At 60.4% G+C, this 57,283-nt stretch carries 50 protein-coding genes and 1 pseudogene (1 of these 51 running past the window's edge); 29 read left to right on the top strand and 22 right to left on the bottom strand.

Translation table 11 applies throughout. The annotated features are described in order from the left end of the window. The 3 genes in view from entF to fes are tightly spaced (at most 27 nt apart) and all read right to left on the bottom strand, a layout consistent with a single transcriptional unit that may run on beyond the window. On the bottom strand, positions 1-2,813 hold the 5' portion of the coding sequence (gene entF / locus GQR96_RS06680) for an enterobactin non-ribosomal peptide synthetase EntF (RefSeq protein ID WP_065905006.1). It extends 1,069 nt beyond the left edge of the window; 2,813 of the gene's 3,882 nt are visible here — the first part of the coding sequence; it begins with the start codon at positions 2,811-2,813; its stop codon lies off the left edge, out of view. Positions 2,814-2,823: 10 nt separating this feature from the next. Further along, positions 2,824-3,027: an MbtH family protein gene (locus tag GQR96_RS06675; RefSeq protein WP_032455062.1), complete on the bottom strand. Its 204-nt coding sequence runs from the start codon at positions 3,025-3,027 to the stop codon at positions 2,824-2,826. 27 nt (positions 3,028-3,054) lie between these two features. Next, positions 3,055-4,263 (bottom strand): enterochelin esterase, encoded by a 1,209-nt coding sequence (fes, locus tag GQR96_RS06670; protein WP_065905008.1) that lies wholly within the window; start codon positions 4,261-4,263, stop codon positions 3,055-3,057. Positions 4,264-4,522: 259 nt separating this feature from the next. On the opposite strand from fes, the gene fepA reads away from it, so the two are divergent. The 7 genes from fepA to GQR96_RS06635 all read left to right on the top strand — a co-directional run bounded on the left by fepA (position 4,523) and on the right by GQR96_RS06635 (position 12,908). After that, the gene (fepA, locus tag GQR96_RS06665; RefSeq protein WP_236948501.1) at positions 4,523-6,751 is read left to right on the top strand and encodes a siderophore enterobactin receptor FepA; all 2,229 of its coding nucleotides are present in this window, start codon (positions 4,523-4,525) and stop codon (positions 6,749-6,751) included. A 66-nt stretch (positions 6,752-6,817) separates the two neighbouring features. Beyond that, a complete protein-coding gene (gene entD / locus GQR96_RS06660; protein WP_065905012.1) occupies positions 6,818-7,477 on the top strand; it encodes an enterobactin synthase subunit EntD in 660 nt (219 codons plus the stop codon). 117 nt (positions 7,478-7,594) lie between these two features. Beyond that, the gene (locus GQR96_RS06655; protein ID WP_004178959.1) at positions 7,595-8,536 is read left to right on the top strand and encodes a D-ribose ABC transporter substrate-binding protein; all 942 of its coding nucleotides are present in this window, start codon (positions 7,595-7,597) and stop codon (positions 8,534-8,536) included. A gap of 10 nt (positions 8,537-8,546) precedes the next feature. Next, positions 8,547-9,155 carry a DUF2291 family protein gene (locus tag GQR96_RS06650; protein ID WP_004885712.1) on the top strand — a complete coding sequence of 203 codons (609 nt, stop codon included), beginning with the start codon at positions 8,547-8,549 and terminating at the stop codon, positions 9,153-9,155. Then, a complete protein-coding gene (locus GQR96_RS06645; protein ID WP_044521535.1) occupies positions 9,155-10,681 on the top strand; it encodes a sugar ABC transporter ATP-binding protein in 1,527 nt (508 codons plus the stop codon). Before GQR96_RS06650 ends, GQR96_RS06645 begins: the two co-directional genes overlap by 1 nt. Before the next feature lies 1 nt (position 10,682). Continuing rightward, complete coding sequence (locus GQR96_RS06640) at positions 10,683-11,771, top strand: ABC transporter permease (protein WP_065905014.1); 1,089 nt, start codon at positions 10,683-10,685, stop codon at positions 11,769-11,771. Positions 11,772-11,924: 153 nt separating this feature from the next. Continuing rightward, positions 11,925-12,908 carry an Rpn family recombination-promoting nuclease/putative transposase gene (locus tag GQR96_RS06635; protein ID WP_048296995.1) on the top strand — a complete coding sequence of 328 codons (984 nt, stop codon included), beginning with the start codon at positions 11,925-11,927 and terminating at the stop codon, positions 12,906-12,908. Here the strand turns inward: GQR96_RS06635 and GQR96_RS06630 are convergent. Beyond that, a complete protein-coding gene (locus GQR96_RS06630) occupies positions 12,898-13,848 on the bottom strand; it encodes a sugar-binding transcriptional regulator (RefSeq protein WP_004885703.1) in 951 nt (316 codons plus the stop codon). The genes GQR96_RS06635 and GQR96_RS06630 overlap by 11 nt on opposite strands. Before the next feature lie 311 nt (positions 13,849-14,159). Between GQR96_RS06630 and GQR96_RS06625 the strand changes: the two genes are divergently transcribed. Genes GQR96_RS06625 through GQR96_RS06610 form a run of 4 tightly spaced genes read left to right on the top strand, consistent with a single transcriptional unit; the run spans position 14,160 to position 18,900 of the window. Beyond that, positions 14,160-14,990, top strand: coding sequence for a transketolase (locus GQR96_RS06625; protein WP_004885699.1), 831 nt, complete (start codon positions 14,160-14,162; stop codon positions 14,988-14,990). Further along, complete coding sequence (locus GQR96_RS06620; protein ID WP_044521532.1) at positions 14,983-15,933, top strand: transketolase family protein; 951 nt, start codon at positions 14,983-14,985, stop codon at positions 15,931-15,933. Before GQR96_RS06625 ends, GQR96_RS06620 begins: the two co-directional genes overlap by 8 nt. Positions 15,934-15,967: 34 nt before the next feature. Continuing rightward, positions 15,968-17,386, top strand: a complete 1,419-nt coding sequence (locus GQR96_RS06615) for an L-fucose/L-arabinose isomerase family protein (protein ID WP_004885694.1) — start codon at positions 15,968-15,970, stop codon at positions 17,384-17,386. A gap of 14 nt (positions 17,387-17,400) precedes the next feature. After that, complete coding sequence (locus tag GQR96_RS06610) at positions 17,401-18,900, top strand: FGGY family carbohydrate kinase (protein WP_062914500.1); 1,500 nt, start codon at positions 17,401-17,403, stop codon at positions 18,898-18,900. 62 nt (positions 18,901-18,962) lie between these two features. On the opposite strand, the gene GQR96_RS06605 is transcribed toward GQR96_RS06610, so the two are convergent. Then, on the bottom strand, positions 18,963-19,568 hold the full coding sequence (locus GQR96_RS06605) for a glutathione S-transferase family protein (protein WP_004885688.1): 606 nt from the start codon (positions 19,566-19,568) through the stop codon (positions 18,963-18,965). A 253-nt stretch (positions 19,569-19,821) separates the two neighbouring features. Here GQR96_RS06605 and GQR96_RS06600 point away from each other — a divergent pair, with 253 nt between their 5' ends. Beyond that, positions 19,822-20,715, top strand: coding sequence for a LysR substrate-binding domain-containing protein (locus GQR96_RS06600; RefSeq protein WP_053810665.1), 894 nt, complete (start codon positions 19,822-19,824; stop codon positions 20,713-20,715). Here the strand turns inward: GQR96_RS06600 and GQR96_RS06595 are convergent. Both GQR96_RS06595 and GQR96_RS06590 read right to left on the bottom strand, forming a co-directional pair. Next, a complete protein-coding gene (locus tag GQR96_RS06595) occupies positions 20,712-21,440 on the bottom strand; it encodes a mechanosensitive ion channel family protein (RefSeq protein WP_322942349.1) in 729 nt (242 codons plus the stop codon). The genes GQR96_RS06600 and GQR96_RS06595 overlap by 4 nt on opposite strands. Positions 21,441-21,547: 107 nt before the next feature. Beyond that, positions 21,548-21,968: pseudogene (locus tag GQR96_RS06590) on the bottom strand (hypothetical protein). Positions 21,969-22,193: 225 nt separating this feature from the next. Between GQR96_RS06590 and ivy the strand changes: the two are divergent. Beyond that, the gene (gene ivy, locus GQR96_RS06585; protein ID WP_017899040.1) at positions 22,194-22,640 is read left to right on the top strand and encodes an Ivy family C-type lysozyme inhibitor; all 447 of its coding nucleotides are present in this window, start codon (positions 22,194-22,196) and stop codon (positions 22,638-22,640) included. A gap of 45 nt (positions 22,641-22,685) precedes the next feature. Here the strand turns inward: ivy and betT are convergent, their stop codons facing one another. Next, complete coding sequence (gene betT, locus GQR96_RS06580; protein WP_004885674.1) at positions 22,686-24,719, bottom strand: choline BCCT transporter BetT; 2,034 nt, start codon at positions 24,717-24,719, stop codon at positions 22,686-22,688. A gap of 128 nt (positions 24,720-24,847) precedes the next feature. Here betT and betI point away from each other — a divergent pair, with 128 nt between their 5' ends. Genes betI through betA form a run of 3 tightly spaced genes read left to right on the top strand, consistent with a single transcriptional unit; the run spans position 24,848 to position 28,599 of the window. After that, positions 24,848-25,435 (top strand): transcriptional regulator BetI, encoded by a 588-nt coding sequence (gene betI / locus GQR96_RS06575; protein ID WP_017899038.1) that lies wholly within the window; start codon positions 24,848-24,850, stop codon positions 25,433-25,435. A gap of 13 nt (positions 25,436-25,448) precedes the next feature. Then, a complete protein-coding gene (betB, locus tag GQR96_RS06570) occupies positions 25,449-26,921 on the top strand; it encodes a betaine-aldehyde dehydrogenase (RefSeq protein WP_065905018.1) in 1,473 nt (490 codons plus the stop codon). Between the two features lie 13 nt (positions 26,922-26,934). After that, complete coding sequence (betA, locus tag GQR96_RS06565; RefSeq protein ID WP_017899036.1) at positions 26,935-28,599, top strand: choline dehydrogenase; 1,665 nt, start codon at positions 26,935-26,937, stop codon at positions 28,597-28,599. A gap of 63 nt (positions 28,600-28,662) precedes the next feature. Here betA and GQR96_RS06560 read toward each other — a convergent pair whose 3' ends face one another. After that, positions 28,663-29,019, bottom strand: coding sequence for a hypothetical protein (locus GQR96_RS06560; RefSeq protein WP_017899035.1), 357 nt, complete (start codon positions 29,017-29,019; stop codon positions 28,663-28,665). 201 nt (positions 29,020-29,220) lie between these two features. Between GQR96_RS06560 and GQR96_RS06555 the strand changes: the two genes are divergently transcribed. From GQR96_RS06555 to GQR96_RS06545, 3 genes are all read left to right on the top strand, one after another. Continuing rightward, positions 29,221-29,889, top strand: a complete 669-nt coding sequence (locus tag GQR96_RS06555; RefSeq protein ID WP_004885662.1) for a helix-turn-helix transcriptional regulator — start codon at positions 29,221-29,223, stop codon at positions 29,887-29,889. After that, complete coding sequence (locus GQR96_RS06550) at positions 29,879-30,679, top strand: PhzF family phenazine biosynthesis protein (RefSeq protein WP_004885659.1); 801 nt, start codon at positions 29,879-29,881, stop codon at positions 30,677-30,679. Before GQR96_RS06555 ends, GQR96_RS06550 begins: the two co-directional genes overlap by 11 nt. A 623-nt stretch (positions 30,680-31,302) precedes the next feature. Continuing rightward, entirely contained in the window at positions 31,303-31,521 is a 219-nt protein-coding gene (locus tag GQR96_RS06545; protein ID WP_004885657.1) for a YgdI/YgdR family lipoprotein, read from the top strand. Between the two features lie 53 nt (positions 31,522-31,574). On the opposite strand, the gene GQR96_RS06540 is transcribed toward GQR96_RS06545, so the two are convergent. Continuing rightward, positions 31,575-32,270 carry a GNAT family N-acetyltransferase gene (locus tag GQR96_RS06540; RefSeq protein ID WP_053810667.1) on the bottom strand — a complete coding sequence of 232 codons (696 nt, stop codon included), beginning with the start codon at positions 32,268-32,270 and terminating at the stop codon, positions 31,575-31,577. 205 nt (positions 32,271-32,475) lie between these two features. Between GQR96_RS06540 and GQR96_RS06535 the strand changes: the two genes are divergently transcribed. From GQR96_RS06535 to GQR96_RS06515, 5 genes are all read left to right on the top strand, one after another. After that, the gene (locus GQR96_RS06535; RefSeq protein ID WP_053810668.1) at positions 32,476-34,044 is read left to right on the top strand and encodes an ABC transporter substrate-binding protein; all 1,569 of its coding nucleotides are present in this window, start codon (positions 32,476-32,478) and stop codon (positions 34,042-34,044) included. A 120-nt stretch (positions 34,045-34,164) separates the two neighbouring features. Next, positions 34,165-35,187, top strand: coding sequence for an ABC transporter permease (locus tag GQR96_RS06530; RefSeq protein WP_064178052.1), 1,023 nt, complete (start codon positions 34,165-34,167; stop codon positions 35,185-35,187). After that, positions 35,187-36,020, top strand: a complete 834-nt coding sequence (locus GQR96_RS06525; protein WP_064188094.1) for an ABC transporter permease — start codon at positions 35,187-35,189, stop codon at positions 36,018-36,020. Before GQR96_RS06530 ends, GQR96_RS06525 begins: the two co-directional genes overlap by 1 nt. Then, positions 36,013-36,849: an ABC transporter ATP-binding protein gene (locus GQR96_RS06520; RefSeq protein WP_023319923.1), complete on the top strand. Its 837-nt coding sequence runs from the start codon at positions 36,013-36,015 to the stop codon at positions 36,847-36,849. The genes GQR96_RS06525 and GQR96_RS06520 overlap by 8 nt, the downstream gene beginning before the upstream one ends. After that, complete coding sequence (locus GQR96_RS06515) at positions 36,836-37,540, top strand: ABC transporter ATP-binding protein (RefSeq protein WP_049004470.1); 705 nt, start codon at positions 36,836-36,838, stop codon at positions 37,538-37,540. The genes GQR96_RS06520 and GQR96_RS06515 overlap by 14 nt, the downstream gene beginning before the upstream one ends. Positions 37,541-38,315: 775 nt before the next feature. Here GQR96_RS06515 and GQR96_RS06510 read toward each other — a convergent pair. Further along, positions 38,316-39,653 (bottom strand): aspartate aminotransferase family protein, encoded by a 1,338-nt coding sequence (locus GQR96_RS06510; RefSeq protein ID WP_049116882.1) that lies wholly within the window; start codon positions 39,651-39,653, stop codon positions 38,316-38,318. Positions 39,654-39,833: 180 nt separating this feature from the next. Between GQR96_RS06510 and GQR96_RS06505 the strand changes: the two genes are divergently transcribed. Beyond that, on the top strand, positions 39,834-40,598 hold the full coding sequence (locus GQR96_RS06505) for an SDR family NAD(P)-dependent oxidoreductase (protein ID WP_004885636.1): 765 nt from the start codon (positions 39,834-39,836) through the stop codon (positions 40,596-40,598). Between the two features lie 53 nt (positions 40,599-40,651). Here the strand turns inward: GQR96_RS06505 and GQR96_RS06500 are convergent, their stop codons facing one another. From GQR96_RS06500 to GQR96_RS06485, 4 genes are read right to left on the bottom strand one after another with little or no spacing between them, the layout of a single operon-like run. Beyond that, complete coding sequence (locus GQR96_RS06500) at positions 40,652-41,413, bottom strand: amino acid ABC transporter ATP-binding protein (RefSeq protein ID WP_004885633.1); 762 nt, start codon at positions 41,411-41,413, stop codon at positions 40,652-40,654. Continuing rightward, positions 41,406-42,071, bottom strand: coding sequence for an amino acid ABC transporter permease (locus GQR96_RS06495; RefSeq protein WP_017899028.1), 666 nt, complete (start codon positions 42,069-42,071; stop codon positions 41,406-41,408). The genes GQR96_RS06500 and GQR96_RS06495 overlap by 8 nt, the downstream gene beginning before the upstream one ends. A gap of 14 nt (positions 42,072-42,085) precedes the next feature. Continuing rightward, positions 42,086-42,727, bottom strand: a complete 642-nt coding sequence (locus GQR96_RS06490; RefSeq protein ID WP_002893187.1) for an amino acid ABC transporter permease — start codon at positions 42,725-42,727, stop codon at positions 42,086-42,088. 47 nt (positions 42,728-42,774) lie between these two features. Next, positions 42,775-43,626: a transporter substrate-binding domain-containing protein gene (locus GQR96_RS06485; protein ID WP_023319919.1), complete on the bottom strand. Its 852-nt coding sequence runs from the start codon at positions 43,624-43,626 to the stop codon at positions 42,775-42,777. Between the two features lie 240 nt (positions 43,627-43,866). Between GQR96_RS06485 and GQR96_RS06480 the strand changes: the two genes are divergently transcribed. Further along, positions 43,867-45,330: a MocR-like pyridoxine biosynthesis transcription factor PdxR gene (locus tag GQR96_RS06480; protein WP_048323295.1), complete on the top strand. Its 1,464-nt coding sequence runs from the start codon at positions 43,867-43,869 to the stop codon at positions 45,328-45,330. Here the strand turns inward: GQR96_RS06480 and GQR96_RS06475 are convergent. Beyond that, positions 45,327-46,661 carry an aminotransferase-like domain-containing protein gene (locus tag GQR96_RS06475; protein ID WP_049116888.1) on the bottom strand — a complete coding sequence of 445 codons (1,335 nt, stop codon included), beginning with the start codon at positions 46,659-46,661 and terminating at the stop codon, positions 45,327-45,329. The two genes, GQR96_RS06480 and GQR96_RS06475, sit on opposite strands and share 4 nt — an antisense overlap. A gap of 124 nt (positions 46,662-46,785) precedes the next feature. On the opposite strand from GQR96_RS06475, the gene GQR96_RS06470 reads away from it, so the two are divergent. Then, on the top strand, positions 46,786-47,694 hold the full coding sequence (locus GQR96_RS06470) for a DMT family transporter (RefSeq protein WP_065903724.1): 909 nt from the start codon (positions 46,786-46,788) through the stop codon (positions 47,692-47,694). A gap of 106 nt (positions 47,695-47,800) precedes the next feature. On the opposite strand, the gene GQR96_RS06465 is transcribed toward GQR96_RS06470, so the two are convergent. The 6 genes from GQR96_RS06465 to GQR96_RS06440 form a co-directional block, all read right to left on the bottom strand. Further along, a complete protein-coding gene (locus GQR96_RS06465) occupies positions 47,801-49,069 on the bottom strand; it encodes a Zn-dependent hydrolase (protein WP_065903722.1) in 1,269 nt (422 codons plus the stop codon). 94 nt (positions 49,070-49,163) lie between these two features. Further along, positions 49,164-50,174, bottom strand: a complete 1,011-nt coding sequence (locus GQR96_RS06460) for an ABC transporter ATP-binding protein (protein WP_017899022.1) — start codon at positions 50,172-50,174, stop codon at positions 49,164-49,166. Next, on the bottom strand, positions 50,164-51,201 hold the full coding sequence (locus GQR96_RS06455; protein ID WP_017899021.1) for an ABC transporter ATP-binding protein: 1,038 nt from the start codon (positions 51,199-51,201) through the stop codon (positions 50,164-50,166). The genes GQR96_RS06460 and GQR96_RS06455 overlap by 11 nt, the downstream gene beginning before the upstream one ends. Positions 51,202-51,204: 3 nt before the next feature. Then, positions 51,205-52,098, bottom strand: coding sequence for an ABC transporter permease (locus tag GQR96_RS06450; RefSeq protein WP_032455678.1), 894 nt, complete (start codon positions 52,096-52,098; stop codon positions 51,205-51,207). Positions 52,099-52,100: 2 nt separating this feature from the next. Continuing rightward, positions 52,101-53,054 carry an ABC transporter permease gene (locus GQR96_RS06445; protein WP_017899019.1) on the bottom strand — a complete coding sequence of 318 codons (954 nt, stop codon included), beginning with the start codon at positions 53,052-53,054 and terminating at the stop codon, positions 52,101-52,103. A gap of 18 nt (positions 53,055-53,072) precedes the next feature. Next, on the bottom strand, positions 53,073-54,740 hold the full coding sequence (locus GQR96_RS06440) for an ABC transporter substrate-binding protein (RefSeq protein WP_048323285.1): 1,668 nt from the start codon (positions 54,738-54,740) through the stop codon (positions 53,073-53,075). Positions 54,741-55,066: 326 nt separating this feature from the next. Here GQR96_RS06440 and GQR96_RS06435 point away from each other — a divergent pair, with 326 nt between their 5' ends. Together GQR96_RS06435 and GQR96_RS06430 are read left to right on the top strand one after the other, a co-directional pair. After that, positions 55,067-56,182 (top strand): YbdK family carboxylate-amine ligase, encoded by a 1,116-nt coding sequence (locus GQR96_RS06435; RefSeq protein ID WP_004202501.1) that lies wholly within the window; start codon positions 55,067-55,069, stop codon positions 56,180-56,182. A 47-nt stretch (positions 56,183-56,229) separates the two neighbouring features. After that, positions 56,230-56,949 (top strand): phosphodiester glycosidase family protein, encoded by a 720-nt coding sequence (locus GQR96_RS06430; RefSeq protein ID WP_004202500.1) that lies wholly within the window; start codon positions 56,230-56,232, stop codon positions 56,947-56,949. Positions 56,950-57,283: the final 334 nt, after the last annotated feature.

Below are 57,283 nucleotides of genomic sequence, written 5' to 3'. Positions count from 1 at the left end.
AGCACCACCGGCACCATATGCGGCGGCAGCTGTTCCGCCAGCCGCGCTTTCAGCGCCGCGGTATCCAGCGGCAGGCCGGAGTCAGAGACCAGATAGCCCACCAGCTGCCGGGCATCGCCGCCGGTCGCCGCCGCCTGGTTGAAGACGCAGGCGTGACTCACCGCCTGCGCCACGTCCGGCAGGGCCGACATCGCCCGGTCAATCTCGCCAAGCTCGATGCGCTGCCCGCGGATCTTCAGCTGATCGTCGCTGCGGCCAAGATACTCCACCGCGCCGTTCGCCAGCCAGCGCGCCACGTCGCCGGTCCGATACATCCGCTCGCCGGGGGCAAACGGGTCGGCGATAAAGCGGCTGGCGGTGAGGTCCGGGCGCCCCAGATAGCCCTGCGCCAGCTGAATGCCGGTGAGATAAAGATCCCCCGCCACCCCCGGCGGCACCGGGCGCATCGCGGCATCCAGAATGCGCAGCCCGGTGTTCCATACCGGCCAGCCAATCGGCACGCTGCTGCCGGTCACCGCCGCCAGCTCAGGCCCGCAGGCCGGATACCAGCTGACGTCCACCGCCGCTTCCGTCGGGCCGTACAGGTTATGCAGCGGCGCGCCGGTCAAGCGCTCCCACTCGCGGCACAATTCCGTCGGCAGCGCTTCGCCGCTGCAGAATACCCGCCGCAGCGTGCGGCAGGCGGCGACGCTGTCGGCATCCAGCGAGGCGACAAACGCCGCCAGCATCGACGGCACAAAGTGGGTAGTGGTCACGCCGTAGTGGGCGAAGAACTGCTGCATCGCCTGCGGGTCGCGGTGCGCCTCCGGCTCGGCCATCACCAGCTGCGCGCCGGTGATAAACGGCCACCAGAACTCCCACACCGAAACGTCAAAACTGCACGGCGTTTTCTGCGCCACCACGTCGTCGGCAGATAACGGATAGCGATCCTGCATCCACAGCAGGCGGTTGACGATGGCGGTCTGGCCGACCATCACCCCTTTCGGCCGCCCGGTGGAGCCCGAGGTAAAGATGATGTAGGCGGTATGGTCCGGTTTTGACAGCGCCAGCGGCGCGTCATCCGCAACGGCCAGCGGCTGCTGGTAGCAGAGGCTCTCCAGCCCGGGGATATCGTTGAAGCGGGCCAGCTGATCCTCCGAGGCGATCAGCAGCGACGGCCGGGCGTCTTCCAGCATCATCCGCAGACGGTCGTCCGGGTAGCCGGTGTCCAGCGGCAGCCAGGCGGCCCCCGCTTCGACAATGCCGTGCAGCGCCAGGGTCAGGAACACCGAGCGCGGCAGGGCCACCGCCACGCTGTCGCCTGGCTTCACGCCGCGTTGACGCAGCAGCTGCGCGAGCGCCACCACCTGCTGACGCATCTCACGATAGCTGAACTGCCAGTTTGCATCCGCCAGCGCTGGGGCATCAGGAGTCTTCCGCGCCTGGTCGGCCACCAGCGCGCTGAGGGTGGTGGCGCGCAGCGGCATAGCGGTATCGTTAACCGCCGCCAGCCGGGCCTGCTCGTCGGCGGAGAGCATCTCCGCTTCGCCGCAGCGCAGCGTCGGATCGGCGGCAAACTGCGCCAGCAGCGCGGTCAGTCGCGCCATGTGGCGACGCAGCTCGGCTTCATCGTACCGGGCCTTGTTGGCGAGGATCTCCAGCGACAGCCCGCCGGTCTCATCCGGGAACAGCGCCAGCTCGAGATCGTTGACCGGGCCGGTGGCGAGGGTGTGGGTCACCGCCTCGACGCCGTCGATATCCAGTTGGTAATCAAAGACTTTGACGTTCAGTACCGGGCCAAACAGCGGTTCGTCCCCTGCCGCTTTGCCGCTGTCGCGGACGATCTGCTCGGCGTCATAGCGCTGATGGCGGCGCATCTTTTTCAGCTGCGCGGCGAGGCGCATCGCCAGGTCCGCCAGCGTCTCCTGGGCGTCAATATGCACCGCCAGAGGCAGGACATTGAGCACCGGCCCCGTCGAGGTCAGCGCGGCTGATCCCATCCGGCGCATAAAGATAAAGCCCGCCGCGTAGTCCATCCGGTTGCACAGGCGGCCCAGCCACAGCGTGGTGAGCGCCAGCGCCAGGTCAGCGGGCTGACAGTGCGGCGCCTGGCCGGCCAGGCGGCGGAAGGCGTCGGCGTTCATCTCCAGCTTCATCCGCCAGATATCGCTCCCGGCGGCGCGTCCGCCCAGCGGCGCGGCAGAGAGTGAGGCAGGAGCCGGTAACGCCTGGCGCTGGGCCTGCCAGAAGGCTTTATCCCGCTGCCAGGCCTCGCTGCCGGCGTAGCGCTGGTACTCGTCCACCACTTCGGCGAAGGAGGTGAAAGGCGACTCAGGAGTGGCTTCCCCGCGCTGCCAGGCGCGGTAGATGGCGGCGATCTGCCGGGTTATCGCCGGGAAGCTAAAGCCATCCACCAGCAAATGGTGATAACGCTGATACCAGTACCAGCGGTCGTCGCCGACGCGCAGCAGCTGATGGCACACCAGCGGGTTACCGCCGTCGACGCGCAGATCCTGCGCCAGATCTGCCTGCATCCGCTCCGTGGCGGCACGATGCGGATCCGGCGTCGTACGCAGGTCAATGATGGGCGGTTCGGCAAAGGTGCGCTCCGCCGCTACCCACTGCCAGACTTCCCCCTCCTGTTCCTCAAAGCGCAGGCTGAGGGTGTCCGCCTGCTGCAGACCGGCGACAATCGCCTTACCCAGCAGCGCCGGGTCGAGCGCGCCGCGCAGTTCAACATAGTGGGCCACGCTCCAGGCGCCAGGCAGAGTGGAAAGGCGCTCGGCCATCCAGATCCCCGGCTGCGCGGCAACCAGCGGTAAACGAGTGGTCATGGTCAGCTCCTTATGCCGCATGATGAGCGGGGGTCAGTGTCGGCCAGTTGGCCGCCAGCCACGCGTTGCACGCCTCGACCGACTGCGGAGGGCATACCACCGTCCAGCCGGCAGGCAGCGCGCAGTGCCCAGGCCACAGGCTGAACTGCCGCTGGTCATTGCGCAGAATGTAAAACTGCCCTTGCGGATTGTCGAAGGGGTTACTGAATTGCATATCAAACTCCTGTCGTAAAGCGCTGTGCTAAGGGGGCGACAGCAGAGGCTGCCAGAGCTGGATAAGCCCCGCCGTCAGCCCGCCGCGCCAGCAGAGCGCATCATGCCCGCCGTCAACCTGACGCCAGAAAATTGTCTGCTGCGTTGGGGTGAGTTGCCCCAACAGCGCCTGGTTAGCGCGGAAAATAATCGGTTCTCGCTGGCCCGCCTCCAGCCAGATGCGCAGCCCGGTCGCGGACGCCTCGCCCTGGCGCAAACGTTCGCCGATGAAGCCCGTCCCGCTGCCATCGCGATGCGGCCACCAGTAGGAGCCTGACTGGCTGAGCACGCAGCCAAAGCGCTGCGGCCAGTTGAGGGCGGCGAACATTGCCGCCAGGCCGCCGAAGCTTTGCCCGGCCACCACCGTCCGCTCCGGGCGGTCGCTGAACGGGACGTGACCGCGGACCAGCGGCAGGAGCTCCTCCTGCACCGCCAGCCAGAAATCGCGATGACAGGGCAGCTCAACCCCGCGGCGCTGGTTGTCGATCGCGTCGATCAGCAGGTAGACCGCCGGCGGCAGCCTCCCCTCGCGGGTCAGCGCGGCCAGCGGCGACCACACCGGCATGCTTTCGGCCCAGAACTGGCCGTCAAGCAGGATCGCCAGCGGCCGTGTTTGCGGATCGACAGCCTCGCCGGGGGTGTAGATCCAGACCCGGCGATGGTTGCCCAGACGCGCGCTGCGCCACTCAAGGCAATGGGCGGGAGGATGCGCTCCATTAAGCTGGTCCCAGCCGGGCTGCGCCGGCGCCTGCGGCATCTCCAGAGCCGAGACCCCATGGCCGCGTCCACCCCGCCAGCTGTGCGGGTTCAGCGGATCGGCTATCGCCCGCGGCAGCAGTTTGCGCCAGCCTTCGCGCAGCAGCGCGCGGTCCGGCTTATCAGCGCTGAACACCTCAGGGGAAAAATCATCGTCACGGTCGGAGGGAATAAAGCAGTAGCTGCCGCGCCAGGTCGGCGACAGCGTGGTTCGCCAGCACCAGGCGTCGGTCCCGGGCAGACGTTGCAGCGATTGCGGCCGCGCATTCTGATGGTGGTCGGTCACGCCGGTGATATAGAGCCATACCCGACGGCGCGGAGAACGCGTTTCATCCCCTGCCGGATCCCGCCACCAGAACGTCACCTCGATGGCGTCATCCACCGCCCGGGACTGCGGACCCTGCAGGGTTCGCCACCACTCCTCGCTTCCTGTCGTTAACATTCAGTCATTAACCCTATGTATCGCGTGACTTTTTTAATTAATTGTCATTCTTTATTGATAATATTATTGATAACTATTTGCATTTGCAATAGCGTATTAGCGCGCCGTGGGAAGCGCGTCTTTCACAACACATGTCGAAGAGAGCTTATTCAGCTAGCGACGGAGTGCCTTTGCCCTCTTCCGGCAACATTTATGCCGCCTCCCCTCCCGGTGGGAAGGGGCGTTTGGGGAACGTGGCGACAAAAAAGCAGGAATAACAATGAATAACAGGATCAAATCCCTGGCCTTGCTGGTCAATCTGGGAATTTACGGGGTTGCTTTTCCGTTAAGCGCAGCGGAAACCGCCACCGACGATAAAAACAGCGCCGCGGAAGAGACCATGGTGGTCACCGCCGCCGAGCAGAACCTGCAGGCGCCGGGCGTCTCCACCATCACCGCCGATGAGATCCGCAAACGTCCGCCGGCGCGCGACGTCTCGGAGATCATTCGCACCATGCCGGGGGTCAACCTGACCGGCAACTCCACCAGCGGCCAGCGCGGGAATAACCGCCAGATTGATATCCGCGGCATGGGCCCGGAAAACACCCTGATCCTGGTCGATGGCAAGCCGGTCACCAGCCGCAACTCCGTGCGCCTCGGCTGGCGCGGCGAGCGCGACACCCGGGGTGACACCAGCTGGGTGCCGCCGGAGATGATCGAACGCATCGAAGTGATTCGCGGCCCGGCCGCCGCCCGCTACGGTAACGGCGCCGCCGGCGGCGTGGTGAATATCATCACCAAAAAAACCGGCGATGAGTGGCACGGCTCCTGGAACACCTATATGAACGCCCCGGAGCACAAAGACGAAGGCTCCACCAAGCGCACCAACTTCAGCCTCAGCGGCCCGCTGGGCGGCGATTTCAGCTTCCGCCTGTTCGGTAACCTCGACAAAACCCAGGCCGACGCCTGGGACATCAACCAGGGCCATCAGTCCGAACGCACCGGGATCTATGCCGACACCCTGCCGGCCGGGCGCGAAGGGGTAAAAAATAAAAATATCGATGGCCTGGTGCGCTGGGAATTCGCCCCGATGCATGCGCTGGAGTTTGAGGCCGGCTACAGCCGCCAGGGCAACCTCTACGCTGGCGACACCCAGAACACCAACTCCAACGACCTGGTAAAAGAGAACTACGGCAAAGAGACCAACCGTCTGTACCGCAATACCTACTCGGTCACCTGGAACGGCGCCTGGGACAACGGGGTGACCACCAGCAACTGGGCGCAGTACGAACGCACCCGCAACTCGCGCAAAGGCGAAGGTCTGGCCGGGGGCACCGAGGGGATCTTTAACAGCAACCAGTTCACGGATATCGATCTGGCGGATGTGATGCTGCACAGCGAAGTCAGCATCCCGTTCGACTATCTGGTTAATCAGAACCTGACGCTGGGCAGCGAGTGGAACCAGCAGCGGATGAAGGATAATGCCTCCAATACCCAGGCGCTGTCGGGAGGAGAAATTCCGGGCTACGACAGCACCGGCCGCAGCCCGTACTCGCAGGCGGAGATCTTCTCCCTGTTCGCTGAGAACAACATGGAGCTGACCGACACCACCATGCTGACCCCGGCGCTGCGTTTCGATCACCACAGCATCGTCGGCAACAACTGGAGTCCGTCCCTTAACCTGTCCCAAGGGCTGTGGGACGACTTCACGCTGAAGATGGGCATCGCCCGCGCCTATAAAGCGCCGAGCCTGTATCAGACCAACCCGAACTACATTCTCTACAGCAAAGGCCAGGGCTGCTACGCCAGTCAAGACGGCTGCTATCTGCAGGGGAATGAAGATTTAAAAGCCGAGACCAGCATCAACAAAGAGATTGGCCTTGAGTTTAAACGCGACGGCTGGCTGGCGGGCGTCACGTGGTTCCGCAACGACTATCGCAACAAAATTGAAGCGGGCTACGCCCCGGTTTATCAAAATAATAAAGGCACCGACCTCTACCAATGGGAAAACGTGCCGAAAGCGGTGGTGGAAGGCCTGGAAGGGACGTTGAACGTTCCGGTGAGCGAGACCGTGAACTGGACCAACAACATCACCTATATGCTGCAGAGTAAGAACAAAGAGACCGGCGATCGGCTGTCGATTATCCCGGAATACACGCTGAACTCCACGCTGAGCTGGCAGGTACGCGATGACGTTTCGCTGCAATCGACCTTTACCTGGTACGGCAAACAGGAGCCGAAGAAGTACAACTATAAGGGTCAACCGGTTACCGGCAGCGAGAAGAACGAGGTCAGCCCCTACAGCATCCTCGGCCTGAGCGCGACCTGGGACGTCACCAAATACGTTAGTCTGACCGGCGGCGTGGATAACGTCTTCGACAAGCGCCACTGGCGCGCGGGCAACGCCCAGACCACCGGGGGTGCCACCGGCACGATGTACGGCGCCGGCGCCGAGACCTACAACGAATCGGGCCGCACCTGGTACCTGAGCGTCAACACCCACTTCTGATAGCGGGTTCTCCCTGCCCCGCCCTTGCAGGATAAAGGGCGGGGACAACCACGGTATTCTTGCCCTATGCGCATCCATCACGCCACCCTGCCGCTGGCCGGCTATACGCTGCAGCAGATCGATTTCGACCCGGCGACTTTCCAGCCTGAAGATCTGTTGTGGCTGCCCTACCACGCCAGCCTGAGCGGCTGGGGCCGCAAGCGGCAGGCGGAGCACCTGGCCGGGCGCATCGCCGCGGTGTACGCCCTGCGCGAGGTCGGGGAAAAACAGCCTCCCGCCATCGGCGATCGGCGCCAGCCGCTGTGGCCCGCGCCCTGGTTCGGCAGCATCAGCCACTGCGGCCAGCGCGCGCTGGCGGTGGTCGCTGACCGGCCGGTGGGGGTCGACATCGAGCGCCGGTTTACGCCACTGCTGGCGGCGGAGCTGGAGAGCAGCATTATCAACGAGGTGGAAAAAAAGGTGCTGTTACACAGCGGCCTGCCCTTCCCGCTGGCGCTGACGCTGGCCTTTTCGGCGAAAGAGAGTGGGTTTAAGGCCTGGTCCTCTCACGCTTTAGCCCTGCCCGGCTTCCACAGCGCCCGGCTTGTGGCACTCACTGCGCAGCAGATCCATTTACGTTTTACCGCCAGCTTCTCCGTACAGCTTGCTCATTTCACCTTGCAAATCAACCATCTGATAAAAGACGATTTCGTTATTACCTGTACCTGCCCGCCTCGCGAAGCGTGATCCTTTTCGCTTTTTAAGAAATTACCTGTGCAAACCGTAGACAGTTCTGGCTGTCCGCTTTATGGTTACATTGAATAATAAATCATTGTTGAATATATATTCAATGCGGAGATGATAATGAAAACTACCCTGATAAAGTCTGTTCTGTTTGCCTCCATGATGGCCGCATCTGGCTCACTTTTCGCCGCCGATAATGGCCTGATCGCAATCATTACCCCTTCACATGATAATCCGTTCTTTAAAGCCGAGGCTGACGGCGCAGCGGCGAAAGCGAAAGAGCTGGGTTACAGCACCCTGGTCGCCTCGCACGACGATGACGTCAACAAACAAAACCAATTGATTGAAACGGCTATTGCGCGGAAAGCCAAAGCCATCATCCTGGATAACGCTGGCGCGGATGCCACCGTCGGCCCGCTGGAAAAAGCAAAAGCGGCAGGTGTGCCGGCATTTTTAATCGACAGAGAGATCAATAAAACCGGCGTCGCCGTGGCGCAGATCGTCTCTAACAACTATCAGGGCGCCCAGCTTGGCGCAGAAAAATTCGCCAGCCTCCTCAACGGTAAAGGCAAGTATGTCGAACTGTTAGGTCGTCAGTCCGACACCAACGCCAGCGTCCGCTCGCAGGGTTATCACGATGTGCTGGACGACTATCCGGAAATGAAAATGGTCGCCCAGCAGACGGCGAACTGGAGCCAGACGGAAGCCTTTACCCGTATGGAAGCTATTCTGCAGACGAATCCGGATATCGTCGGTGTGATTTCCGGCAACGATACCATGGCGCTGGGGGCGGAAGCGGCGCTGAAAGCCGCAGGTAAAAACGACGTGATTGTCGTCGGCTTCGACGGCAGCGACTACACGCGCGACTCGATACTCAAGCAGGGCAACATTAAAGCCACGGTTCTCCAGCCTGGCTGGAAGCAGGCGCAAATGGCCGTGGAACAGGCGGACTTTTTCCTCAAGAACGGGAAAGCCCAGAAAGAAGAGAAGCAGTTGATGGACTGCATCCTCATCGATAGTGGCAATGCGAAAAAACTCAACATGTTCAACCTCAGCGAGTAAGGCGGAAATGATGCGGTTAAAACAATGGGGCGCCGTGCTGATGGGCTGCGCCGCCCTGTTGCTGACGGCCTGCACGGTGGTGGACTTAGATGAGAATGGCAAGCCAGTGCTGCCTGCCGACCCGAACGCGAAACCCAGCTTCGACCATCTCACCCCGCAGCAGATCGCGCAACAAACCTGGCAATCTCGTGTGATTGACGCAGCGAACCAACATGCGCTGGACGCGACTGCGCTGGAAAAAGTGCGCCAGGCGTCTGGCGCTACGCCACAGAGCGTCTTTGTCCACCTGAACAGCGAGGTGACCGGGATTGACGTCGGCAACCCACGCGAGCAAAAGCTCAAACTTACGCTACACGGCCAGCCGTTGGTCGTGCAATTAGGTCCTGTCATGCGAGGCAATGCCATCCGCGATGCCAGCGGTTTCAAATTTGAAGACTTTACCAACCAGGTGCAGTTTGCGCAGCTTTCACGCGCCTACAATCGAGAGGCTATTAAACAGTTGCCGAAAGTGGACGCGAGCTGGACAGGCAAGCCTGTCGATATTCTCTTTGCGGTCACGGTTATTAACGGCAGTCTGCAGGATGCGGCCGCTCTTCAGCTAAAACAGGAGGTGCGCTGATGGCCAGTTCACCCGCAGAGGATATCATTTTACGCACCCGTGGTATTTCGATGTTGTTCCCCGGCACGGTGGCGTTGGATAACGTCGACTACAACGTCTGGCGCGGCAAAGTTAACGTGATCATCGGCGAAAATGGCGCCGGTAAATCAACGCTCATGAAAATTCTCGCCGGTGTGCAACAGCCGAGCCTGGGTGAAATGGAGCTCAACGGCAACATAGTCCATTTCTCCAGCACCCGCGAGGCCGCCGCCCACGGCATTGGTATGGTCCACCAGGAGCTGAACCTGTTTGAAAATCTTAGCGTCGCGGAAAATATCTTTCTTGGTCGCGAGCTACAGCGCGGGCTGACGCCAATTAACGAAGCAGAGCAGGAACGACAAGCCGCGGAGCTGTTGCAGCGACTCGATCAGCCGATCTCGCCGCGGGAGCTGGTGGGTAACCTGAAGGTCGGTCAGCAGCAGTTGGTCGAAATAGCCAAAGCGCTGGCGGAAAATGCGGACATTCTGATCCTTGATGAGCCCACTTCAGCCTTAAGCAAAACCGAGGTGGATATCCTGTTTCGGGTCATCCGCGAACTGACGCGTCAGGGGGTGTCCATTATCTACATCTCACACCGTCTGGAGGAGCTGATGGCCATCGGCGACGTCATTACCATACTGCGTGACGGCAAATTCCAGGCGGAGGCTAGGGTGAGTGAAATTGATGTGCCATGGATCGTCCGTGAAATGCTGGGCAGCGATCCGGTAAGCCATTTTCTTCCCCCGGATCGCCGCTTCGGCGCCCCACTGCTGGAAGTGGAGAACCTGACCTGCGTGAATGCCGCGGGCAATACGGTGGTGGATAACGTCAGTTTTAAAGCACATGCCGGTGAAATTATTGGGATCTACGGTCTGATGGGCGCCGGGCGAACCGAGCTGTTTGAATGTCTGCTGGGGACAGCGCGCCACTACTTTGGCAAGATCTGGCTGGACAGCAAACCGGTTCCCCAGCGGTTAACCACGGCCGAACGTATCCGCATGGGCATGAGTCTGGTGCCGGAAGATCGTAAGCGGACCGGGATTTTTCCCATCTCGTCAGTCGCCAGCAATCTGACCATTGCCAGCCTGTGGCGTCGTCTTCAGCGCGGGTTAACCATTGCCACTAAAAAGGAAGAGGCCGTCGTCGCCAGCACGATTGGCAATCTCTCCATTAAGGTCTCATCACCAGAGGTCGAGATCCAGGCGCTCAGCGGCGGCAATCAGCAAAAGGTGGTTATTGGCCGTTCGCTGTTAACCAATCCGAAGGTGCTGTTTCTTGACGAGCCTACGCGCGGAATCGACATCGGCGCCAAGGGGGATGTGTTTCGCATGATGGTGCAATTGTCGCAGCAGGGAATGGCAGTGGTGTTCTCCACCTCCGATTTAAAAGAAATCATGGCGGTCTCTGACCGTATCCTGGTGATGTCAGGCGGCAAACTGACCGCCGATATCGTTCGTGACCAGGCCGAAGAGTCGGCGCTGGTTTCAGCAAGCGCTCAGGGGTTCTAAGATGAAAATGACACAATCGGTCGCACTGGCGCCGCGCGGCGGAGCCTCTCTCTCCCGTGAAAATATCCTGCTGTTGTTATTAAAACTGCGCACCTTTATCGCGCTGTTCCTGATTGTCGGCTTCTTCACGATGACCGTGCCCGGTTTTTTATCCGCTGGCAGCATGGTGATTATGATTAAACACATTGCGATTAACGCCTTTCTGGCGTTGGGGATCACCTTTGTCATTATCACTGCCGGTATCGACCTTTCGATTGGCGCTACGCTCGGTCTCTGCGGAATGATAGCCGGCTGGCTTATCACCAAAGGGATCGTCTTGCCGATGTTCGGCATCGCCATTTTTCCAAGCGTGTGGGTCATTGTGCCCCTGGTGCTGCTGATAGGCGCGCTGATTGGCGCCGTTAATGGCTGGATCATTACCCGCTACAATGTGGCGCCGTTTATCTGCACCCTCGGTACCATGTATGTGCTCCGCGGAGCCGCGATGCTGACCTCTGATGGCCAAACCTTCCCCGGGCTCGCGGGCAATCCGCAGCTGGGCAACACGGGTTTCGATGAAATTGGCGCAGGTGCGCTCTTTGGCATCCCGTGGGCCATCTGGCTGATGATCCTGCTGGCGCTGATCATCGCCTATATCGCGCGGCGTTTGCCCTTTGGCCGCCATGTTTACGCGATCGGTGACAACGAGCGCGCCGCCGAGCTCTCCGGCGTGAAAGTGAAGCAAATTAAAGTGCTGGTCTACACGCTGTCCGGTTTTTGCGCCGCCATTGCCGGGATAGTGGTCTCCGCGCAGCTGCTGGCCAGCCATCCGGCTAACGGTACCGCTTTTGAGATGAATGCTATCGCCGCCGTCGTACTGGGCGGAACATCACTGGCCGGCGGCCGGGGAACCATCCTGGGTACGCTGATTGGTGCGTTTGTCATCGGTTTTCTCGCCGACGGGCTGGTGATGATGGGGGTGAGCGAGTTCTGGCAGATGGTCATCAAAGGGATCGTGATTATTGTGGCGGTCATTATCGATCAGATGCAAAACCGGATGCAGCAGAAGGCGGCGGTGGTCGCCCAGAAAGCGGTCATGGCGAATAAGTAACCGCAAGACCTCCTGTGGCTCAGACCACAGGAGGCGAGACTGACTCACGATGCGCCTTTCTCCGAGGCGCTTCGCAAAACCTCATCGAAAAATCCTGCCCGACAGCAAGCGGTGGTAGCATCCCGCCACTCTGCTCTGCCAGGCAAGGAAGCCATGAAAAAACGTCCTCACTCGACCCCGCACGACAGTCTGTTTAAGCGCTTTCTGCGCGACAGCGAAACCGCACGCGATTTTCTGGATATTCATCTGCCGCCCGCGCTGCGGCAACTGTGCGACTTAAGCACTCTGCACCTGGAATCCGGGAGCTTTGTTGAGGACAACCTGCGCGCCAGCTATTCCGATATTCTCTACTCTCTGCAGACCAGCAAGGGAGAGGGCTATATCTATGTGGTCATTGAGCATCAGAGCACCCCGGACAGCCATATGGCATTCAGACTCCTGCGCTATGCCCTCGCGGCCATGCAACAGCATCTTGATCGCGGCCATAAAGCGCTGCCGCTGGTAATTCCCATGCTGTTTTATCATGGCAGCATTTCTCCCTATCCCTTTTCACTGTGCTGGCTGGATGAGTTTCCACCTGACTCACCGGCAAAACAGCTTTATCTCGGGGCCTTTCCGCTCGTCGATGTGACCGATATTCCCGACGACGCCATATTACAGCATCGGCGGATCGCGCTTCTGGAACTGGTCCAGAAACACATCCGTCAACGCGATCTTAGCCATATCCTCCAGCAGTTGGTGGAGGTGGTGCTGATGGGATACACTGACCACCAGCAGTTCAAAACGTTATTTACCTATATGTCGCTGCATGGTAATAGCGCCGACCCGGATAACTTTATCGACCAGTTGGTCGAACGTCTGCCGCAATATGAGGATACCCTGATGACGATTGCCGAGTACCTGAAGCAGAAAGGTCGCGAAGAGGGAAAACAACGCTGGTTACAGCAAGGCCAGCAAGAGGGGCTTCAGGAAGGTTTACAGGCGGGTGAGCATCGCGAAGCCTGCCGCATCGCGCTGATGATGTTAGAGAACGGTATGGACACTGAAACCGTGTTGCGGATGACTCGCCTCAGCGCGGACGAACTGGCGACGCTGGCACGCCAAGCACGCCAGTCTCCACCCCCGCTTAGCCCTTAATTAACGCGCGCGCGGTCGGGAAGTCGGTGATCAGGACATCAATATAGTCGCCCTGCAACGCGCCGCGGATGGCGTTCTCTTTGTCCACGCCGCCGGCCAGCGCAATCACCTGCGGACAGCGACGAATTTGCTCAAGCTCCATCCCGATCACCGGATCCTCATCCTGGCTCAGTACCGGTTTGCCCGCCGCATCATAGTAATGCAGGCAGATATCCCCCACCGCGCCGCGCTCCGCCAGCAGCTGGAGCATGCTTTCATTATAATAGTTACCGGAGTTTTTCAGCAGCTGAGAAGGCTCCAGTTCACCAATACCGACGATGGCCACATCCACTTCGGCAAATTTCGCCACCACCGCCGCGACGTCCGGGCTGTTTACCAGACGGCTGCGCTCCTCCACGGAATGCTCAATACTCTGCGACGGCAACAGCCACGCCGGGCAGCCTAAATGCGCCGCCAGCTGCTGGGTTAAAATGGTAGCCTGCACGTTGCCGTTGGGACCGACACCGCCCAACAGCTGAATCACCCCGGCGGCGCGAATATTCTGCGGATGCATCTCATCCACCATGCAGCGGATCGTACTGCTCCAGGACGAGATCCCCACGAGGTCTTCCGGCCGCAGCCGCGTTTCGACATAGTGCGCCGCCGCGCTGCCGATGGCATGCTTTACCTGGCTGTAACTGGCATTCTCGCCCACATCCACGACTATCGCTTGTCGAATGCCAAAACGCTCCTCAATCGCCTTTTCCAGATCGACAAAAATGTTTGTCGGCTGGACTACGGTAATTTTCACCAGCCCCTCTTTCTGGCAGCGGGTAAGCGCCCGTGAAACAAAAGACTGGGACAGATGCAGCAGCGAGGCGATCTCGGACTGCTTTTTATTCTCGCTGTAGTAAAGCGTGGCGATCTTCACCAGCAACCGCTGTTCATCCTGCTTCGACATGGCATTCCCCTCTGTTTTCTGCTCGTTATTTTTATGCATCATTGAATAGATAACAAGCGCAGCGCCCTTTTCCCGACGATCCAAATGTGATCGTTTTCTCCTTTTTTAGAAAATAGGCCGTACAAATCGTGGACAAACCCCGTCGCAGGGCATATCTTACCTATGTGAATAATAAATCAGTAGTGAATATATATTCAATCACTTATTAATACCTTGTTTTGTCGACGATAAAAGGTAGTCAGGATGGAAAGTGTTTTTTTACCCTGCTGGAATATTTATTCATATAAGAATTTACTTTCAAGAGGTGTTTTATGAATCCGTTTTCACTCTCCGTTAAGGAGTTAGAACAAAAAGCACGCGCCATCCGCCGCCGCATCATCGTCTTAAATGCGGAAAGCCCGGCAGGCGGCCACACCGGTGCAGATTTGTCACAAGTCGAACTTCTGACCGCCCTCTACTTTCGCATCCTTAACTGCTCTCCTGCGCTAGAAAAGAGCGACGAGCGCGATATTTATATTCAATCGAAGGGGCACGCTGTCGGCGGTTACTACTGCGTGTTGGCCGAGGCAGGCTTTATCCCCCTTGACTGGCTGGCAACCTATCAACACGCCGACTCGCATCTGCCTGGACATCCGGTGAAGCACAAGACGCCGGGTATTGAGCTCAATACCGGCGCATTGGGCCATGGTCTGCCCGTGGCGGTAGGCATTGCGCTGGCAGCGAAACGCGATAACAACCCCCGTCGCGTATTTGTCGTCACCGGCGATGGCGAACTGGCGGAGGGCAGCAACTGGGAGGCCGCGCTGGTCGCCGCCCACTACCAGCTGGATAACCTTATTATTATCAACGACAAAAATAATCTGCAGCTGGCCGGTGCGACCAAAGAGATCATGAATACCGACCCGCTGGATGAAAAATGGCGCGCTTTCGGCATGGAGGTCACACAGTGTAACGGCAACGATATGGCGGAGGTGGTCGCCACCCTTGAGCGCTTGCAGCCGAACGGGAAACCACACGTCGTGATTGCCAATACCACCAAAGGCGCAGGTATTTCATTTATTCAGGGAAGACCCGAGTGGCATCACCGGGTACCGAAAGGAGAAGAAATTGAACTGGCGCTGGAGGAACTGAAAGATGAGTAATAGCGAACATCTCGCCACGGTGATGGTGAATGCCTTTATTGATGCCGTAGACCGCGGCGTGGATCTGGTGCCAGTAGTGGCTGACTCCACCTCAACGGCGAAAATTGCCCCATTTATCAAAAGATTCCCTGGCCGGCTGGTCAACGTCGGCATCGCCGAGCAGACGCTGGTTGGCGCTGCCGCCGGCCTGGCGCTGGGGGGTAAAGTGGCCGTGACCTGCAACGCGGCGCCATTCCTTATCTCACGTGCCAATGAGCAGATTAAGGTCGACGTTTGCTACAACAACACCAACGTCAAACTGTTCGGGCTGAACGCGGGCGCCAGCTACGGTCCGCTGGCCAGCACTCACCATAGCATTGACGATATCGCCGTTCTGCGCGGTTTTGGCAATATTGAAATTTACGCGCCGTCCAGTCCCGGCGAGTGCCGACAGATTATCGATTATGCCCTTGCCCACATCGGGCCAGTGTATATCCGCCTCGATGGTAAAGCGCTACCGGAACTGCATGACGAACATTACCGGTTTATTCCGGGCAACATTGATGTGCTGCGTTCGGGGCGCGATGTTGCGTTGGTTGCTATGGGCTCAACGGTACATGAAATAGTGGAAGCCGCCGCACAACTCGCTGCAGAAGGTATTGACGCCACCGTTATCAGTGTCCCATCTATTCGTCCTTGTGATACCCAGGCGCTACTAAAGGCAATACAGTCCTGTCCGGTCGCGATCACGGTGGAAGAACACAACGTCAACGGCGGCGTCGGGAGTCTAGTGGCGGAAGTGCTGGCCGAGGCCGGGTGCGCTATCCCTTTGAAACGCTTAGGTATCCCTGACGGGCAATACGCCATTGCCGCCGATCGCGCCGCCACGCGCGCGCGCCATGAAATCGATGCCGCCGGGGTGGCGAAGCACGCCCGCAAGCTGCACACAAAAAAAGCATCCTGAAAAATAACAAGAACATCTTACTGGAGAGAACGCAATGTCCCGTATTCCTCAACAACTCACCATGGGCGTCATTATTGGCAATCGGGGATTTTTCCCCAGCTATCTGGTCGCCGAAGCGCGCGAACAGGCGGTAGCCCTGTTTAGCCGCCTTGGGATTAACACCATTATGCTTGATCCATCCCAGACGGAACTGGGTGGCGTGGAAACCCGGCAGGATGCCAAAATTTGCGCCGAGCTGTTCCGCACCCACCGCGACAACATTCACGGTGTCGTGGTGCTGTTACCCAACTTTGGTGATGAAAAAGCCATCGCCGAGACGCTGCGCCTCTCCGGTCTCAACGTCCCGGTGCTTATTCAGGCCGAAGAGGATAATCTGGATAAAATGGGGTTGTCGACGCGCCGCGATAGCTTCTGCGGCAAAATTTCCCTTTGCAACAACCTGCGCCAGTACGGTATCCCGTTTACGCTGACCACCCAGCACGTTTGCGCACTTAGCGGCGAGGTGTTTGAGCAGGATCTCCGGCGCTTCACGCAGATATGTCGCGTGGTAAACAGTATGCGCGGTGTACGCGTTGGCGCGATTGGCGCCCGTCCTGCGGGCTTTAACACCGTGCGCTACAGCGAAAAACTGCTCGAACGTTTGGGCATCGCAGTGGAAACGTTAGATCTATCCGAGGTATTTACCCGGATTAAGTGCCTGCGTGATGACGATATTCGTGTGGATGAGAAGCGCCGCCTGCTGATCGATAATGCCGACGCCAGCGGTATTCCGGCAGATAAACTGATCACTATGGCAAAACTGTTTGTGGTCCTGAGCGAGTGGATTGTTGCCAACGATATCGACACCACCGCGATTCAGTGCTGGACCTCGCTACAGGAAAATCTGGGGATTAACGTCTGCTCCATCATGAGCGTGATGTCCGGACAACTGATGCCAAGCGCCTGTGAAGTCGATGTCATGGGCGCGCTCTCCATGTATGCACTCGCCAGCAGCAACCTGAGCCCCGCCTCGATCGCGGACTGGAATAATAACTTCGGCGACGATCGCGATAAATGTGTGCTGTTCCATTGCGGGAACTTTGCCTCGGCCAGTCTCGAGTCGCCGCACATGGGAACGGCCGATATTATCGGCACCACCGTCGGCAAAGAAAACACCTGCGGTGCCGTGCATGGTCGCATGAAAAGCGGCGCGCTGACCTATTTTCGCCTCAGCACTGACGACCTGACTGGCGAAATCAAGGCCTACGTCGGCGAAGGCCAATCGGTTGACGATCCCCTGGATACGGTAGGCTGTCGGGCGGTCATTCAGGTTCCCCACCTGGAAAATCTGCTGTCGTGGATCTGCCGTAACGGCTTTGAGCACCATGTCGCGATGAACCATTCTGCCAGTGCTTCAATTCTGCACGAGGCGTTTACGCGATACCTGGGCGTGTCGACCTATCTCCACCAGTAAGGCCGGAGGCCGCTATGTCGGTAAACAAGGATATTATTATTGCCCTCGATGAGGGCACGACCAATGCCAAAGCCGTTGCCTTCGATAGCCACGGGCGGGTAATCGCGCAATTTTCCCGCGCGCTTGAGATCGCTACGCCTCAGGAAGGATGGGTAGAACAGTCAGCGGAGCTTCTGCTTGCCGCGTCGCTGGAGGTGATTTCTCGCACAGTGGCCGCTGTTGGCGCGGAGCGTGTGGCGGCCCTGGCGATCAGCAACCAGCGCGAAACCGTCGTGGGCTGGTATCGGGAAACGGGCGAGGCCATAGCGCCCGCCCTGAGCTGGCAATGTTCACGTAGCGCCACATTTTGCCGCTCGCTGCGTGAACAAGGCCATGAGCCGCAGATCAAGGCGGTAACCGGTCTGCCAATCGCCCCGCTCTTTTCCGCCTCGAAAATGCGCTGGCTGTTGGACCACACGCCGGATGGCCTCAACCGGGCGAAAGATGGCGAGATTTGCCTCGGTACGGTGGATAGCTGGCTACTCTGGCACCTGACGCAAAGCCAGCAATTTTGTTGTGATTACGCGAACGCGTCTCGTACGCAGCTCATGAATCTGCAAACAGCGGACTGGGATACCGATATGCTCGCCCTGTTTGGCATTCCGCGTGCAGCACTCCCGGTGATAAAACCATCGAGCGGCCTTTTTGGTTACACCGCTGGTTTAGCCACCCTCCCTGATGGGATCCCGGTAATGGCGATGATTGGCGATTCACATGCCGCCCTTTTCGCCCACGGTCTGGGCGCCGCCGGTTGCGTTAAAGCTACTTACGGTACAGGAACCTCGGTGATGGCGCCCGTCGATTCGGTGGCGTGTCACGTCAGCAATCTCGCCACCACGGTGGCCTGGCACGACGGAGAAAAGCTGGTCTATGCACTGGAGGGGAATATTCCCCATACTGGCGATGCGGTGGCGTGGATGGCCGACAGTACGGGCTTGAGCGAACTCTCTCCCGTTGAGCTGGCCCAGGCGCTGAATGCTCTGCCTCGCTCGGTAGACTCCACCTTAGGCGTCTTTTTTGTACCTGCCCTCACCGGCATGGGGGCGCCCTGGTGGGACGAGAATGCCCGCGGACTGATCCATGGGTTAAGCCGGGGGGTGAAGCGTGCCCATCTCATTCGTGCCGCGCTCGAGTCTATTACCTACCAGATTGCCGATGTAATCACTGCGATGCGTGCCCATCATGGCTTTACGCTCAACACGCTGCTGGTGGATGGGGGCCCCACCAAAAACGACTGGTTAATGCAGTACCAGGCCGACCTGCTGGGTTGTCCGGTGATGCGCAGCGATGTGGCCGAGCTGTCAGCGACCGGTGCGGCACTGCTGGCGCGTAAAGCGTTGCACAAGCTGACGGTGGCAGAGCTTCAGCCCTTTTTGCCAGAACACATCACTTATGCGCCAGACCCGCTCCGGCATCATCGGCTTGTGCAGCGATGGCAGTCCTGGCAACACGCGGTGACGCTGGCAAGACGCTGAGCGCAACCCAGCCGGGCGATAACGTCTTCGTCCGGCTGCAATCCAACGCGCCATCCCCGCCGTTAACTCAGCGGATACTGTTGAAACGCCGGCAGCGCCTCCCCCTTCTGCGCCAGCGCGCGAATATGCGCAAACTCCGCTGCCGGCACCACCGCCGGGATCATCAACTGGATAAAGGACCAGACCACCGTGCTGGTGACCATCACCTGGTCCGGATGCGCGGCGACAGCGCGGTCTGCCAGCCGGGCGTCCCATTCCCGACAGGCGGCGAGCAGCTGGCCGGTCACCCGGGCTATCCACGGCTGATGCTGCTTCTCTTCCGGCCGCAGACGGTGCTCATAAACATGCTGGACCGCTTTTTCACTGGCGGCGAGGATCACCCCCAGCAGGTGCAGGTCGTGGGCCAGCGCCTCGGGATGAGCGGGAAGCAGCCGACGCCCGGCGGGGTTGGCCGTTTCGAAATAATGGAGGATCAGCGTGGAGTCCATCAGCTGCGTCCCGTTATCAAGAATCACCGTCGGCGCCTTGACCACCGGATTAATACGGGAAAATTCGTCAAAGCCGCTAAAGACCGATAGCGGCAGGCTCTCGAATTCCACGCCATAGAGCGCCAGAGAAACCGCCACGCGTCTTACATAAGGTGAATCCATCATACCAATGAGTTTCATCGTCACTCCTGCCTGCGATAAAGGGGTTGCTGGCTTACCTTACTGGAAAACCCGCCCCGCGAATATCAGGGGATGCTTACCGCAATGGTTAGGAAAACTAACAAACTGGCGCCACGGGGTAGTCCGCCGGTCTCCCCTGTGCTATACCGACTGAGACAGCCTGCATCCCCTCGACAGCCTGTTCACGGCGGCTATAAAACCCGCTAACCCGGTAGTAACGTTAACGTATCGACTCACTGACTGAGAGATCACCATGGCAGATTTTCCCCCCGTCGCCAGCCTGCGCAGCTTTGAGGCGGTGGCGCGCCTCGGCAGCGTGACGCAGGCCGCCCACGAAATGAGCGTGACCCATTCGGCGGTCAGCCAGCACATCAAACAGCTGGAAGCCCTGGTCGGCGTCTCACTGTTTGTCCGCCACGGGCGCGGGGTGCGCATCACGGAAGAGGGGCGGCTCTATGCCCTGCAAATCCGCGAGGCGTTACAGCACATCGCCGACGCCACGCGGATGGTGCAGATCAAACCCCGCACCATGGAACTGACCCTGGCGACCCTCCCCTCCTTTGGCTGCCACTGGCTGCTGCCGCGGCTGGAGCGCTTTCAGGCGCGACATCCGCAGATCGCGGTGCGCCTGCTGACCAGCCTGGCGGTAGTCAACCTGCAGCAGGAGGGTATCGATCTGGCCATTCGCATGGGGCAAGGCGACTGGGAGGGGATGGAAAGCCGGCATCTGTTTGCCGATGAACAGCTGGTGGTGGCCGCGCCGCACTATCGCGGCGGCGACCTGCCGACCACCCCGCAGGCGATCGCCGCCAGCGATATCGTTTTTTCCATGGAGTCGTGGCACGCCTGGTGCAGCCAGGCGGGGCTGGAAAAGACCATCGTCCCCGCGGGCCTGCGCCTGAACGACTCCAACCTGGTGCTGGAGGCGGTTCGCCTGGGGGCCGGCGTGGCGCTGGAGCGGCGCTCGCTGGTGGCGGGAGCCATAGCCCGCGGCGAGCTGGTGCAGCTCACCGCCGTCACCGTCCCCTACCCCTGGCACTACTGGCTGACCGTCTCCCCGCAGGCGGAGAACCGGCCGGAAATCGCCCGGTTCATCGCCTGGCTGGAAGAGGAGATCGCCCTCTGGCGCCAGCAGATCAGCGCTTAGCCTTCGGCCGACGGCGGCAGGCCAGCCCGGGCGGCGTGCTCCTGGGAGAGACGCCAGAAATCGTGCCCGGCGGGATACTGATAGAGGCGCAGGGAGAACTGCCCGGCCACCGCGGTAATGTACTCAAATATCGCCGACTGGGTGTTTTCGTAGTCTTTCCACAGCGTCGAGGAGGTGAAGCAGTAAATCTCCAGTGGGATACCCGACGGCGACGGTTTCAGCGTTCTCGCCACAATGTACATCTCCTTAATAATATCCGGCCGCTCGGCAAGATAGTGCATCAGGTAGTGGCGAAACAGAGTCAGGTTGGTCAGGCCGTTATCGACAAACCAGCGGTCCGCCACGCCGCCGGGATCCCGGCCGTCAAGCAACGTGGTCAAAGGCTCATTCACCCCGCGGATGGCCAGCATCGAGGAGAGCATCTCCTGGTCGAGAAAACGCACCGAGTGCTGATCGATGGCGATACTGCGCATGATCCGCCGCGCCCCGGAGGAGAACATCGCCTGCCAGTTGGTATAGGTCTCGGTGAGGAAATTCTTGGTGGGAATACGGGAGATGGTATTGTCCCAGTTGCGGATGGTAATGGTGTGCAGCGCGATATCCGTCACCTCGCCGCTGAGGTTCTTGTCAGGCATTTCAATCCAGTCCCCCAGCTGGAGCACGTCGTTGGACGACAGCTGAACGTTCGCCACCAGCGACAGCAGGGTATGCTGGAACACGATCATCAGCACCGCCGCCACGGCCCCCAGGCTGGAGATAATAATGATCGGCGATTTATTCGACATCACGGCGAGGATCATAATCGCCGCCAGGATGTGAACTAAGATTTTGCCTATCTGGATATAGCCCTTAATGGAATGATTTTTACGTTTGGTTTTTCGCAGATAAGAGCTGTTAACAATATCCAGCATCTCGTTGAAAAACACCGACATAAAAATAAAAAACAAGATCCCGCAGACGGTATTAATCGCCGTCACCAGCGATGCCGGCATCGCCGGCATAAACTGCAGAACGTAATAGACGATAATAACCGGAATGAAATTGGACAGCTTTTCGGCGATGCGTCGATCCTTCTCCAGCGGCACGTCCTGTTTATGGCTACCAAAGAAGACCTTACGCACCACTTTAATCAGCAAGAACTTGCATAAAAGGTGGGCAAATATGCCGGAGAACAGCAGCAGAATAAGGTTAAATCCCACCGCCAGCGCCGGATTACTCTCAATAAACGTCAGTAGATGATTCACATACGCCATGCTTTATCGCCTGAATAACTATGCCATTTCGCTAACTGCTTTATCACAAGGGCATATATTGGAAAAAGTTAATCAATCCGCATCATGGCATATCGCTTAGCGTAACGTCCATGCGCGCACCGCCGCTAATCATTCACGGGATATATGTCAAAGTTTGCATTAATCATTATCTACGCTCACTATAAAGAGGCTTGTTATCAGGACGGAATAAGTCCAGGAGGAAACATGTTTAAAACGCTTACCGCTATTATCGCCTTAGCCGCCTCCGCCAGCGTTATGGCGCAAGGCGACGTCACGCTGAACAGTCTGGCCCACGATAGCGCCACCCGGGCGTCGTTTAACCAGATGGTCAAAGGCCATCAGCTGCCCGCCTGGGTGACCACCGGCGGCACCGGTTCGCCGGCGCAGACGGTGAAGCTGGGCAGCGAATCCTGGCAGGTGTTAAGCGCCTGCAAACCCCACGACTGCGGCCACGAGCGTATCGCGGTGATCTGGTCGGAGAAAAGCAAACAGATGTCAGGCGTTTACTCGGTGGTCGATGAAAAAACCGACCAGGAGAAGCTGACCTGGCTTAACGTCAGCGACGCCCTGTCCATCGATGGCAAAACCGTGCTGTTTGCCGCCCTCAGCGGTAGCCTCGACAACCATCCGGACGCCTTTAACTACCAGTAACCGCCCGTCGCCCCCGTCAGTCTTTCGCCGACGGGGGCTCCCTGGCTAGCCATCCGGGAACATCACGCTGTTCCCCGGCGCTTCCCTGTGCAAATGGATAAAGTTCAGGTGCCGCTCGTACTGGTCGAGAATATCGGTGATCACCTGCTCTTTGCTGTAGTCCATCAGGTCGTTACCCTGGCTGCCCTCCAGCAGGAAGGTCTCCAGCCGGTAATAGGTGGATTTCCCGCTGCGCGCCCGATAGGTAAAGCCCGGCACCGAGTACTGCTGCGGCCAGATCTTGTAGATAAAGTTCTGCTCGTCGCCCATGTGCACCAGCAGGTCGAGGTGGCCAAGGTTCTCGCCCTCTTCCGGCGGCAGGCTCTTCAGTTCCACCGCGGCGCCGCGCAGCCGCAGCTCCTGGGCCACTTCCTCCATCGCCGGGTAGCACACCGTCTCCATCATCTGTTTGGTATAGCGTGTGCCCGGGTAATTCATCAGCCGCGACAGGCGCTTCTTCCAGCTCAGCCGGTCCTGCAAGCCCATCGGGCGCGGGGCGGTGTCGCGGCTGGCGCTGACCCGGCGGTAATCTTCCACTTTCAGGGATTTATACAGTCCGGCCATCACGAAGAAAATCACAAAGCTGAACGGCAGCCCCATGATCACCGTGGTGTTCTGCAGCGCCGAGATGCCGTTGGTCATCAGCATCCCGAGGGTTAGCAGGCCGATAGCTACCGACCAGAAGATGCGCAGCCAGTTCGGGGCGTCGCTGTTAATGTCCTTCAGCTTCGAGGTGAAATTCCCCAGCACCAGCGCGCCGGAGTCGGCGGAGGTGACGTAGAACAGCAGACCGGTAATGGTCGCCACCGAGGCGCTAAAGGTAAACGCCGGATACTGCGCCAGCAGGCTGTAGAAGCCGCGCTCCGGGTGGAGCATCGCCTCCTCGGCAAAGGCCGCGTCGCCGTGGATGATCTCATACAGCGCGCTGTTGCCGAACACCGACAGCCACAGCAGGGTAAAGGTGAACGGAATGATCAGGGTGCCCATCACAAACTGGCGGATGGTGCGCCCGCGCGAAATGCGCGCCAGGAACAGGCCAACGAACGGCGACCAGGCCACCCACCACGCCCAGAAAAAGAGCGTCCAGTTGTTCATCCACTCTACCGGGCGGTCGAAGGCGAAGCTGTTCAACGTCATGCCCATAAAGCGGTTGACGTAGTCGCCGACGTTGAGCACTAACGCATTGAGCAGGAAGGAGGTATCGCCCATGAACAGCACGAACAGGATCAGCCCCAGCGCGAGGGCGACGTTCAGTTCAGAGAGCACGCGGATGCCCTTGTCCACCCCGGAGGTGACCGAGATGGTGGCGATGATCACCGACAGCGCAATCAGGGCCGCTTTCGCCGCCAGCGAGTCCGGAATATCGAACAGCACGCTCAGACCGTAGTTGAGCTGCACCACGCCGATGCCGAGGGTGGTGGCGATGCCGAAGATGGTGCCGATCACCGCCGCGATATCGACGCTGTGACCGATGGGCCCATTGATCCGTTTGCCGAAAATCGGGTACAGCGCCGAGCGGATGGTCAGCGGCAAATTATAACGATAGCTAAAGTATCCCAGCGCCATGCCCATCAGGGCATACATCGACCAGCCGGTTAAGCCATAGTGAAACAGGGTCCACACCATCGCCTGGCGCGCCGCCTCGATGGTCTGCCCCGCCCCTTCCGGCGGCTGCATATATTGCGTCACCGGCTCGGCCACGGAGAAGAACATCAGGTCGATGCCGATCCCGGCGGCGAACAGCATCGCCGCCCAGCTCAGCAAGCTGAACTCGGGCTTGGACTGCTCCGGCCCGAGCTTCACCGATCCGAAGCGCGAGCAGGCAATGCAGACGACGAAGACGATATACAGCGTCGCCGCCAGCAGATAGTACCAGCCGAAGGTTTTCGACACCCAGCCCAGGGTGCGCCCAATCCACTCGGCAGAAAAATCGCGAAAAAAGATCGTCATCAGGGAAAACAACAAAATCAGTCCGGCAGAGGTGTAAAAAACCACCGGATTGATTTTGTCCTTTTCTCTGTTTTGCGAAAGATCTGTCATCCAGTATCCCCACTGTTTTTGTAACTATTAAAATTCAATCACGTAACAATTAAGACACATTTTATATTGAACGTCCAATCAAAAACCGCTTTAATAGTTAACCAACGCTGATGAATGGAGTGGCAAAAATGCCCAAACTGGGGATGCAGCCAATCCGGCGCAGGCAACTGATCGACGCCACGCTGGACGCAATAAATGAAGTCGGAATGCACGACGCGACCATCGCGCAGATCGCCCGGCGGGCGGGCGTGTCGACGGGGATCATCAGTCACTATTTCAAAGACAAAAATGGTCTGCTGGAGGCGACCATGCGCGACATCACCAGCCAGCTACGCGACGCGGTGCTCAACCGTCTGCACGCTCTGCCGGACGGCAGCGCCGGAGAGCGCCTGCAGGCGATAGTCGGCGGCAACTTTGATGAGACGCAGATCAGCAGCGCGGCGATGAAGGCCTGGCTGGCCTTCTGGGCCAGCAGCATGCACCAGCCGATGCTCTACCGCCTGCAGCAGGTGAGCAGCCGCCGCCTGCTGTCGAACCTGGTGTACGAGTTCCGCCGCGAGCTGCCGCGCCAGCAGGCCCAGGAGGCCGGCTACGGGCTGGCGGCGCTGATAGACGGCCTATGGCTGCGCGCCGCCCTGAGCGGCAAACCGCTGGATAAGACGCTGGCGCAGTCGCTGACCAGCCACTTCATCAGCCAGCATTTACCGACCGAATAACCGAGGAGAATTTATGTCCCGAATGGCAGAACAGCAGCTTTATATCCATGGTGGTTATACATCCGCCACCAGCGGTCGCACCTTCGAGACCATTAACCCGGCCAACGGTGAAGTCCTGGCAAGCGTACAGGCTGCCGGACGCGAGGATGTCGACCGCGCCGTCGAGAGCGCGCGGCGTGGGCAAAAAAACTGGGCGGCGATGACCGCCATGGAACGCTCGCGCATTCTGCGTCGCGCCGTCGATATCCTGCGCGAACGGAACGACGAGCTGGCAAAGCTGGAAACCCTCGACACCGGTAAAGCGTATTCCGAAACCTCAACCGTGGATATCGTCACCGGCGCGGACGTGCTGGAGTATTACGCGGGGCTGATCCCGGCGCTGGAAGGCAGTCAGATCCCCCTGCGCGAGACGTCGTTCGTCTACACCCGCCGCGAACCGCTGGGTGTGGTGGCCGGGATTGGCGCATGGAACTACCCGATCCAGATCGCTCTGTGGAAATCCGCCCCGGCGCTGGCCGCCGGCAATGCGATGATTTTCAAGCCGAGCGAAGTGACCCCGCTCACCGCCCTGAAACTTGCGGAAATCTATACCGAAGCGGGTCTGCCGGACGGCGTGTTTAACGTCCTGCCGGGTGTAGGCGCGGAGACCGGCCAGTACCTGACCGAGCATCCGGGTATCGCTAAAGTCTCCTTTACCGGCGGTGTCGCCAGCGGCAAAAAGGTGATGGCCAACGCGGCGGGCTCGTCCCTGAAAGAGGTGACGATGGAGCTGGGCGGCAAATCGCCGCTGATTATTTTCGACGATGCGGATCTCGATCTCGCCGCCGACATCGCCATGATGGCCAACTTCTTCAGCTCCGGCCAGGTGTGCACCAACGGCACCCGGGTGTTCGTCCCCGCGAAGGTTAAGGCGGCGTTTGAGCAGAAAATCGTTGAGCGCGTGGGCCGCATCCGTGCGGGCGATCTGTTCGATGAACGCACCAACTTTGGCCCGCTGGTCAGCTTCCCGCACCGTGACAATGTGCTGCGCTACATCGCCAAAGGCAAAGCAGAAGGCGCGAACCTGCTGTGCGGCGGCGACGTGCTGAAGGGCGAAGGCTTTGACAACGGCGCGTGGGTGGCCCCGACCGTGTTTACCGACTGCAGCGATGAGATGACCATCGTGCGCGAGGAGATCTTCGGCCCGGTGATGTCCATCCTCACCTATGACACCGATGAAGAAGCGATCCGCCGCGCCAACGATACCGACTACGGTCTGGCGGCGGGTATCGTCACGGCCGACCTGAACCGCGCCCACAGCGCCATTCATCAGCTCGAAGCGGGTATCTGCTGGATCAACACCTGGGGGGAATCCCCGGCGGAGATGCCGGTCGGCGGCTATAAGCACTCCGGCATTGGCCGCGAGAACGGCGTGATGACCCTGCAGAGTTACACCCAGGTGAAGTCCATCCAGGTTGAGATGGGTAAATTCCAGTCCATATTTTAACCGGGAGGTTTTTTTGCAATTTGACTACATCATTATTGGCGCCGGCTCCGCCGGCAACGTTCTGGCGACACGACTGACTGAAGATCCAAACACCACCGTCCTGCTGCTGGAAGCCGGCGGCCCGGACTACCGGTTCGATTTCCGCACCCAGATGCCCGCCGCGCTGGCTTATCCGCTGCAGGGCAAGCGCTACAACTGGGCCTACGAGACCGAACCTGAGCCGTACATGAACAATCGCCGCATGGAGTGCGGACGCGGCAAAGGGCTCGGCGGCTCGTCGCTGATCAACGGCATGTGCTACATACGCGGCAACGCCCTGGACCTCGATAACTGGGCCGCCGCGCCAGGGCTGGAACACTGGAGCTATCTCGACTGCCTGCCCTACTACCGGAAAGCGGAAACCCGTGATATCGGGCCCAACGACTACCACGGTGGCGATGGCCCGGTGAGCGTCACCACGCCGAAGCCGGGCAATAATCCGCTCTTCGAGGCGATGGTTGAAGCCGGGGTGCAGGCGGGTTATCCGCGCACCGACGATCTTAACGGTTACCAACAGGAAGGCTTTGGTCCGATGGACCGCACCGTGACGCCGCAGGGCCGTCGCGCCAGCACCGCCCGCGGCTATCTCGACCAGGCGCGCGGTCGCCCCAACCTGACCATCCGCACCCATGCGCTGACCGATCACATTATTTTTGCCGGCAAGCGCGCGGTGGGCGTCGAGTGGCTGGAGGGGGAAAGCACTATCCCGTCAAAAGCGACGGCCAACAAAGAGGTACTGCTGTGCGCCGGGGCGATTGCCTCGCCGCAGATCCTGCAGCGCTCCGGCGTCGGCAACCCCGAGCTGCTCAGGCAGTTCGATATCCCGGTGGTGCACGATCTGCCCGGCGTGGGGGAAAACCTGCAGGACCATCTGGAGATGTATCTGCAATATGAATGCAAAGAGCCGGTGTCGCTCTACCCGGCGCTGCAGTGGTGGAACCAGCCGAAGATCGGCGCCGAGTGGCTGTTCGGCGGCACCGGGATCGGCGCCAGCAACCAGTTCGAAGCGGGCGGTTTTATCCGCAGCCGCGCCGAGTTCGCCTGGCCGAACATTCAGTACCACTTCCTGCCGGTAGCGATTAACTACAATGGCTCCAACGCGGTAAAAGAGCATGGCTTCCAGTGCCACGTCGGTTCGATGCGTTCTCCGAGCCGCGGCCACGTGCGCCTGAAGTCGCGCGACCCGCACGCCCACCCGGCGATCCTGTTTAACTATATGTCCCATGAGCAGGACTGGCAGGAGTTCCGCGACGCCATTCGCATCACCCGGGAGATCATGAACCAGCCGGCGCTGGATAAGTATCGCGGCCGCGAAATCAGCCCGGGTATTGACTGCCAGAGCGATGCCGAGCTGGATGAGTTTGTGCGCAACCACGCCGAGACCGCATTCCACCCATGCGGGACCTGTAAGATGGGTTACGACGAGATGGCGGTGGTCGACGGCGAAGGCCGGGTCCACGGTCTGGAAGGCGTGCGGGTGATCGATGCGTCGATTATGCCGCAGATCATCACCGGCAACCTGAACGCCACCACCATTATGATCGGCGAGAAGATGGCTGACGCCATTCGCGGCCGCCAGCCGCTGCCGCGCAGCACCGCGGCGTATTATGTCGCTGGCGACGCGCCGGTTCGCCGCTAACCGTTTAGGCCACGCTTGTCCTTTCCCGTGCGGAAAGGACACTCCTCACCTTTCCAGCATCCCTTAGCGATCAAGGCACGGCTGAATAATGCTATCGATAGCAGCATTCACCTGTTTTGCACCGGATATCAGGGTGATACTTATCGCCCTCGCCCCAGCCACCTGATACATATCGATCTGGGCGACTCGTGTGCCGTGCTGCGAAATATCAAAGAAGTTTGGCGCATTCTGCTCGGGGATGATGCGCTCAACCTCATAGCCTTGCGGCTTCAGGGCGCTGCGTATGCAGTCATAGCGCCAGTGCAGCCCCAGCCGATCGGGTACCGAATAAGTCTGATAGATGGTTTTGTCGCCGAAGGGGTGAATGACTCCGCAGGCCACCAGCAGAACGGCAATGACTATCAAGCCAAAAATTCTCATTATATTTCCATAACATAAAGACGCACCCGGCATGAGCGCTGACGCTTTGCGCAGCGGAATTTACGCTGCCAGCACTAAAAATTCAACTTTTTGTTGATAATTAAACATTGTGCGTATAACTTAATCCTGTCAGCGTATCTCCCATGGTAAAATAGCGTTCCGGGGTCGCTTCCTGACCACGATTCCAGCAGAGGATCATCCATGACATCAGAGTACACACAGCAGGTTGCACAGATCGCCGGGCCGCTTGAAGCAGCCATGGACGCCATGGCGGGAACGTTATCAGCGAATCAGGAGGTGGTGTTGCATAATCTCACTACCCCAGAACATTCCATTATCAAAATTATTAACGGTCATGTTAGCGGCAGGGGTAATGGCGATCATTTATTAGCCGGCCCGGAAAAAGATACCGGTTTTGCGCTGCTTCTGCAGAAGACGAATAACAACAAGCCGAGAACCATAAGCGACTATAAAACCGTCACCGCTTCAGGAAAAACGCTCAATAGCGCATCGACAATTTATTACAGCGAAGAGGGATATCCGCTTATCGCCTTCTGTATTAATGTCGACCCCTCGCCTTTTGAGCAAATACGCAAGAGCCTTGACGCGCTGCTGCCATCGCCGGCGGAGGCCGCAGAGGCGGTCGATCTTAATTTAGGCGGATTGATCGATCAGTCAATCCAGGAAATCATTGATAAATATTCAGTGCCGGGTAAAAAAATACAAAAAGCGCAGCGTTTGAAAATTGTCGCTGAAATGCATACGAAAGGTATTTTTAAAATGCGCGGGGGCGTGCAGCAGGCGGCTCAGGCCCTGGGGGTAACACGATATACGGTTTATAATGACCTTGAGGTGATGAATGAAAAATAATTCACAGCAGCGCATTCGCTTTTATCAGGTCGATGCTTTCTCAAAAGGCCCCTTTACCGGCAATCCCGCCGCGGTTTGTTTGCTGGAGGCGTGGCCTGAAGATAGCGTGCTGCAGCGCATTGCGACGGAAAACAACCTGTCGGAAACGGCTTTTGTTGTCAGGCAGCCTGACGGTTTCGGATTGCGATGGTTTACCCCAGCCGTCGAGGTCGATCTCTGCGGTCATGCCACGCTGGCTGCGGCCAGCGTGCTGCTCAATCAACAAGCGCGCGATCGGGTGCGTTTTTTCACCCGCAGCGGCGCGCTGGACGTCACGTTGCATGACGGAAAATATACCCTGGATTTTCCGCTGGTTGTTCCGTCACCCATCGCCGCGCCGCAAGGATTGTTCAAGGCGCTGGGACTGGCTGAAGACGCAGGTGAAACCTGGCAAGCCTCCGATATTATTGTCGTCATTGATGACGAAGCGCTGTTGGACGCGCTTAAACCCGACTTTAACGCCTTGAATGCCTTCAACACCCGTGGCGTGGTGGTCACCGCCGCATCACGGACCTTCGATTTTCGTTCTCGCTGGTTCGGTCCGCAGGTGGGAGTCAACGAAGATCCGGTCACCGGTTCGGCACATACTTTTCTGGCGCCGCTGTGGAGTGAGAAACTGGCGAAAAAAACGCTTCATGCCCAGCAAGGTGGTAACCGTAAGGGAGAACTCTTCTGCCACATCAAAGATAACGGACGTGTTGAACTCTCAGGCGAAGCCTGTCTGGTTATTGAAGGTACCTTTATTTTGTAAACCGACGAATCTATAGTTTATTTGCAAAATTATATTAGCTTAATGGCGAATTGTGATTCTCATCATCTTAAATAGGCCTCTTTAATATTTTGGTGAGAATCATTTAATAACGTCATCCGGGGTTTGCCGTTTCCAGCCCCGGAGCATTGATAATAACAGCTATTTTTATCCGTTACGTGCGAAAAGATAATAAGCGTGCTGCCTGCGCAACAGAGTCTGCGGCAGGCATAGCCAGCTTCAGCCATAAAAATGAGATTTTTAATGTTGTGTTAGCCAAAAATGCCTGAACGGGTCTTTGAATGGTTATCACTGGAATCGTTACTTTAACTCTGGGTATTAAATAACAACTAGCAAGTCGTTCATCCCGACAATATTGCCGAGAACTCACCTCTGCCGGTGTCGGAATCGGGAGCACTGACAGGGCTAACAGAGAGAATATTATGTTAACAAAACCAGATGATGAATCTAAGAAAAAGGCCACGCCCCTTGAACGTCGTATAGTGGTTATTACGTTAGTCGCCATGTTAATACTTTATTCGGTGTTAATTATGACCCACTTTCGATAACTGGTTAGTCTGTCATATTCTGCGGCCCACCGTGGCTTTCTTACAACAGGTAGCACAATGAAAAAGTTCGTTGCAGTATTCGGTTTGGCATTATTAACGTTCACCGTTGCGGGGTGTTCCAGCGATTATGTATTAGAGAAAAAAAATGGTGAGATGATTATCACCCACGGAAAACCGGAGGTCGATGACGATACTGGGTTAATCACCTATGAGGATATCGCGGGAAATGAACATGCCATTAACCGGGATCAAATTATTCAGATGATCGAGAAATAGCCTTTGTATGGGCAGGGCTGGCGTGATGCGCTCTGCCCATTCACTTTGCAGAGTTAGCGAAACGCCTCCAGGCGTTTGATCTGCAGCCCGTCGGCAGTAAAGTTTTCCGCCGCCAGCCACGCCCGCAGCGCCGCATCGCGCGCAGGCCACTCGCCGTCGATGATGGACAGCATATCGCTGTCGCGCGTCCGCCCTTTACGCACCAGCCTCTGCCGCAGACGTCCTTCCCAGCTAAAGCCCAGCCGTTCGGCGGCGCGGCGCGAGGCGACATTCATCGAATCGCATTTCCACTCCAGCCGACGATAGCCATGGTCAAAGCCGTTCTTCAGCAGCAGCCAGACCGCTTCGGTACCCAGCGGGGTGTTTTTCATCCGTCGCGACCAGGTGACATGGCCGATCTCAACCGTGCCCATTTCCCGTTCGATCGCCATATAGCTGACGATGCCCACCGCCTGCTCGCTATGGAGGTCAATCACCGCATACGGCACCAGGGCATCATCATTCACCTTGCCCGCGATCCAGTGGGCGGTCGCCGCCACGCTCTCCGGCCGCGTAGACGCCAGCCACGTCCAGTCGCTGTTGTCACCGAGCGCATAGGCGGCAAACAGATCCGCCGCATGACGGTCAACGTCCAGCGGCTCCAGTCGACAAAAACGGCCATTTAACGCCGTCCGTCGCAGGACTCGCGCCCCCTGCCAGCCTGGGACAAGGTCGTTCACCTGCTGGCCAAACTCATTGATTTCCGGCACACCCACCTCCTCGCAATAGACAATGCGTTATAGCAAGAAGCCCGCAGCGGAGAAAGGCGCTTCTGCGCGACCGGCAATAACCTGTCGTTCTTGATTATGCGTTTTTAGCATAAGGATATCCTTATTTTGACTTTACGCCTTTTCGCAAGCGGCCTAACGTAGCGAGGCATAAAAAATTAAAATAACCATTTTTCAGGGATTGCACATGACCAAAAAACTGTTGCCTTTACTGGTACTGACGGCGCTCTCCACCGCCGCGCATGCCGCCACGCCGCCCAACACGCTGGTGGTCGCCCAGGGTCTCGACGATATCGTCAGCCTCGACCCGGCGGAAGCGAACGAACTCTCCAGCATTCAGACGGTCCCCAGCCTCTACCAGCGTCTGGTGCAGCCGGACCGCAACAACCCTGAAAAAATCGTACCGATTCTCGCCGAAAGCTGGCAGGCCGATCCGGCGGCGAAAACCCTGACCATTAAACTGAAGCCGGATGCCAAATTCGCCTCCGGTAATCCGCTTCGCCCGGAAGATGTGATTTTCTCATACACCCGCGCGGTGACGCTGAATAAATCGCCAGCGTTTATTCTCAACGTGCTCGGCTGGCAGCCGGACAACATCGCCAGCCAGCTGAAAAAAGTTGACGATCATACCCTGACGCTGCACTGGACCGCCGACGTCAGCCCGGCGGTGGCGCTGAATATTCTCTCCACCCCCATCGCCTCCATCGTTGATGAAAAACAGGTGGCGCCGAACGCGAAAAATAACGACTTCGGCAACGACTGGCTGAAGATGCACTCGGCGGGCAGCGGGGCCTATAAAATGCGCATCTACCAGCCGCATCAGGCCATCGTGCTGGAGGCCAACGCCAGCTCCCCCACCGGCGCGCCAAAGATCAAAAGCATTATTATTAAAAACGTCCCCGACCCGGCTTCCCGCCGCCTGCTGATCCAGCAGGGGGATGCCGACGTGGCCCGCGACCTCGGCGCTGACCAGATAGCCGCCCTGCAGGATAAACCCGGCGTGAAGGTGCTGAGCATCCCGTCCGCCGAGCAAAACTACCTGGTGTTTAATACCGCCAACACCGCCAACCCCCTGCTGAATAATCCGGCCTTCTGGGAGGCGGCGCGCTGGCTGGTCGATTATGAAGGCATCACCAAAAATCTGCTGAAAGGACAGTACTTTATTCATCAAAGCTTCCTGCCGGCCGGCCTGCCGGGGGCGCTGGAGACCAATCCATTCACCTTCAACCCGCAAAAAGCTAAGGCTATCCTCGATAAAGCGGGCATTAAGGATGCCCACTTCACCCTCGACGTGGAGAACAAACCGCCGTTTATCACCATCGCCCAGTCGCTGCAGGCCAGCTTTGCCCAGGGCGGGGTGAAGGTGGATCTGCTACCCGCCGCCGGCAGCCAGGTCTATGCCCGGGTGCGCGCGAAGCAGCATCAGGCGGCGATCCGCCTGTGGATCCCGGACTACTTTGATGCCCATTCCAACGCCAGCGCCTTTGCATGGAACGATGGTAAATCCAGCACCGTGGCCGGGCTCAACGGCTGGCAGATCCCTGAGCTGAATAAAGCCACCCTCGCCGCGGTGGCGGAGCCGGACCCGGCGAAACGCCTCGACCTGTACAAAACGATGCAGGAAACCCTGCTGCAGCATTCGCCATACGTCTTTATTGACCAGGGGAAAACCCAGATCGTGGTGCGCGACAACGTGAAGGGCTATCAGCAGGGGCTGAACGCCGATATGGTCTGGTACGATAACGTCACCAAGTAAGCGGGTTATGTCACCGGGCATGGCGGCCTCGCCCTGCCCGGATGACCGTTTCACCACCCGGGTCCGGTGGGCGTCGCGCCGCCGGGAACCATGTTGATATACCAGGAATTTCCATTTTCCATGCCATCGTTTTCCACTCATTTTACCCGCCTGCTGCAGGGGCTGTTTACCCTGCTGCTGACGCTGTTCGGGCTGCTGCTGGTCACCTTCGCGCTCTCCGCGCTGTCGCCGGTCGACCGCGTGCTGCAGATCGTCGGCGACCATGCCAGTCAGTCGACTTACGACCAGGTTCGCCATCAGTTGGGTCTCGACCAACCGCTGCCGGTCCAGTTCTGGCACTACCTGGTCAACCTGTCCCATGGCGATCTTGGCATCGCCAGCGCCACCGGCCAGCCGGTGCTTCACGACCTGCTGGCGGTCTTTCCGGCAACCCTTGAGCTGGCGACCCTGGCGCTGATCGTCGGCGCGGTACTGGGCATCGTCGCCGGGGTGCTGTGCGCCCGTTACGCCGGTTCGCCGTGGGATTTGGCGGTGCGCACCTTTACCCTGTTGGGCAACTCGGTGCCCATTTTCTGGCTCGGCCTGCTGATGCTGGCCCTGTTTTACGCCCGGCTACAGTGGGCGCCGGGCCCAGGTCGCCTCGACGATATTTATCAGTACACCGTCGAGCCGCGCAGCGGTTTTGCGCTGATCGACACCTGGCTCTCCGGCGATATGGCGGCGTTTAAAAATGCCATCGGCCATCTGCTGCTGCCGGTGCTGGTGCTGGCCTATTACTCGCTGGCCAGCATCACCCGCCTGACCCGCTCCGCCTGCCTGAGCGAGATGAACAAAGAGTACATTCTGCTGGCGCGGGCCAAAGGGGCTGGTGAGATGACAATTCTGCTGCGCCACGTCCTGCCCAATATCCGCGGCACTCTGCTGACGGTGACCGCCCTCGCCTGGACCTCGATGCTCGAAGGGGCGGTGCTCACCGAAACCGTCTTCTCGTGGCCGGGGATCGGCCGCTACCTCACTACGGCGCTATTCGCGGGGGATACCACGGCGATCATGGGCGGCACGCTGCTGATTGGCGTGAGCTTTGTGCTGATCAATAACCTGACCGACCTGCTGGTGCGGTTAACCGACCCGAGGGTGCGCTGATGCCGACTTATCTGTTTTTACGCCGTCTGCGCCGATCACCCGCCGCCTTCAGCGGCCTGGCCCTGGTGATCCTGCTGGTGCTGACCGCGCTATTCGCCCCGTGGCTGGCGCCGCACGATCCCAACTGGCAGGATGCCGCCGCCCGTCTGCAGGGACCTGGCGCGGGGCACTGGCTCGGCACCGACAGCTACGGCCGTGACCTGCTGTCGCGCCTGCTCTACGGCGCACGTCCGGCGCTGGGTCTGGTGGCGCTGGTAACCGCCATTACCCTGCCCGTCGGGCTGCTGGTGGGTATCCTCTCCGGCTACTATGGCGGGTGGCTGGAGCGAATACTGATGCGGTTTACCGACGTGGTGATGTCGATGCCGCGGTTGATCCTCGCCTTCGCGTTCGTGGCGATGCTCGGCCCGGGGCTGGTCAACGGCGCGCTGGCGTTAGCCCTGACTACCTGGCCGGCCTACGCCCGTCAGGCGCGCAGCGAAATTCAGCGCCTGCGTCATAGCGACTATCTCGCCGCGGCGGAGATGCTGGGCATCCGCGGCTGGCGGCTGCTGGTCGGCCATATTCTGCCGCTATGTCTGCCGTCGGCGATTGTCCGGCTGGCGCTCGATCTGGCGGGTATTATTCTCGCCGCCGCCGGGCTCGGCTTTCTCGGCCTTGGCGCCCGCCCGCCGATGGCGGAGTGGGGAGCGATGATTGCCGACGGGATGCAGGTGATTTTCGACCAGTGGTGGATCGCTGCCATCCCCGGCGCGGCAATCCTGCTCGCCAGCCTGGCGTTTAACCTGCTGGGCGATGGCCTGCGCGATATTCTGGAGCCGCAACATGACTGACATCCGACTGACCGTGCAGGGACTCGCTGTCGACTACCCCACCGCCCGGGTGGTGGACAACGTCAGCTTCACCCTCGGCAACGAGCGGCTGGCGCTGGTGGGCGAATCCGGCTCCGGCAAATCAATGACCGCCCGGGCGCTGATGGGCCTGGTGCGCAAGCCCGGGATAGTGAGCGCCGAACGGCTGGAGGTGCTGGGGCGTGATGTGCTGACCCTTAGCGCCCGCGGCTGGCGCGAGCTGCGCGGCAACGATATCGCTATGGTGCTGCAGGACCCGCGCTATGCGCTGAATCCGGTGCAATCCATTCAGACGCAGCTGGAAGAGGCGTTAACCCTGCATCAGCGTCTCAGCCGCCGCGGGCGCGCCGAGGCGGTCAAAGACGCTATCGCCGCCGTCGGTCTGGATCTCCCGGTCCTCAGCCGCTATCCCGGCGAACTCTCCGGCGGGATGGGGCAGCGGGTAATGATCGCCCTCGCGCTGCTCAATAACCCGAAGGTGCTGATAGCCGACGAGCCGACCTCGGCCCTTGACGCCCGCCTGCGCAACCAGATCCTCGAGCTGCTGGTGGAGCAGTGCGCGCAGCGGCAGATGGCCATGTTACTGATCAGCCACGATCTGCCGTTAGTGGCCGCGCATTGCGATCGCGTGCTGGTGATGTACCAGGGGAGACAGGTCGACGAGATGCCAGCGCGAGCGCTACCGACGGCGACGCACCCTTATACCCGCACCCTGTGGACCTGCCGGCCGAATGCGCATACTTACGGCCAGATGCTGCCGACCCTCGACAGAACTCAGGACTTTACGGAGACGGCCCATGGCGATCGTTAATCTTCAGGATTTACAGGTAACATTCGGCGCGAAGACGGCGGTCTCCGCCGCCAGTTTCCGTGTCGACGCCGGGGAAACCTTCAGCCTGATCGGCGCCTCGGGCTGCGGTAAATCGACGATTTTGCGCGTGCTCGCCGGATTACAGCGCGAATGGCGCGGCAGCGTGGATCTGCTCGGCCAGGCCATTACGCCGGGCGCCCGCTTTCAGGGCGAGCTGCGGCGCAACGTGCAGATGGTATTTCAGGATCCGTATGCTTCGCTGCATCCCAACCATACCCTGTGGCGCACCCTGGCGGAGCCGCTGCAGATCCACGGCATCCGCGACGTTGCCCCGCGGGTGACCACCGCCCTTGAGCAAGTGGGTCTGGCCGCCGACGCCGCGCGCCGCTATCCGCATCAGCTCTCCGGCGGTCAACGGCAGCGCGTGGCCATTGCCCGCGCCCTGCTGCTGCGCCCGCAGATCCTGCTGCTGGATGAGCCGACCTCGGCACTGGATATGTCGGTACAGGCGGAAATCCTCAATCTGCTAAACCGCCTGAAACAGGAGCACGGCATGACCTATCTGCTGGTCAGCCATGATGCCGACGTCATCGCCCATATGTCCGATCGGGCGGCGTTTATGGCGGAGGGCGTGATCCAGCGCTTTTTCGATCGCGACGCGCTGGTCAACGGGGAACACCGAATGAGGTGAAGGCAGCGGATGCGCCGTTGTTTTGTCGGGTGGCGCTTCGCTTACCCGACCTGGGATTCGTGCGACCTGCCGTTAATTTACCCACTTGCGGCGACTGAAACTGCCAGTTTTCCCCCTATCCCTATGTATGAAGGGCCGGAGTGAGGCTCGGTTTTCCCCCTCTCCCTGTGGGAGAGGGCCGGGGTGAGGGCAACAGAGCGCACCCTGTCCCCGCTGCCCGGCGCCTTAGCCCGATGCGCCGTTGCTTTGTCGGGTGGCGCTTCGCTTACCCGACCTGGGATTCGTGCGACCTGCCGTTAATTTATTCACCAGCCTTGCTGAAACTGCCGGTGCTGGCGGCCTCAAAATCGCTGAGACGTTCCCGGAAGGCCGGGGCAGCCCGCATGGATGCGGGCTGAGGGCCGTGTTTTGCAGGGACGCTGCCTCGGCCCGACCCGAAGCCTGCAGGGAAAAGTCGAAGGTACCGCGCAGCGGCGATTTTGCTGGCCGGAGCCCGGGGGTACAGGGGGCGGCGGCGACTGGCCGCCCCCTGTGCGCTCCCTGCGCCATGAATGACATAACGCAGAAGAAATATTGGGAGCGCAATCTGCCCGGAATTAACACAGAAGCTGTAGCCCTGCCAGACGCAGCGCGAACAGGGAAATATTCAGTTGTGACGTTATTTCGCCGGGTGGCGGCTGCGCCTTACCCGGCCTACGGGATCCACACACAGGCTCATACCCCGTAGGCCCGTGCAAACGCAGCGACGCCGGGCAACAGTATCCGGCCCCCTCCCCTACTTCGCCAGGCTGGCAAAGCGGGCGAATACCGCATCAAAAATCGCCAGCCCCTGCGCCACCTGCTCAGCAGTAATGGTGCACGGCGGCACCACGTGAATGCGGTTCTCCACCACAAAGACCAGCAGCCCGGCCTCGGTTAAGGCCCCTTTGATCGCGGCCATGTCGGCGGCGGTCAACGGCGTTTTTTGTTTACGGCTGCTTACCAGCTCCAGCGCCTGGAACAGGCCGCGACCGCGCACCTCGCCGATAATGGCGTGCTTCTCCGCCAGCGCCTCGAGGCCGGGTCGCAGCACCTCATTGCCGATATAGGCCGCGTTCTCAACCACCTTCTCCTCTTTCATCGCGTCGATGGTGGCGACAATCGCCGCCATCGCCAGCGGATGGCCGGAGTAGGTCAGCCCCCCTGCAAAGAAGTGGTCGTCAAAGTAGCGGGCAATCGGCTCGCTAATCAGCACCCCGCCCGCCGGCACGTAGCCGGCGTTAACCCCCTTGGCAAAGGTCACCAGATCCGGCACCACGCCATCCTGTTCGAAGGCGAACCAGCTGCCGGTGCGGCCAAAGCCGGCCATCACCTCATCGAGGATCAGCACGATGCCAAACTCGTCGGCCAGAGCGCGCACGCCCTGCATATAGCCTGCCGGCGGCACGAGGATCCCGGCGGTGCCGGGGATGGACTCCAGCAGGATCGCTGCGATGGACGTCGGCCCCTCGCATTCAATGATCCGCCGCAGATGCGCCAGCGCGCGCTGGCACTCCTCTTCCTCGGTCGCGGCGTTGAACTCGCTGCGGTAAAGGTAGGGGTTGAAGAAGTGTACATGGCCGCGGGAGAACTCATTCGGCACCCGGCGCCAGTCGCCGGTGGCGGCGATCGCGCTGCCGGTGTTGCCATGGTAGGAACGATAGGCCGAGAGCACCTTGTCGCGCCCGGTATAGAGCCGCGCCATGCGAATCGCGTTCTCATTGGCATCCGCCCCGGCGTTGGTGAAGAACACCTTGCTGAAGCCCGCCGGCGCCAGGTCGACGATGCGCTTCGCCGCTTCGCCGCGGGCAAGGTTGGCGGTGGCGGGCGCGATGGTGACCAGGGTCTCCAGCTGCGCCTTCATGGCCGCCAGCACCCGGGGATGTTGATAGCCAATGTTGACGTTCACCAGCTGGCTGCTGAAGTCGAGCCAGGTATTCCCCTCATAATCCCACAGCTCGCAGCCTTGCGCCCCGGCGATGACCAGCGGGTTGAGATTGCCCTGCATCGACCATGAATGAAACACATAGGCGCGATCCAATTGCCGAACTTCGTCATTGCTTACCGCGACCTCGTTGTGAATTGCCAGCTTCATACCCTGCCCTCTCTCATGTCGTAGTGGTTGGCTTCATCATTGGCCGCGGCCGCGCAAATCGGATAGAGCCAGTGCGCGCAAAACGATGTGACACGGTGTCACATCCCCGCCCGTCGTCTGGCCCTGTGCCTTGCCGTCCGGCGTTTTTATAGTGAAGAGACAACCGCACAGGAGAATGAGATGGCAACGAGCAACGTAGTGTTTATCACCGGGGCGACCTCGGGTTTTGGCGAAGCGGCAGCGCAGGTGTTTGCCGACGCGGGCTGGTCGCTGGTGTTGAGCGGGCGCCGCTATCCGCGACTGAAGGCCTTACAGGACAGCCTCGCCGCTAAGGTGCCGGTGCATATTATTGAGCTTGACGTTCGTGACAGCGAGGCAGTGGCTGCCGCCGTGGCGTCGCTGCCCGCCGATTTCGCCGATGTCACCACCCTGATCAACAACGCCGGGCTGGCGCTGTCGCCGCTGCCGGCGCAGGAGGTGGCGCTGGAGGACTGGAAAACGATGATCGACACCAATGTCACCGGTCTGGTGACGGTCACCCACGCCCTGCTGCCGACGCTGATTCGCCATGGCGCCGGAGCGAGCATTATCAATATCGGCTCGATCGCCGGACAGTGGCCCTATCCCGGCAGCCATGTCTATGGCGCCAGCAAGGCCTTCGTGAAACAGTTCAGCTATAACCTGCGCTGCGATCTGCTTGGCACCGGCGTGCGAGTCACCGATCTGGCGCCGGGGATTGCCGAGACCGAATTTACCCTGGTGCGCACTAAGGGCGACCAGGCGGCATCGGATAAGCTCTATCGCGGCACCACGCCGCTGAGCGCGCGCGATATCGCCGAGCAGATGTTTTATATCGCCACGCTGCCGGCGCATATGAACATTAACCGGGTAGAGGTGATGCCGGTGCGTCAGGCGTGGCAGCCGTTCGCCATCGATCGGGATTAAGCGAAGCCCGACGCTTCCCCTGCCGGCGCTGCCGGCAGGGGGGACAGGCCGGTCTAGCGGCTGCTTTGCAGAAACTGCCTGACGCGTTCGGAGTCAGGTTGGGTGAAGAACTTCTCCGGCGGCGCCTTCTCAATCAGCAGCCCCTTCTCCAGAAACACCACCTCATTGGACACCTGGCGGGCAAAATCCATCTCGTGGGTCACCACCACCATGGTGTAGCCCTCGGCGGCAAGGGCTTTCATCACTCCTAACACCTCGTTCACCAGCTCCGGATCCAGCGCCGAGGTCGGTTCATCGAATAGGATGACTTCTGGCGACATCGCCAGCGAACGGGCGATCGCCACCCGCTGCTTCTGCCCGCCGGAGAGGGTGATCGGGTAGACATCGGCTTTGTGCGCCATGCCGACTTTCTCCAGCTGCCGCATAGCCATGGCCTTCGCCTCGTCCCGCTTCATGCCCTTAACGCGCAGCAGCGCCTCACTGACGTTCTGCTGCACGGTCAGATGCGGCCACAGGTTAAAACTCTGAAACACCATCCCCACCCGCTCGCGGATTTTGGCCAGCTGGCGGTGCGACATCGCCCGGCCGCGCTGTTCATCAATCCCCAGCCGCTGACCGCCGATATGAATTTCACCGCGGTCCGGCTGTTCCAGCCAGTTCATACAGCGCAGCAGGGTGGATTTTCCCGACCCGGACGAGCCGAGAATACTCACCACGGTCCCCTTCTCCACCGTCAGGTTAATATCCCGCAGGACTTCCACATTATCGAACTGCTTGGAGACGTTTTTGACGCTTACGGCAATAGACTCAGGCATGGCTCATTCCTCGTTTGGCTCCCCAGGCGGTCAGGCGCTTAATCAGCAGCTCCAGCAGAATGCTGATCGCCCAGTAGAGCCCAATGGCGACGATAAAGGCGTTAAACGGAATAAAGTAGGTCGCCTGGACGCTGTTGGCGGCGGCGGTGATCTCCTGAACGGTAATAATGCTCAGGAAAGCGGTGTCCTTCAGGCAGATAATCAGCTGATTGCCGATCAGCGGTAAGGCGGAAGAGACGATATTGGGTAAAATAATCCACCGAAAAATGGCATAGCGAGAAAAGCCCTGAGCAATCGCCGCTTCAATATACCCGCCGGAAAATACCCGCCGCTGGCTGCGCAATATTTCAAAGAAGTAGGCGCCATGATAAATAATCAGGGCCAATAAACCGGCGGTCCACGGCTCCATGCTAATACCGAGCTGCGGCAGTCCGTAATACAGCAGATAGGCGAGGATCAAAAAAGGGATCGCGCGCATCAGGCTGACAAAGCCAATGATAACCCGGTTAAGGACTTTCTTTTGATATTCACTCAAATAGCACAGCGCAATACCGATAATAAGGGCCGCCAGGGCGGCGGTAATAAACAGTTCGAGGGTCGCGAATAACCCGGCAATAAAGCTATCGCGTACCGACCAGATAACGCCCCACTGATTCATAATACCTCCCGTTGCTAGCGCGCCAGGCGCCTGGCTTTCCGTTCCGCGATCCCCTGCAGTTTCAATAAACAGCCGATGATCGCCACATACAGCAGGCCGGCGGCAAGGATCGGCGACAGCGGCTCGTAGGTGACCGAGGAGATACGGTTGGTCACCCGGGTAAGATCCACCACGCCAATCACGGCGATCGCCGGGCTACCTTTGATCAAAAACGACATCTCATTGACCAGCGCCGGCAGGCTTTCGATCCACATCTGCGGCAGCATGATGTAGCGGAAGTAGGTCCAGCGGCGCATCCCCACCGACTCTGCCGCCTCCCGCTGTTCGCGCGGAAAGGTGCGGAAGGCGTTGCGCCAGATCTCAGCGTTAAACGCCGACGTGTTAAGCGTCAGCGCCACGATGGCAGCCACGTTCTTGTCGAGGTTAATGCCCATCGTGGGCAGCGAAAGAAACAGAAACAGCACCAGCGTCACCAGCGGCGTCGCGCGGGCCAGGCTGATATAGACCACCAGCAGCTGGTCGATAACCGGCAGACGCAGCATCCGCACCAGGGCGATCAGCAGCCCCGCCACCACCCCGAAGGCGATAGCGATGGCCGAAATCCAGAGGGTCGTCCATGCGCCTTCGATTAATAACTGCCAGGAAATTGCATCCATGAGGCCCTCCTTCTCAGCAACAGGCGGCGGTCGCCCGCCGCGAAATATTACAGACCGGCAAGCTTATGAAATTGTTCCGGGCTGGTGATCGCCTCGGTGGGCAGGTTGTCATAGGTTTCGCCGAACCATTTTTTCTGCAGCTCGGCGAGCTTGCCGGTCTCCTTCATGTGGTTCATAAACTTGGTCATATAGGCCAGCAGCTGCGGCGAGTTTTTCGGGATCGGCCACGCCATATAGCCCGGTCCGGAGACGGCCAGCCCTTTGGCGAAGACCTTCGGTTTGGCTTTCGCCAGGTCGTTTACCGAGATAACCACGTTAATCACGTAATCCAGCCGCTTATTCGCCAGGTCGGCGTAGGCTTCCGGATAGGAGGGGTACTCCACCACCGGTCCCAGCTTGCCGCCGGTCTTCTCCAGCATCGCCTTCAGCTCCGGCAAACGCGCCAGCAGCGCGCTGCCTGCCTGCACGCCCACTTTTTTGCCGCTGAGATCGGCAATGGTATTTAGCGAGGTATCGCCAGCGCGTTTGACGAAATAGTGCTGCGCGGAGGCCCATGGTGGGGTGAAATCAAAAACCTTCAGCCGCTCATCGGTAATAACCGCCCCGGTTAAGGCCATATCGTATTGTCCGGTGGAGACAGCCGCTAATAATCCGGTCCACGGTAATATGCTCTGGTCGACATGAAATTTGGCGTATTTACGTAACTCCTCAAGCATATCTTTGTTAAAGCCATCGGCCTGGCCATTATTCATAAAGTTAAACGGCGCATAATCATCTTCCGTCGCCACTTTCAGGGTGCCGGATTTTTCTATTTCCGGCAGATCGGCCGCGACGGCGTGATAAGAAAAAGCAACCGTTAATACAGCGCTCAGACATATTGATGCCAATGATTTTTTCATTATTTCACCCCTGATGGATTGGCCAGACGGGTTCATTCCAGAACGCGAAAAGGTTTATGCAAAATAGAGGCCGGGAGGTTCCGGTCCACGGCGGCTGAATGCGTTTTTAATGTGGGAGCGTTTTGCAATTCCGTATAGAGCCAGATGGGCCGCATCGCTGTGTCAGATGGCGGAAGGGTGGTATGGAATTTGCTGAGCTTAGCGGGTGGTCGCGATGCGTTATTGCCAGAGGAGCCCCGTATGATCCGTCACCTGTTACACGTTGATTTTGAGCCTGGCCGCGGTTTGCAGGAACAGGTGCGAGAGACGCTGGTGAATGCCATTCTCAGCGGGATCTTCGCCGCCGACACCCCGCTCCCCTCCTGCCGCCAGCTGGCCAGCCAGCTGCGCGTCTCGCGCAACACCACCGCCCTGGTGTTCGAAAGCCTGGTCAACGAGGGCTACCTGATTAGCCGCCCGCGAAGTGGTTACTACCTGCACCCCGACTATCACGATGCTTCGCCGCCCGCGGTCGAGAGTGCACCGCAGCGCGAAGCGGCTGCACCACGCTGGGGCGACCGGCTGCAGATGACCCCCAGCCAGCAGGAGTCGATCCTCAAACCGGCGGGCTGGATGCACTACCGCTACCCGTTTATCTACGGCCAGCCCGATACCCGGCAGTTCCCGCTGGCCACCTGGCGCTCGGCGGCGAACTGGCTGCACGGCGGGGTGCGCGACCCGGCGTGGGTCATCGACCATATTGACCAGGATGTGCCGATGCTCATCGAGCAGATCCGCACCCGGGTGCTGCCCAAGCGCGGCATTGTCGCCGCCCCGGACGAAATTCTCATTACCCTGGGCTCGCAAAACGCCCTCTACCTGCTGACCCGGCTGCTGCTCTCCTCCACCACCCGCATTGGCGTCGAAAACCCCTGCTTTCGCGAAGCCATCAACACCTTTCTGCTCGCCGACGCCGAGGTGGTGCCGCACCCGGTGGATGAAGAGGGGATCGTGCTTAACGAACGTCCCTGCGATTACTACTATGTCACCCCCGGCCACCAGGTGCCCACCGGGGTGGCAATGAGCAGCGCGCGCCGCCGCCAGCTGCTGGATCATGCCGCCCGCCATGACGCGGTGATCATTGAAGATGATTATGACTCGGAAAGTAACTTTACCCTCAACCCGCTGCCGGCGCTGAAGGCCAGCGACCGCAGCGGCCGGGTGGTGTATGTCAGCAGCCTGTCAAAGGCGCTGTCGCCGGGGCTGCGGCTGGGATTTATGGTCGCCGACCCGGACCTGATCGACGAGGCGCGCGCCCTGCGCCGGTTGGTCTATCGCCATCCGCCGACCAACATTCAGTACCAGATGGCCCATTTCCTCGCCCAGGGCCATTATGAAACCCATCTGCGGCGCTACCACTACGACTCCGCCCAGCGCTGGGAGCGCCTGCACGCCGCCCTGCAGCGCTATCTGCCGTCGTGCCGCGCGCTGGCGGGGAGCGAACACGCTAACGCCTTCTGGCTGCAGACACCGGCGCAGATCAACACCCAGCAGCTCACCTGGCGCGCCGCCCACGCCGGCGTGCTGATTGAGCCCGGGGCGCGCCATTTTCTCAGCGCCGCGCCGCCGGATAACTACTTTCGCATGGGTTTCCACGCCATTAACCCCGACGCCATCGCCCAGGGGGTGGAGGTCCTGCGCGGCCAGCTGGAGCAGATGGGTTAGCGAAATTGTTCGTACTCAACGGCATCGCGCACGCTGAGCAGCGCCGGGCGCAGACTGTCGAAAGGCACCGATCCGAGCGCAACGCGCAGCGCCTGTGGAATCGTGGCGGAGACGCAGAACGGCTCGGCGGTCGACACCGAAATACGCCGTTCCATCAGCGCGTTCGCCAGCCGATCGGCCCGGCTCTCTTCCCCCAGAGGCAGCCAGACGAAGTACGAATCGGGATGACTGACAACGGGAAGCCCACAAAGCACCTCGCGGGCCACCTGCTGCCGCTGTCGCGCATCCTGGCGTTTCTGTGTTTCAAAGCGGGCCACCGTGCCATCTTCAATCCAGGCGCAAATCAGCGAACTTATCAGCGTCGGCGTATTCCACGTCGTGGCCCGGATGGCGCGCTCAATCTCCGGCCGATAGCGCGGCGGAGAAATCACCACCCCCACGCGCAGCCCGGTGGCGATATTTTTCGAAAATCCGGTGACATACACCGTTCTTTCCGGCGCATAGCTGACCACCGGCGGCGGCGGGCGGCTCACCAGCCGGGCGTAAGCCGCATCTTCAATAATCAGCAGATCGTGCTGGCGCGCGAGGTCGGCCAGCGCCTGCCGCTGCCCGGCGTTGAGCACCCAGCCCAGCGGATTGTGCAGCGTCGGCATGGTATACACCGCCCGCACTCGCCGCTGCTGGCACAGCGCATGAAGCGCCTGCAGGTCCGGCCCCTCGGCCCCACAGGGGATGGCCGCCAGCTCCAGATGATAGAGCGCCGCCAGAACCTTGAAGCCCGAATAGGTCAGAGCATCAACCGCCACCACATCGCCCGGACGTAACAGCCCCATAACGGTCACCGCCAGCCCGTGCTGTGCGCCGTTAACGATCAGGACATTTTCCGCGGCCGGCGCAAAGTGTCGGCAGGTCAAATGGCGGGCGATAATGTCCCGCTCGGCGAGCCGCCCGGCGTGAGGCTGATAGCGCAGATGCGAATCAATATCGCCCGCCATCGCCAGCTGCCTGAGCGCCTCGCGCAGCGCATCGCCCTGCGCCGGCAGCGAAGGGTAGTTGAAGTTAAGATCCACGACGTCAGCGGCCACCACCTGCTGATCGACCCCATGCCCCGGCGGCAGCGCGAGGTCGCGCACGAAGGTGCCGCGGCCGGTTTCGCCGCTAACCAGCCCCATCTCTTCCAGTTCACGGTAGACGCGGGTGGCGGTGGCCAGCGAGAGGCGTTCATCGGCGGCAAGGGTACGGTGAGTTGGCAGACGGCTGCCGGCGGGCAGCTGCCCGCTGCGGATCGCCTGCGCGTATCGGTCGACAACGGCTTTGTATCGAGCTTTCATCGTGAAATGTATCTATGACAATAATTTGATTGTATCAGATTGGCCACATTACCATCGCCACTGACGATGCTCAAGCGGGCGCAGCCCAATCAGATAACGCGAGGTTAACGTGGTAGATTCAATATTGGATAAATCGGCGCCCGGTCCCTGGTCCGGATGGTTTCATGGTTTACTGGGGGTGATTATTTTTAGCGGTTCCCTGCCCGCGACGCGGCTGGCGGTGCAGGATATGGATCCGTTGTTATTGACCTTTCTGCGCGCCTCCATCGCCGGGCTGCTTGCCGTCGCCCTGCTGGTCGGCTTTCGCCAGAAACGCCCGCGCCTGGTGCAGCTTGTCCCCCTGATCATCATCTCATCAGGGGTGGTGATCGGCTTTCCCCTGCTCACGGCGCTGGCCCTGCAGCGCATCACCTCGGCGCATTCGATTGTGTTTATTGGTCTGCTGCCGCTGATGACCGCTATTTTTGGCGTGCTGCGCGGCGGCGAGCGTCCGCAGCGCGCTTTCTGGATCTTTTCGCTGCTGGGCAGTCTGCTGGTGATGGGATTCGCCCTGACGCAAAGTGCGGCGACGTCGCTCAGCGGCGATCTGCTGATGCTGGCGGCAGTTATCGCCTGCGGCCTCGGCTATGCGGAAGGGGCGAAGCTGACGCGGGAGCTCGGCGGCAGGCAGGTGATCTGCTGGGCGCTGGTGATTGCCCTGCCGTTGATGCTCCCCGCCTCGCTGATGGTTCAGCCTGCGTCCTGGCATGCCATATCGGCCTTATCCTGGGCCGCGCTCGGCTATGTGTCGCTCTTCAGTATGCTGATCGGTTTTATCTTCTGGTACAAAGGGCTGGCCGCGGGCGGGATCGCCGCCGTCGGCCAGCTCCAGCTATTGCAGCCGTTCTTCGGGCTTGGCCTGTCGGCGGCGCTGTTGCACGAAACCGTCAGCCCCTTGATGCTGGCGGTTACCCTCGGCGTGGTGCTGTGCGTGATGGGCTCGCGCAAATGTGGCCGCCGGCGGGTTAGCGCAGAGAGCAGGAGCAGTGATTGACCGCCCCTACATCCGCCGTCCCGGGTTTCGGCGGCGTAACCGCTGACCCGGGCTACCGCATGACAAACGGCTGGAAACAGGTCGCCCCGCCGGGGAGGGCGACCGCCTACAGCGGCCGCGCGTACTGGAGCATCACCTGCAGCAGCACGTTGGCGCCGGCGGCGACGTGCTCCGGCGAGGCATACTCCATTTCGTTATGGCTGATCCCATCCTTGCAGGGGATAAAAATCATCCCGGTCGGCGCCAGGTAGCTCATATACACTGCGTCATGCCCGGCGCCGGAGACGATCGGCCGCGCCGGGTAGCCCAGCCGCTGCGCGGCATCGGCAATGGCCTGCTGGCATTCGCCATCGAAGGGCGCCGCCGGATAGTGGCTCACCTGCTTCAGGGCCACCTGCAGACCGCTTTCCCGCTCAACCTCCGCGATAAACGCCCGCAGCTGGCGATCCATTTCATCCACCAGCGCATCGCTGAGATTGCGCATATCAATGGAGAAGGTGACCTCTCCGGGCACCACGTTGCGGCTGTTGGGCCACACCTGCACGCTGCCGACGGTGCCGCGTCCCTCTTCGCTGCGTCCGGCAATCGCTACCACCTCCTGCATAATGCGGGTCGCCACCTGCAGGGCATCCTGACGCAGGCGCATCGGCGTGGGCCCGGCATGCGACGCCTGACCGGTCACCACGCAGTCGTACCAGCGGATCCCCAGCACGCCCTGCACGATACCGATGGTTTTCGCTTCATCTTCGAGAATCGGCCCCTGCTCAATGTGCGCCTCAAAATAGGCGCCGACGGGATGCTCTCCCGGGGTCTGCTCGCCGATATAGCCGATCTGCGCCAGCGCCTCGCCGACGCTGACGCCCTCTTTATCCGTGACGGCCCAGGTCTCCTCCAGCGGGAAGACCCCGGCAAAGACCCCGGAGCCCATCATCACCGGCACAAAGCGCGACCCCTCTTCGTTGGTCCAGAACACCACCTCAATCGGCGCCTCGGTGGCAATCTGCAGATCGTTGAGCGTGCGCACCACCTCCAGCGCCGCCAGCACGCCGTAGTTGCCGTCAAATTTGCCGCCGGTGGGCTGGGTGTCGATATGGCTGCCAGAGACGATGGGCGGCAGGCTGGGGTTGCGCCCTTCCCGGCGCATAAACACATTGCCGATTTTATCGATGGTGATACTCATCCCGGCCTCCCGCGCCCAGCCAATCACCCGGTCCCGCCCCTGACGGTCGAGGTCGGTGAGGGTCAGACGGCGGCAGCCGCCCTTCGGCGTGGCGCCGATCTGCGCGAGATCCATTAACGACGCCCACAGGCGGTCGCCATTGATGCGCCAGCCGGTGGTGTCGGTGGCGGGGGTAAAAAGTACATCACAGCTCATGGTGGTCTCCTGACATCAAGGTCCCCGCCAGCGCAACCGGCGGTGGGAAAAAAGGCATCAGCGCCTGGTCTTCATCGTGGTGTGTTGCCGCCGGTCAGACGGCCAGGGCCTGCGCGTTGGCGTCAATCGCCAGCTCGCGCCAGCGGTGGCAACTCACCGCGTGGCGCTCCGCGACGGATTCCGTCGGCGGCAGGCTCTGCTCGCAGACCGGGCGACGGTGCGGGCAGCGCTCGGCAAAGGCGCAGCCGGGCGGCAAGCGCGCCAGATCCGGCGGCGCGCCGGGAATGCAGTGCAGGGCATCGCCTTTCTTAAGCCCCTCTTTCGGCCGGCTGCCCAGCAGCACCCGGGTATAAGGATGGCGTGGGTGGCGCAGGATCTCACTCATAGAAGCCTCCTCGACGATCCGCCCGGCGTACATCACCGCCACCCGGTCGGCGATCTCCACCGCGGCGCCGATGTCGTGGGTCACAAACACGATCGACAGCCCGCGCTGCTTTTGCTGCTCGCGCAGCAGGATCAGGATCTGGATTTGCACCGTGGCGTCGAGGGCGGTGGTCGGCTCATCCGCCAGCAGCAGCTGCGGGTTACAGGAGAGCGCGAGGGCGATCATCGCCCGCTGGCGCATCCCGCCGGACATCTCGTGCGGGTAAGCGTCCAGCCGCCGCTCGGGGCTGGGAATGCGCACCTGGCGCAGGGCCTCCAGTGCCCTGTCCCGGGCCGCCTGGCGCGACAGCCCTTCGTGGCGACGCAGCCCTTCAATAATCTGCTGCCCAACGGTGTAGACCGGGTCGAAGGCCAGTAGCGGCTCCTGAAAAATCATCGCGCAGCGCCCGCCGCGGTAGCGCCGCAGCTGGCTGGCGCTCATCGTCAGCACCGCGTCGTCACCCACCCGCAGGGTGCCGGAGAGCTCACTGCTCCCCGGCGGGTGCAGGCGCATCAGCGCCCGCAGGGTCACGCTCTTGCCGGAACCCGACTCGCCAATCAGCGCCATCACCTCCCCCTTTTGTACGTCAAAGGAGACCCCGTTGACCGCGTTGATGGTCTGCCCGTCGCGGCGAAAGACGACCCGCAGGTCGCGCACATGGACAAAGGCGTTATCCGACATGGCTGACCTCCTTAAGGGGGATGCTCTGATGCCAGAGCGAGGCCGGCTGCGCCATCAGGCAGGCGCTCTGGTGCCCCTCCCCGACCGCCTCCAGCCGCGGTTTCACTTCGGCGCAGACCGCCTTCGCATGCGGGCAGCGGGTGTGAAAGCGACAGCCGCTCGGCGGCGCGATGGGGCTGGGGGGATCGCCGCTCAGCGGCGAGGTCAGGGTGCGGTGTTCCGGGTCCATGGAGGGCATCGAGCTTAACAGCGCCCGGGTATAGGGGTGGGCGGAGGCGGTAAACAGCTGCTCCGCCGGGCCGATCTCTACCACTTCGCCAAGGTACATAACGAGGATCCGATCCGACAGCCAGCGAACCACGTGCAGATCGTGGCTGATAAACACATAGGTCAGCTCGAGGGTGCGTTTTAGCTCCTGCAGCAGCTGCAGCACCTGGGCTTCCACCGATTTATCCAGCGCCGACACCGCCTCATCAAGAATGACCAGCCGCGGCTTCATCGCCAGCGCGCGGGCGATATTCACCCGCTGCCGCTGGCCGCCGGAGAGCGCATGCGGGTAGCGGTCGGCAAAGCGCGCCGGTTCAAGGCCGACGTGCGCCAGCAGATAGCGGGCGTATTCGCTGGCCTCTCTGGCGCTGACGCCGTGGACGCGCTGGCCGAAGGCGATGCTCTCCTCCATGGTCATGCGCGGATTGAGCGAGGCATAGCTATCCTGGAAAACCATCTGCACCTGGCGACGGTAGGCTTTCATGGGCAGACGCGACGAGCCAACCTCCAGCCCGTCGAAGATCAGTTCGCCGCTGTCCTGGGTGAGCAGCTGCATCAGCAGTCGGGCGGTGGTCGATTTGCCGCAGCCCGACTCGCCGACCACCCCCAGGGTTTCACCTTTCATCACCGTGAAGCTGATATCGTCCACCGCCTGGACCACCTCCCGGCCTTTGCCGCCGCGGAAGTACTTCAGCAGGTGATTGACCTTCAGCAGCGGCTGCGCCGGCCCGCCGAGATCGATATTGATAAAGGGTTGCATCGCTTACTCCTTAATCGCCATTGCCGCACGCAGGCGGTCCGCGAGGATATTGAACGAAATGGAGGTGATAAAAATCATCAGGCCCGGCAGGGCGGCCACCCACGGCTGGGTATAGATTGCCGTGCGCAGGGTATTGAGCATCAGCCCCCACTCGGGCTCCGGCGGCCGCACGCCGAGGCCGAGAAACGACAGGCCGGAGGCGAGGATCATGCACACCGAAATCAGCCCGGTGGAGAAGACGAAGATCGGCCCGAGCACGTTACCCAGCACCTGGACGCGGATAATGGTCAATGCGCTGGCGCCGGTGGCCCGGGCGGCGTCGATATAGTCCATATGCCGTACCTGGGCGGTCACGCTCTCGGCAATCCGCGCCACCTGCGGGACAAACACCAGGGTCAGCGACAGCAGCGCATTACCGATGCCCGCCCCCAGCGCCCCCGACAGCGCAATCGCCAGCAGGACCGAGGGAAAGGCATAGAACACATCCACGGTGCGCATAATCACGGTATTGATTTTGCCGCCCATGTAGCCGGCGATGATCCCGATGGCGCCGCCGATAAAAAAGGCGAACACCACCGGGACAATCCCCATAAACAGCGACAGCCGGGTGCCGAGAATCAGTCGCGACAGCATGTCGCGCCCCAGCTCATCAGAGCCCAGCGGGAAGCCGTCGCTGCCGATGGGCTTCAGGCGCAGGAACATTGACGTTTGATAGGGGTCTTTGACGATAAGCCATGGCCCTAACAGCGCCAGGGCCAGCAGCAGCAGGATCACTACCCCCACCACCACGCCGCCGGGATCGCGCAGTAAGCGGCGCAGCACGCCGCGCCAGTAACCTTGCCGGGAAGCGTTGGCCGGCGCGGCCGGGACCGCTTTCGTCGTTGCCGTATCCACCATGGTCAGCTCCTCTTAATGCGCGGGTCGAGGGTGGCCTGCAGAATATCCACCAACAGGTTGAGCAACACGAAAAACAGCGCCAGCACCCAGATAGTGCCCTGCAGCAGGGGCAAGTCGCGCTGAAAGATGGCGGTGTTGAGCAGCAGCCCGGTCCCCGGCCAGGAGAAGACGGTCTCCACGAGGATCGAGCCGCCCATCAGATAGCCCACCTGCAGCCCCATCACCGCCAGCGCGGTTGGCGCGGCATTTTTCATGACGTGGACAAAGATGCGCGATTCGTTAAGGCCGCGGGCGCGCAGGCCAACGATAAACTCCTGGCTGAGGATATCGGCTACCTGCGAGCGCACGGTGCGGGCGATAATCCCGGTCGGGATCACCGACAGCGTGATGGCCGGCAGCAGCATGAACTGCAGGTGCGCCCAGTCCCATTGCCAGCCCACCTCGCCTATCGGCCCGCCGCCGGTGGCCGGCAGCAGCGCGAACTTGACGCTGCAGAGGATCACCAACAGCATCCCCAGCCAGTAATGCGGCACGCTGACGCCAAACACCGACAACACCGAGGCCAGACGGTCAATGACGCTGTTGCGAAAATAGCCGGCGACAAAACCAAACAGGCTGCCGAGGACGAAGCCGATCGCCGTCGCCAGCAGCGCCAGGCGCAGGGAGTAAGCCACTGCGGTCATCACCTCGTCTATCACCGGGCGGCCGGTGGCGACCGACATACCGAGGTCGCCGTGCAGTGCCCGCCACAGCCAGTGGATAAACTGCAGAGGCAGCGGCTTATCAAAGCCGTAGGCCTGCATCAGCGTCTGGCGCAGCGCCTCCGAGGCGTCCGGCGGCATCACCGACACCAGCGGGTCGCCCGGCGCGATCTGCACCAGCATGAAACAGATCACCGCCACCCCAAGCATGGTGGGGATAGCCAGCAGAATGCGGTATAGCAGCGTATTGATCATCGGTTGCCCCTTTCGCGATTACTCTTTTTTGCTCACCAGGCTGAGGTCGATAAACCAGCTCTGCGGTTGCACCACTCCGGTCACCGCGGGCGAAATCGCGCGCGGCCCGACGTCGTGGGCGACAAACAGGAACGGCACCTGATCCACCAGCGCGGCGTGCAGATCGCCGGCGGCTTTATTCATCGCTTCCGGGGTAAAGGCGTGCTTGACGGCGGCGGCGAGTTTTTCCGTCTCTGGGGTGGCGAAGTAGCCCCAGTTGGTCGCCACCGGCGGAAACGCTTTGGCGGTCGAGAAGCGGATCAGGCCAAAATAGGGATCATTGACCGCGGCGCTGACGTTGATCGCGTCGATCCCTTTTGCCGAGGGATCCCGGGCGCCCAGGCGCCAGTTGGTGAACAGGGTGTTCCATTCCACCACTTTAATATCCACATTGAAGAAGCAGCTCTTCAGGCTCTGCTGGATATACTCGTTCATCGGCAAGGGCTGCATCTGCCCGGAGCCGGAGGCCGAGGTGGCCACCGTGACGTGCAGCGGCTTGCCGGCGCTGTATCCAGCCTCGGTCATCAGCTGACGGGCGGCGTCCGGGTCATATTTGATCTGGAAGGTGGGTTTACCATGCCACGGGCTGTCGGCCTCGTAGACCCCGGTGGCCTCGGTCATGTAGCCGCCGAGGTAGCTCTTCAGCTCGGCGCGGTTCAGACACAGGTTGGCCGCTTTGCGCACCCGAATGTCCTGCCACGGCGATCCTTTTTCAAAGGAGAACTGCCAGGGCCACAGGTGCGGCTGGGTGTTGGCGTAAAGGTGAAAACCCTGAGACTTGATCTGATCGATGGCGTCCGGCGCCGGGGCTTCAATCCAGTCCACCTGCTTCGACAGCAGCGCCGCGGTGCGGGCGTTGGCCTCCGGCAAAGGGATCAGCACCACCTTATCCACCCGGGGAATGCGATCTTTGTTCCAGTAGTCGGGGTTTTTCGCGAGGATCAGCTGCTGACGCGGCACCAGCTTCTCCAGTTTGAACGGGCCGCTGCCCACCGCATGGGCGGCGAAGGCGGTCCATGCCTGTTTGCTGCGCGCGGCGCTATCCCCCGCGCTGGCCGGCACCGCGTCATACTGCTTCTGCCACGCCGTGGGCGAGACAATAAACAGGTTGGTGATGTTGTACGGCAGCAGCGCGTCCGGTTCCGAGGTGGTCAGCGCCACGGTGTGGTCGTCAATTTTCTCCGCGCCGGTGAGGGTCGGCATGCGCGACAGGGTGTTGCCGATCTGGCCCGGGGCGTACTGCGGCGCCGCTTTATTCAGCACCTTATCCACGTTCCAGACGATGGCGTCGGCGTTCACCTCCGTCCCATCATGGAACCTGACGCCCGGACGCAAGGTGAAAATCCAGCGGCTGGTGTTCTGCGGATCGATGTGCCACTCGGTCGCCAGCCCCGGCACCAGACCGCTGGGCTTTTCACCTTGCGACAGATCCCACTCCACCAGCGCGTCGTACAGCGGGATGCCGGTAAAGCGGTTGCCCTCATAGCCCTGATCCGGCTGGCCGAGGGTTAACGGAATATCCGCGGCGGTCATGGCGATCCGCAGCGTGGAGGCGTTGGCAGGTAAGGCGGCGCCCGCCAGGGCCAGTGCGCCGCTCACCGCCACGGCGAGACGACCGGCACGCGAAAATAACGTCTTTTTGTGCATCACATGATCCCTGTTAAATAAAGTGTCACGTATTAACAGGCAAAATGCGTACCAGCTCTTACGCGGGCGATAATAGGCCAAAACCGACCGGTACAATAAGAAGGACTTATATTATCACCATGATAATTATGGGAAAATAATTGCACCTTATTCCGTCGCACCGCCAGCGGGAAATATGTTGCAGAATTGCACCAGCCGCTATATGGCAAATTTCAAATAATCACTCTGCGTCACTTTTTTATTCATCCCCGTCCTCCGCCGCCGCGTATTCTCCCTCGGGATCAATCCCTTCTATACTTCAGGGAACACATCGACCGGGAGAGACTATGCCTTTAGCCGATTTTCACCGCTCCGATCCTTTTACCCTCGGTATCGAACTGGAGCTGCAGGTGGTGAACCCGCCGGGTTACGACCTCAGCCAGGATGCCTCGACGCTGATTGCCGACGTCCAGCATGAGCTGACCGTGGGAGAAGCCAAGCACGATATCACCGAGAGCATGCTGGAGATCGCCACCGGGGTGTGCCGCGACATCAGCCATGCGCAAATCCAGCTCAGCGCCATCCAGCAGGCGGTCCAGCGCGCGGCGCTGCATCATCATCTGCAGATCTGCGGCGGGGGTTCCCACCCCTTTCATGCCTGGCAGCGTCAGCAGATCAGCGACAATCCGCGCTATGTCAAAACCGTCGAGCATTTTGGCTATCTGGCGCAACAGGCGACGGTCTTTGGCCAGCATGTGCACGTCGGCTGCCAGAGCGGCGACGACGCCATCTATCTGCTGCACGGCTTGTCGCGCTTTGTGCCGCACTTCATCGCCCTCAACGCCGCCTCGCCGTGGTTCGACAGCACCGACAGCCGCTTCGCCTGTTCGCGCCTCAACCGCTTCTCCTCTTATCCCGACAACGGTCCGATGCCGTGGGTGGCCGACTGGCAGGGGTTTCGTCGCCTGTTCCGCCAGCTGAGCTACACCAGCATGATCGACAGCATGAAGGATCTGCACTGGGATATTCGCCCCAGCCCGCAGTTTGGGACCGTCGAGGTGCGGGTGATGGACACTCCTCTGACCCTCGCCCAGGCGATCCATATCGCCGGCTTTATACAGACCCTGGCCTGCTGGCTGTTGACGGAGCGCCCCTTTAAGCACCAGCCTGATGATTATCTGCTGTACCCTTTTAACCGCTATCAGGCCTGCCGCTACGGGCTGGACGGGACCCTTACCGACGTGCGCAGCGGGGAGCAGCGCAGCATCCGCCAGGAGATCCTGCAGCTCGCCGACCGGCTGGCTCCTTTCGCCCATCAGCTGAAGGCGACGGCGGCGCTGGAGGCGGTGGTTCGCCAGGCGAAATCGCCGCACAGCGAGGCGCAGCAGATGCGCGAGTTTATCGCCAACGGCGGTTCGCTTTCCGGGCTGGTGCAAAAACACTGTGAGATTTGGGCGGCATAAGACAGCGAGGCGGGTATACTCGGCGCAGACCATAGAAAGGATTGCCCATGTTATTACGCTGCCTGCTCCCCCTGGCGCTGCTGCCCCTGGCCGCCGTCGCCAGCGCCGCCTGTACCCTCACCGACCCGACGCTAACCCTGCAGAGCTATCGGGTGGATGCGCAGAAAGAGCGCATTGCAATGTACTGGCTGGATCGGCACGGTAAAGCCTGGGGTTCCCTGCGTTCGCTGCTGGCGGGTATCGATGGCGATGGCCGGGTGCAGATGGCGATGAACGGCGGCATTTACGATAAGGCCTACGCGCCGCTGGGGCTGTATATCGAAGACGGCAAACGCCTGACGCCGGTAAACCGCTCCGCCGGCGGCGGGAACTTCTTTATCCGCCCCGGCGGCGTATTCCTGGTGGAGAACGGCCGGGCAAAAATCGTGCCGCTGCCGGCGTACAAACGCTCTCCCGCCATCCGCTATGCGGTGCAGTCCGGCCCGATGCTGATTGAGAATGGCGTCATCAACTGGCGGCTGAAGCCCTCCGCCAGCTCGCGCAAACTGCGCAACGGGGTTGGCATCGATAAGCAAGGCCGGGTGGTGTTTATGCTCAGCGATCGCGAGACCAACTTCTATGATTTTGCCTGCTATGCGCAGTCAAAGCTTGGGGTGCGGCAGATGCTTTATCTCGACGGCACCCTGTCGAAGATGTACCGCAAAGGCGGCAGCGTGCCGTGGCAATATCATCCGTTCGTGACCATGATAACGGTGGAGAGGAAATAGCGGGCGCGTTTGGGGGCGGCCATTCCAGCCAGGAGAGTGAATAAATTAACGGCAGGCCGGGCAAGGTATTGCCGCCGTGCCCGATGTCCTTGCCCGGTGGCGCTGCGCTTACCGGGCCTACAGAGTCTGTTCGCTATGATATGGCCCCTGAAATCTACGGGCGTGCAGCAGGGCCGATTCCCGCTGAAATCGGCTAACCGGAGGTCGGCAGATAAGGCGGGGCTCACGCCCAAACGCAACGTGAACGCAAAACCCCCCCTCACCCTCCCCCTCTCCCTAAGGGAGAGGGGACCGCCCGGTAGTCGTTGCAGCCTGGAGTATCCCCGTTACCGAC

The organism is Klebsiella sp. PCX (assembly GCF_021869705.1).
In the GTDB taxonomy this organism is placed as follows: domain Bacteria; phylum Pseudomonadota; class Gammaproteobacteria; order Enterobacterales; family Enterobacteriaceae; genus Klebsiella; species Klebsiella quasipneumoniae.
This window is presented reverse-complemented; position numbering and strand designations above follow the sequence as displayed.

What these genes read in the sequence shown, in the direction of transcription:
- GQR96_RS06675 (WP_032455062.1), bottom strand. Translation starts at nt 3,027, where the DNA reads ATGCAATTCAGTAACCCCTTCGACAATCCGCAAGGGCAGTTTTACATT.
- fes (WP_065905008.1), bottom strand. Translation starts at nt 4,263, where the DNA reads ATGTTAACGACAGGAAGCGAGGAGTGGTGGCGAACCCTGCAGGGTCCG.
- fepA (WP_236948501.1), top strand. Translation starts at nt 4,523, where the DNA reads ATGAATAACAGGATCAAATCCCTGGCCTTGCTGGTCAATCTGGGAATT.
- entD (WP_065905012.1), top strand. Translation starts at nt 6,818, where the DNA reads ATGCGCATCCATCACGCCACCCTGCCGCTGGCCGGCTATACGCTGCAG.
- GQR96_RS06655 (WP_004178959.1), top strand. Translation starts at nt 7,595, where the DNA reads ATGAAAACTACCCTGATAAAGTCTGTTCTGTTTGCCTCCATGATGGCC.
- GQR96_RS06650 (WP_004885712.1), top strand. Translation starts at nt 8,547, where the DNA reads ATGCGGTTAAAACAATGGGGCGCCGTGCTGATGGGCTGCGCCGCCCTG.
- GQR96_RS06645 (WP_044521535.1), top strand. Translation starts at nt 9,155, where the DNA reads ATGGCCAGTTCACCCGCAGAGGATATCATTTTACGCACCCGTGGTATT.
- GQR96_RS06640 (WP_065905014.1), top strand. Translation starts at nt 10,683, where the DNA reads ATGAAAATGACACAATCGGTCGCACTGGCGCCGCGCGGCGGAGCCTCT.
- GQR96_RS06635 (WP_048296995.1), top strand. Translation starts at nt 11,925, where the DNA reads ATGAAAAAACGTCCTCACTCGACCCCGCACGACAGTCTGTTTAAGCGC.
- GQR96_RS06630 (WP_004885703.1), bottom strand. Translation starts at nt 13,848, where the DNA reads ATGTCGAAGCAGGATGAACAGCGGTTGCTGGTGAAGATCGCCACGCTT.
- GQR96_RS06625 (WP_004885699.1), top strand. Translation starts at nt 14,160, where the DNA reads ATGAATCCGTTTTCACTCTCCGTTAAGGAGTTAGAACAAAAAGCACGC.
- GQR96_RS06620 (WP_044521532.1), top strand. Translation starts at nt 14,983, where the DNA reads ATGAGTAATAGCGAACATCTCGCCACGGTGATGGTGAATGCCTTTATT.
- GQR96_RS06615 (WP_004885694.1), top strand. Translation starts at nt 15,968, where the DNA reads ATGTCCCGTATTCCTCAACAACTCACCATGGGCGTCATTATTGGCAAT.
- GQR96_RS06610 (WP_062914500.1), top strand. Translation starts at nt 17,401, where the DNA reads ATGTCGGTAAACAAGGATATTATTATTGCCCTCGATGAGGGCACGACC.
- GQR96_RS06605 (WP_004885688.1), bottom strand. Translation starts at nt 19,568, where the DNA reads ATGAAACTCATTGGTATGATGGATTCACCTTATGTAAGACGCGTGGCG.
- GQR96_RS06600 (WP_053810665.1), top strand. Translation starts at nt 19,822, where the DNA reads ATGGCAGATTTTCCCCCCGTCGCCAGCCTGCGCAGCTTTGAGGCGGTG.
- GQR96_RS06595 (WP_322942349.1), bottom strand. Translation starts at nt 21,440, where the DNA reads ATGATCGTGTTCCAGCATACCCTGCTGTCGCTGGTGGCGAACGTTCAG.
- ivy (WP_017899040.1), top strand. Translation starts at nt 22,194, where the DNA reads ATGTTTAAAACGCTTACCGCTATTATCGCCTTAGCCGCCTCCGCCAGC.
- betT (WP_004885674.1), bottom strand. Translation starts at nt 24,719, where the DNA reads ATGACAGATCTTTCGCAAAACAGAGAAAAGGACAAAATCAATCCGGTG.
- betI (WP_017899038.1), top strand. Translation starts at nt 24,848, where the DNA reads ATGCCCAAACTGGGGATGCAGCCAATCCGGCGCAGGCAACTGATCGAC.
- betB (WP_065905018.1), top strand. Translation starts at nt 25,449, where the DNA reads ATGTCCCGAATGGCAGAACAGCAGCTTTATATCCATGGTGGTTATACA.
- GQR96_RS06560 (WP_017899035.1), bottom strand. Translation starts at nt 29,019, where the DNA reads ATGAGAATTTTTGGCTTGATAGTCATTGCCGTTCTGCTGGTGGCCTGC.
- GQR96_RS06555 (WP_004885662.1), top strand. Translation starts at nt 29,221, where the DNA reads ATGACATCAGAGTACACACAGCAGGTTGCACAGATCGCCGGGCCGCTT.
- GQR96_RS06550 (WP_004885659.1), top strand. Translation starts at nt 29,879, where the DNA reads ATGAAAAATAATTCACAGCAGCGCATTCGCTTTTATCAGGTCGATGCT.
- GQR96_RS06545 (WP_004885657.1), top strand. Translation starts at nt 31,303, where the DNA reads ATGAAAAAGTTCGTTGCAGTATTCGGTTTGGCATTATTAACGTTCACC.
- GQR96_RS06535 (WP_053810668.1), top strand. Translation starts at nt 32,476, where the DNA reads ATGACCAAAAAACTGTTGCCTTTACTGGTACTGACGGCGCTCTCCACC.
- GQR96_RS06530 (WP_064178052.1), top strand. Translation starts at nt 34,165, where the DNA reads ATGCCATCGTTTTCCACTCATTTTACCCGCCTGCTGCAGGGGCTGTTT.
- GQR96_RS06525 (WP_064188094.1), top strand. Translation starts at nt 35,187, where the DNA reads ATGCCGACTTATCTGTTTTTACGCCGTCTGCGCCGATCACCCGCCGCC.
- GQR96_RS06520 (WP_023319923.1), top strand. Translation starts at nt 36,013, where the DNA reads ATGACTGACATCCGACTGACCGTGCAGGGACTCGCTGTCGACTACCCC.
- GQR96_RS06515 (WP_049004470.1), top strand. Translation starts at nt 36,836, where the DNA reads ATGGCGATCGTTAATCTTCAGGATTTACAGGTAACATTCGGCGCGAAG.
- GQR96_RS06510 (WP_049116882.1), bottom strand. Translation starts at nt 39,653, where the DNA reads ATGAAGCTGGCAATTCACAACGAGGTCGCGGTAAGCAATGACGAAGTT.
- GQR96_RS06505 (WP_004885636.1), top strand. Translation starts at nt 39,834, where the DNA reads ATGGCAACGAGCAACGTAGTGTTTATCACCGGGGCGACCTCGGGTTTT.
- GQR96_RS06500 (WP_004885633.1), bottom strand. Translation starts at nt 41,413, where the DNA reads ATGCCTGAGTCTATTGCCGTAAGCGTCAAAAACGTCTCCAAGCAGTTC.
- GQR96_RS06495 (WP_017899028.1), bottom strand. Translation starts at nt 42,071, where the DNA reads ATGAATCAGTGGGGCGTTATCTGGTCGGTACGCGATAGCTTTATTGCC.
- GQR96_RS06490 (WP_002893187.1), bottom strand. Translation starts at nt 42,727, where the DNA reads ATGGATGCAATTTCCTGGCAGTTATTAATCGAAGGCGCATGGACGACC.
- GQR96_RS06485 (WP_023319919.1), bottom strand. Translation starts at nt 43,626, where the DNA reads ATGAAAAAATCATTGGCATCAATATGTCTGAGCGCTGTATTAACGGTT.
- GQR96_RS06480 (WP_048323295.1), top strand. Translation starts at nt 43,867, where the DNA reads ATGATCCGTCACCTGTTACACGTTGATTTTGAGCCTGGCCGCGGTTTG.
- GQR96_RS06475 (WP_049116888.1), bottom strand. Translation starts at nt 46,661, where the DNA reads ATGAAAGCTCGATACAAAGCCGTTGTCGACCGATACGCGCAGGCGATC.
- GQR96_RS06465 (WP_065903722.1), bottom strand. Translation starts at nt 49,069, where the DNA reads ATGAGCTGTGATGTACTTTTTACCCCCGCCACCGACACCACCGGCTGG.
- GQR96_RS06460 (WP_017899022.1), bottom strand. Translation starts at nt 50,174, where the DNA reads ATGTCGGATAACGCCTTTGTCCATGTGCGCGACCTGCGGGTCGTCTTT.
- GQR96_RS06455 (WP_017899021.1), bottom strand. Translation starts at nt 51,201, where the DNA reads ATGCAACCCTTTATCAATATCGATCTCGGCGGGCCGGCGCAGCCGCTG.
- GQR96_RS06450 (WP_032455678.1), bottom strand. Translation starts at nt 52,098, where the DNA reads ATGGTGGATACGGCAACGACGAAAGCGGTCCCGGCCGCGCCGGCCAAC.
- GQR96_RS06445 (WP_017899019.1), bottom strand. Translation starts at nt 53,054, where the DNA reads ATGATCAATACGCTGCTATACCGCATTCTGCTGGCTATCCCCACCATG.
- GQR96_RS06440 (WP_048323285.1), bottom strand. Translation starts at nt 54,740, where the DNA reads ATGCACAAAAAGACGTTATTTTCGCGTGCCGGTCGTCTCGCCGTGGCG.
- GQR96_RS06435 (WP_004202501.1), top strand. Translation starts at nt 55,067, where the DNA reads ATGCCTTTAGCCGATTTTCACCGCTCCGATCCTTTTACCCTCGGTATC.
- GQR96_RS06430 (WP_004202500.1), top strand. Translation starts at nt 56,230, where the DNA reads ATGTTATTACGCTGCCTGCTCCCCCTGGCGCTGCTGCCCCTGGCCGCC.